At 63.5% G+C, this 55716-nt stretch carries 56 protein-coding genes (1 of these 56 only partly in view); 27 read left to right on the top strand and 29 right to left on the bottom strand.

Going from position 1 to position 55716, the window contains the following annotated elements; translation table 11 throughout:
• Positions 1–640: 640 nt before the first annotated feature.
• The 8 genes from P0D80_RS11890 to P0D80_RS11925 form a co-directional block, all read right to left on the bottom strand.
• A complete protein-coding gene (locus tag P0D80_RS11890) occupies positions 641–1918 on the bottom strand; it encodes a dienelactone hydrolase family protein (protein ID WP_408284014.1) in 1278 nt (425 codons plus the stop codon).
• A 573-nt stretch (positions 1919–2491) separates the two neighbouring features.
• Positions 2492–2941 (bottom strand): YchJ family protein, encoded by a 450-nt coding sequence (locus tag P0D80_RS11895; protein ID WP_132376266.1) that lies wholly within the window; start codon positions 2939–2941, stop codon positions 2492–2494.
• Positions 2942–2948: 7 nt separating this feature from the next.
• Positions 2949–4079 (bottom strand): acyl-CoA dehydrogenase family protein, encoded by a 1131-nt coding sequence (locus P0D80_RS11900; RefSeq protein WP_408284016.1) that lies wholly within the window; start codon positions 4077–4079, stop codon positions 2949–2951.
• A gap of 67 nt (positions 4080–4146) precedes the next feature.
• On the bottom strand, positions 4147–4824 hold the full coding sequence (locus P0D80_RS11905; RefSeq protein WP_408284018.1) for an SDR family oxidoreductase: 678 nt from the start codon (positions 4822–4824) through the stop codon (positions 4147–4149).
• A 44-nt stretch (positions 4825–4868) separates the two neighbouring features.
• Positions 4869–6062: an acetyl-CoA C-acetyltransferase gene (locus P0D80_RS11910; protein ID WP_408284020.1), complete on the bottom strand. Its 1194-nt coding sequence runs from the start codon at positions 6060–6062 to the stop codon at positions 4869–4871.
• Positions 6055–6831, bottom strand: a complete 777-nt coding sequence (gene can, locus P0D80_RS11915; protein WP_408181142.1) for a carbonate dehydratase — start codon at positions 6829–6831, stop codon at positions 6055–6057. The genes P0D80_RS11910 and can overlap by 8 nt, the downstream gene beginning before the upstream one ends.
• A 94-nt stretch (positions 6832–6925) precedes the next feature.
• Positions 6926–8764: a bifunctional isocitrate dehydrogenase kinase/phosphatase gene (gene aceK, locus P0D80_RS11920; RefSeq protein WP_408181143.1), complete on the bottom strand. Its 1839-nt coding sequence runs from the start codon at positions 8762–8764 to the stop codon at positions 6926–6928.
• 211 nt (positions 8765–8975) lie between these two features.
• Complete coding sequence (locus tag P0D80_RS11925) at positions 8976–9380, bottom strand: MerR family transcriptional regulator (RefSeq protein ID WP_408248749.1); 405 nt, start codon at positions 9378–9380, stop codon at positions 8976–8978.
• Between the two features lie 187 nt (positions 9381–9567).
• Here P0D80_RS11925 and P0D80_RS11930 point away from each other — a divergent pair, with 187 nt between their 5' ends.
• Positions 9568–10641, top strand: a complete 1074-nt coding sequence (locus P0D80_RS11930) for an MBL fold metallo-hydrolase (protein ID WP_408284023.1) — start codon at positions 9568–9570, stop codon at positions 10639–10641.
• 78 nt (positions 10642–10719) lie between these two features.
• Here the strand turns inward: P0D80_RS11930 and P0D80_RS11935 are convergent, their stop codons facing one another.
• The 6 genes from P0D80_RS11935 to argS form a co-directional block, all read right to left on the bottom strand.
• Positions 10720–12306, bottom strand: coding sequence for an ABC transporter substrate-binding protein (locus P0D80_RS11935; RefSeq protein ID WP_408181145.1), 1587 nt, complete (start codon positions 12304–12306; stop codon positions 10720–10722).
• A gap of 245 nt (positions 12307–12551) precedes the next feature.
• Complete coding sequence (locus tag P0D80_RS11940) at positions 12552–13370, bottom strand: cobalamin-binding protein (RefSeq protein WP_408284029.1); 819 nt, start codon at positions 13368–13370, stop codon at positions 12552–12554.
• 3 nt (positions 13371–13373) lie between these two features.
• Positions 13374–14153 (bottom strand): SDR family oxidoreductase, encoded by a 780-nt coding sequence (locus tag P0D80_RS11945; protein WP_408284031.1) that lies wholly within the window; start codon positions 14151–14153, stop codon positions 13374–13376.
• Between the two features lie 15 nt (positions 14154–14168).
• Positions 14169–14807: a thiol:disulfide interchange protein DsbA/DsbL gene (locus tag P0D80_RS11950; RefSeq protein ID WP_132376255.1), complete on the bottom strand. Its 639-nt coding sequence runs from the start codon at positions 14805–14807 to the stop codon at positions 14169–14171.
• Between the two features lie 172 nt (positions 14808–14979).
• Complete coding sequence (locus tag P0D80_RS11955) at positions 14980–15789, bottom strand: SPOR domain-containing protein (protein WP_408284034.1); 810 nt, start codon at positions 15787–15789, stop codon at positions 14980–14982.
• Between the two features lie 61 nt (positions 15790–15850).
• Entirely contained in the window at positions 15851–17641 is a 1791-nt protein-coding gene (gene argS / locus P0D80_RS11960; RefSeq protein ID WP_408284036.1) for an arginine--tRNA ligase, read from the bottom strand.
• Between the two features lie 95 nt (positions 17642–17736).
• Between argS and P0D80_RS11965 the strand changes: the two genes are divergently transcribed.
• Both P0D80_RS11965 and P0D80_RS11970 read left to right on the top strand, forming a co-directional pair.
• On the top strand, positions 17737–17994 hold the full coding sequence (locus P0D80_RS11965; protein WP_408181150.1) for a hypothetical protein: 258 nt from the start codon (positions 17737–17739) through the stop codon (positions 17992–17994).
• Between the two features lie 83 nt (positions 17995–18077).
• Entirely contained in the window at positions 18078–18404 is a 327-nt protein-coding gene (locus P0D80_RS11970; protein ID WP_408284039.1) for a DUF1840 domain-containing protein, read from the top strand.
• A 146-nt stretch (positions 18405–18550) separates the two neighbouring features.
• Here P0D80_RS11970 and P0D80_RS11975 read toward each other — a convergent pair whose 3' ends face one another.
• From P0D80_RS11975 to P0D80_RS12005, 7 genes are all read right to left on the bottom strand, one after another.
• Entirely contained in the window at positions 18551–18760 is a 210-nt protein-coding gene (locus P0D80_RS11975; protein ID WP_012431543.1) for a hypothetical protein, read from the bottom strand.
• 159 nt (positions 18761–18919) lie between these two features.
• Positions 18920–21637, bottom strand: a complete 2718-nt coding sequence (gene metH / locus P0D80_RS11980) for a methionine synthase (protein WP_408284042.1) — start codon at positions 21635–21637, stop codon at positions 18920–18922.
• 87 nt (positions 21638–21724) lie between these two features.
• Positions 21725–22795: a homocysteine S-methyltransferase family protein gene (locus P0D80_RS11985; RefSeq protein ID WP_408284044.1), complete on the bottom strand. Its 1071-nt coding sequence runs from the start codon at positions 22793–22795 to the stop codon at positions 21725–21727.
• A 311-nt stretch (positions 22796–23106) separates the two neighbouring features.
• Positions 23107–23364: a BTH_I0359 family protein gene (locus tag P0D80_RS11990; RefSeq protein WP_007179533.1), complete on the bottom strand. Its 258-nt coding sequence runs from the start codon at positions 23362–23364 to the stop codon at positions 23107–23109.
• A 117-nt stretch (positions 23365–23481) separates the two neighbouring features.
• The gene (pcaD, locus tag P0D80_RS11995; RefSeq protein WP_408284048.1) at positions 23482–24270 is read right to left on the bottom strand and encodes a 3-oxoadipate enol-lactonase; all 789 of its coding nucleotides are present in this window, start codon (positions 24268–24270) and stop codon (positions 23482–23484) included.
• A 187-nt stretch (positions 24271–24457) separates the two neighbouring features.
• Positions 24458–25747: a DUF3108 domain-containing protein gene (locus P0D80_RS12000; RefSeq protein WP_408284051.1), complete on the bottom strand. Its 1290-nt coding sequence runs from the start codon at positions 25745–25747 to the stop codon at positions 24458–24460.
• Positions 25748–26024: 277 nt separating this feature from the next.
• The gene (locus P0D80_RS12005) at positions 26025–26918 is read right to left on the bottom strand and encodes an IclR family transcriptional regulator (RefSeq protein WP_408284054.1); all 894 of its coding nucleotides are present in this window, start codon (positions 26916–26918) and stop codon (positions 26025–26027) included.
• A gap of 128 nt (positions 26919–27046) precedes the next feature.
• On the opposite strand from P0D80_RS12005, the gene P0D80_RS12010 reads away from it, so the two are divergent.
• From P0D80_RS12010 to rfaE2, 6 genes are all read left to right on the top strand, one after another.
• A complete protein-coding gene (locus P0D80_RS12010; RefSeq protein WP_408284057.1) occupies positions 27047–28030 on the top strand; it encodes a fumarylacetoacetate hydrolase family protein in 984 nt (327 codons plus the stop codon).
• Between the two features lie 254 nt (positions 28031–28284).
• Positions 28285–29520, top strand: a complete 1236-nt coding sequence (locus P0D80_RS12015) for an ABC transporter substrate-binding protein (RefSeq protein WP_408284059.1) — start codon at positions 28285–28287, stop codon at positions 29518–29520.
• A gap of 48 nt (positions 29521–29568) precedes the next feature.
• Positions 29569–30456 (top strand): enoyl-CoA hydratase/isomerase family protein, encoded by an 888-nt coding sequence (locus tag P0D80_RS12020; protein ID WP_408284061.1) that lies wholly within the window; start codon positions 29569–29571, stop codon positions 30454–30456.
• An 82-nt stretch (positions 30457–30538) separates the two neighbouring features.
• The gene (locus P0D80_RS12025) at positions 30539–31345 is read left to right on the top strand and encodes a PhaM family polyhydroxyalkanoate granule multifunctional regulatory protein (RefSeq protein ID WP_408284064.1); all 807 of its coding nucleotides are present in this window, start codon (positions 30539–30541) and stop codon (positions 31343–31345) included.
• Positions 31346–31900: 555 nt separating this feature from the next.
• Positions 31901–32773, top strand: coding sequence for a ferritin family protein (locus P0D80_RS12030; protein ID WP_132376243.1), 873 nt, complete (start codon positions 31901–31903; stop codon positions 32771–32773).
• Positions 32774–32929: 156 nt separating this feature from the next.
• Positions 32930–33412 carry a D-glycero-beta-D-manno-heptose 1-phosphate adenylyltransferase gene (gene rfaE2 / locus P0D80_RS12035; RefSeq protein ID WP_408284066.1) on the top strand — a complete coding sequence of 161 codons (483 nt, stop codon included), beginning with the start codon at positions 32930–32932 and terminating at the stop codon, positions 33410–33412.
• A gap of 100 nt (positions 33413–33512) precedes the next feature.
• Here rfaE2 and P0D80_RS12040 read toward each other — a convergent pair whose 3' ends face one another.
• Genes P0D80_RS12040 through P0D80_RS12050 form a run of 3 tightly spaced genes read right to left on the bottom strand, consistent with a single transcriptional unit; the run spans position 33513 to position 35508 of the window.
• Positions 33513–33752 (bottom strand): hypothetical protein, encoded by a 240-nt coding sequence (locus tag P0D80_RS12040; protein WP_408284069.1) that lies wholly within the window; start codon positions 33750–33752, stop codon positions 33513–33515.
• A gap of 53 nt (positions 33753–33805) precedes the next feature.
• The gene (locus tag P0D80_RS12045) at positions 33806–34618 is read right to left on the bottom strand and encodes a type III pantothenate kinase (RefSeq protein ID WP_408284072.1); all 813 of its coding nucleotides are present in this window, start codon (positions 34616–34618) and stop codon (positions 33806–33808) included.
• The gene (locus tag P0D80_RS12050; RefSeq protein ID WP_132376240.1) at positions 34615–35508 is read right to left on the bottom strand and encodes a biotin--[acetyl-CoA-carboxylase] ligase; all 894 of its coding nucleotides are present in this window, start codon (positions 35506–35508) and stop codon (positions 34615–34617) included. Before P0D80_RS12050 ends, P0D80_RS12045 begins: the two co-directional genes overlap by 4 nt.
• A gap of 105 nt (positions 35509–35613) precedes the next feature.
• Here P0D80_RS12050 and P0D80_RS12055 point away from each other — a divergent pair, with 105 nt between their 5' ends.
• The 10 genes from P0D80_RS12055 (at position 35614) to P0D80_RS12100 (ending at position 44333) form a co-directional block, all read left to right on the top strand.
• Positions 35614–36747, top strand: a complete 1134-nt coding sequence (locus P0D80_RS12055) for an MlaE family ABC transporter permease (protein WP_408284075.1) — start codon at positions 35614–35616, stop codon at positions 36745–36747.
• A complete protein-coding gene (locus P0D80_RS12060) occupies positions 36744–37622 on the top strand; it encodes an ABC transporter ATP-binding protein (RefSeq protein WP_132376238.1) in 879 nt (292 codons plus the stop codon). Before P0D80_RS12055 ends, P0D80_RS12060 begins: the two co-directional genes overlap by 4 nt.
• Before the next feature lie 16 nt (positions 37623–37638).
• A complete protein-coding gene (locus tag P0D80_RS12065) occupies positions 37639–38601 on the top strand; it encodes an MlaD family protein (RefSeq protein WP_408284079.1) in 963 nt (320 codons plus the stop codon).
• 30 nt (positions 38602–38631) lie between these two features.
• Positions 38632–39258, top strand: a complete 627-nt coding sequence (locus P0D80_RS12070; RefSeq protein ID WP_408284081.1) for an ABC-type transport auxiliary lipoprotein family protein — start codon at positions 38632–38634, stop codon at positions 39256–39258.
• Positions 39259–39289: 31 nt separating this feature from the next.
• Entirely contained in the window at positions 39290–40447 is a 1158-nt protein-coding gene (locus P0D80_RS12075; RefSeq protein WP_132376235.1) for a VanZ family protein, read from the top strand.
• 139 nt (positions 40448–40586) lie between these two features.
• Positions 40587–40910, top strand: coding sequence for a (2Fe-2S) ferredoxin domain-containing protein (locus P0D80_RS12080; RefSeq protein ID WP_132376234.1), 324 nt, complete (start codon positions 40587–40589; stop codon positions 40908–40910).
• A gap of 9 nt (positions 40911–40919) precedes the next feature.
• Complete coding sequence (locus tag P0D80_RS12085) at positions 40920–41564, top strand: alpha/beta hydrolase (RefSeq protein WP_132376233.1); 645 nt, start codon at positions 40920–40922, stop codon at positions 41562–41564.
• 319 nt (positions 41565–41883) lie between these two features.
• Positions 41884–43113 (top strand): D-alanyl-D-alanine carboxypeptidase family protein, encoded by a 1230-nt coding sequence (locus P0D80_RS12090; protein ID WP_408284085.1) that lies wholly within the window; start codon positions 41884–41886, stop codon positions 43111–43113.
• Positions 43114–43126: 13 nt separating this feature from the next.
• Positions 43127–44092: a D-amino acid aminotransferase gene (locus P0D80_RS12095; RefSeq protein WP_408284088.1), complete on the top strand. Its 966-nt coding sequence runs from the start codon at positions 43127–43129 to the stop codon at positions 44090–44092.
• Positions 44064–44333 carry a DUF493 family protein gene (locus P0D80_RS12100; RefSeq protein WP_408284091.1) on the top strand — a complete coding sequence of 90 codons (270 nt, stop codon included), beginning with the start codon at positions 44064–44066 and terminating at the stop codon, positions 44331–44333. The genes P0D80_RS12095 and P0D80_RS12100 overlap by 29 nt, the downstream gene beginning before the upstream one ends.
• A 24-nt stretch (positions 44334–44357) precedes the next feature.
• Here P0D80_RS12100 and P0D80_RS12105 read toward each other — a convergent pair whose 3' ends face one another.
• Positions 44358–45326 (bottom strand): transcriptional regulator GcvA, encoded by a 969-nt coding sequence (locus tag P0D80_RS12105; protein ID WP_408284093.1) that lies wholly within the window; start codon positions 45324–45326, stop codon positions 44358–44360.
• A gap of 98 nt (positions 45327–45424) precedes the next feature.
• Here P0D80_RS12105 and P0D80_RS12110 point away from each other — a divergent pair, with 98 nt between their 5' ends.
• The 3 genes from P0D80_RS12110 (at position 45425) to lipA (ending at position 47640) form a co-directional block, all read left to right on the top strand.
• Positions 45425–45751: a DUF2917 domain-containing protein gene (locus P0D80_RS12110; protein ID WP_408284096.1), complete on the top strand. Its 327-nt coding sequence runs from the start codon at positions 45425–45427 to the stop codon at positions 45749–45751.
• A gap of 154 nt (positions 45752–45905) precedes the next feature.
• Positions 45906–46631, top strand: a complete 726-nt coding sequence (gene lipB, locus P0D80_RS12115; protein WP_408284099.1) for a lipoyl(octanoyl) transferase LipB — start codon at positions 45906–45908, stop codon at positions 46629–46631.
• A gap of 13 nt (positions 46632–46644) precedes the next feature.
• Positions 46645–47640 carry a lipoyl synthase gene (lipA, locus tag P0D80_RS12120; RefSeq protein ID WP_408284102.1) on the top strand — a complete coding sequence of 332 codons (996 nt, stop codon included), beginning with the start codon at positions 46645–46647 and terminating at the stop codon, positions 47638–47640.
• A 118-nt stretch (positions 47641–47758) separates the two neighbouring features.
• On the opposite strand, the gene P0D80_RS12125 is transcribed toward lipA, so the two are convergent.
• A complete protein-coding gene (locus tag P0D80_RS12125; RefSeq protein ID WP_279388592.1) occupies positions 47759–47893 on the bottom strand; it encodes a hypothetical protein in 135 nt (44 codons plus the stop codon).
• A gap of 56 nt (positions 47894–47949) precedes the next feature.
• Complete coding sequence (locus P0D80_RS12130; RefSeq protein WP_408284108.1) at positions 47950–48396, bottom strand: hypothetical protein; 447 nt, start codon at positions 48394–48396, stop codon at positions 47950–47952.
• Between the two features lie 267 nt (positions 48397–48663).
• Between P0D80_RS12130 and tauA the strand changes: the two genes are divergently transcribed.
• From tauA to P0D80_RS12145, 3 genes are read left to right on the top strand one after another with little or no spacing between them, the layout of a single operon-like run.
• On the top strand, positions 48664–49686 hold the full coding sequence (gene tauA / locus P0D80_RS12135) for a taurine ABC transporter substrate-binding protein (protein WP_408284111.1): 1023 nt from the start codon (positions 48664–48666) through the stop codon (positions 49684–49686).
• 41 nt (positions 49687–49727) lie between these two features.
• Positions 49728–50525: a taurine ABC transporter ATP-binding protein gene (locus P0D80_RS12140; RefSeq protein WP_408284114.1), complete on the top strand. Its 798-nt coding sequence runs from the start codon at positions 49728–49730 to the stop codon at positions 50523–50525.
• Between the two features lie 26 nt (positions 50526–50551).
• Positions 50552–51391: an ABC transporter permease subunit gene (locus P0D80_RS12145; RefSeq protein WP_408284350.1), complete on the top strand. Its 840-nt coding sequence runs from the start codon at positions 50552–50554 to the stop codon at positions 51389–51391.
• 27 nt (positions 51392–51418) lie between these two features.
• Here the strand turns inward: P0D80_RS12145 and P0D80_RS12150 are convergent, their stop codons facing one another.
• Positions 51419–52102 (bottom strand): histidinol-phosphatase, encoded by a 684-nt coding sequence (locus P0D80_RS12150; RefSeq protein WP_408181174.1) that lies wholly within the window; start codon positions 52100–52102, stop codon positions 51419–51421.
• Positions 52103–52328: 226 nt separating this feature from the next.
• On the opposite strand from P0D80_RS12150, the gene P0D80_RS12155 reads away from it, so the two are divergent.
• Complete coding sequence (locus P0D80_RS12155) at positions 52329–53996, top strand: Na/Pi cotransporter family protein (RefSeq protein WP_408284117.1); 1668 nt, start codon at positions 52329–52331, stop codon at positions 53994–53996.
• 31 nt (positions 53997–54027) lie between these two features.
• On the opposite strand, the gene P0D80_RS12160 is transcribed toward P0D80_RS12155, so the two are convergent.
• A complete protein-coding gene (locus P0D80_RS12160) occupies positions 54028–54798 on the bottom strand; it encodes a DeoR/GlpR family DNA-binding transcription regulator (RefSeq protein WP_408284120.1) in 771 nt (256 codons plus the stop codon).
• Between the two features lie 565 nt (positions 54799–55363).
• Between P0D80_RS12160 and ugpQ the strand changes: the two genes are divergently transcribed.
• A protein-coding gene (gene ugpQ, locus P0D80_RS12165) for a glycerophosphodiester phosphodiesterase (RefSeq protein WP_408284123.1) crosses the window boundary here: on the top strand, positions 55364–55716 show its beginning. Its footprint extends 433 nt past the window's final position; only the first 353 of its 786 coding nucleotides appear in the window; it begins with the start codon at positions 55364–55366; its stop codon lies beyond the right edge, outside the window.

Below are 55716 nucleotides of genomic sequence, written 5' to 3' on the forward strand. Positions count from 1 at the left end.
CGCGGCAAAGAAAGTAGGCAAAGAAAGCGGCTTCACACCGCCAGCTTATAAGCGGGTCCCCTGGCTTGGAGGAGGCAGTGGTGCATCTGGAATTCGTGCCCCCGCACATTCGATGTGAGTGACAAGGCAGTCATACTTCCCGCCTCGCACTACGTGCTCGCCGGAACGGCCTGCCTGAAACCAGTGGCTTTGTTTGTGCGCGGTGGGGGCCGTCGGGCTTGCCTCGGCGTCGCGCCGAAGGACGTTGCTGCATCGAAGGCTGTGGACGCGAAGATCGCTGGCGCAAAAATGGGCGGCCAGCCAAAAAGTACCGCTGGCGCGAGAGCTAACTGATGGTTCGATGAATTACCGCGACGGCGCGCGTAGCGCTGCCGGAAGAATGACGGCTTTGTCACTGGGGCTGAATGTGCGGGGGCACGGATTCCAGATGCACCACTACCGCGACTGCGCGAGGGATCCGCTTAAGAGTTAGCGGTGTGAAGCCGCTTTCTTTGCCTACTTTCTTTGCGGCATGCAAAGAAAGTAGGTGCCGCCCCGCACAGGGGCAACGCCAATAGACCACCATGAATTCAAGGAAAGGCCAACGCCTCAGAGAACACAGAGAAAAAACACGAGCCGAGCAAGGCAAAACCCTCAACCCTTATTCCCGACTAGCAATAGCCCGCCGCGCATCGGCGCCACCAGCAGCAACTCCACCATCAGCCGTCTGGGAAGACCGATCCCCCCAAACAACCGCATTATTCACCGCATACAACCGGCAAGGCGCGGAAGACTGCTTCTGGCAATTCGCGACCGCGACAGACATCGGGTCATCACCACCTTCAGCCCAGGACCAGGCCCCTGAATCAGAAACAGCAAACGCCCGACTAGGAAACTGATGCAAGAAATTCCGATACCCATTACGCCCGGCTTCATCGACAAACGGCACGGCGTCGACCGCATCGACAGCAGCAAACCCGCTCGCCTTTGGCATGGACGGATCCGACACCCGATACTGCACACCAGTCGGCATCCCCACTTGCGCAAGGAACGCCTCGACAGCCGGCCACCACACGTGCACACCATCGCGATCACCGACCAAACGATGCGCGTCGTTCTTGTAGTTGCCGAAATCCACCATCTTCGCGCTCGCGCCATGCGCGCCATAAGCGGCGTACATGCCCGCCACCAACGGCGCGTTCCAGACCGAATCGTTATCGCCGTACATCCACAGCGACGGCACCTTGGTCTTCTCGCCATACGCGCCGAACGCACGCGTCAGATTGCCTTGCCAGTCATTGCACGCATCCTGCCGCAAGCCGCCCGAGAAATTGATCAGCGCCCGCACGCCCGACGCGGCTTCCGTGCCGTACGCCATCGTTGCAAGACCGCCGTGCGAGGTGCCGGCCACGACGATATGCGTGGCGTCCACGTAAGGCTGCTTCGACATGAAGTCGACCGTCGCGGCGACATCGCCGGCCTGGCCGATGCCGTTCTTTTCGACGTCGCAACCATCCTGCTGATACACGCCGTCCGAGTGGCCGAAACCCTGGCGGTTCGGCGCCACCACCACGTAGCCGCGCCGCACGAATTCGCGCGCGAACGGCAGCGGGTCGCTGCGTTCCTGCGTGTGCGGATCGCCGGGGATCTTGCCGTGATTGAAAACGATCATCGGAAACGGGCCAGCGCCGTCCGGTTTGTAGATCGTCGTTTCAAGGGTGACGGTGCCGGCTGCGTCAACCGGTACGCGGATGATCTGTTCGTTCAGACCTGCGGTGGGCAGATAGACGTCGTCGTCGAGCGCGATGCGCGGCACGTGCGCGCGGGTCAACGGCCCCGCCTGGGTGTCCGCGAGCGGATCGGCATGTGCGAGTGCGACAGCGCACGCAGCCGCTGCACAGATCACCGCACACTTCGTCAGAACCTTGCTGAACACCATTCACGCACCTGCCTCAAAAACCTGCCCTGAACACCGTGATGCCTGTTCGTCGAAAGTCATTGCTGACATTTGCCTTTCGGGCAGGTTTTCGACAAACAAAAACACACTCGCGTACGGAGTGCGCCAGAGGCGCACGCACGCTAATCGAGATCGCACGGGATGAACCCAAACGGCCGACGCGACCCCACGCGCCGATGATGAGCGTCACGGCTGCTGCCTGAAACCGCCGCCGGAACCACACTGTCTGGTGTCCGGCAGGGCTTCCTGCGCATTTTGCGGAGTTGGTATGGACCGGCTCTCGCAACGTGACGTCATGAAGCTACAGCCTCATCCTGGCACGACAATTTTGTTTTGTGCAATCAAGGAGAACCCGCGAACCATCAGTTGCGGCGTGCTGATTTGCCGCCTCAGGCCGCTCGATACAGGCCTCGCCGGTGTTTGGCGCAACGAAACAATCAGGCGCGGCGCGGGTCTTGTGGCATCGAGCCAACAAAAAAATGGCCCTGCTATCAGGGCCATATGTGAGCGCGGCGTAAGGACGCTGTGGCGTCTTGTAAGGGGCAGAAAGGGACTTTATTCGCTGACGTCGCCGTCGACATAGCGCCAGCGGCCATCGTCGCCGCGAACGAAGCGGCTCAGTTCGTGCAGCCGGTGTGCGCGGCCGCCCACCTTATAACGTGCGACGAATTCGACCGTGGCGTGATCGGCGCCGGTTTCAGCGAACGCCTTGATTTGCAGTCCGAGCCAACGCGGCGCGTCGGGTGCGGCCAGGTCGACGTCGAGATCGGCGGGGCAGGTGTGAGGGGCCCACGTGGCGCGCAGATAATCCGTTGCGCCGACAACATACGCGCTATAGCGCGAACGCATCAGTTCAAGGGCGCGTGGCGCCGCTTCGCCGCCGTCGATATAGCGCCCGCAGCACTGCGCGAAGCGCGGCGCCCTGGCGCCGCTGCGCTGGTCGGGCGCGGCGCCGCCGCAGGGACAGTCGGATGGTCGTTGCATTGCCAACAGTTGCTTATTCATCAGACTTTCAGCCAAGACCGCGCGCGATCAAAATTTTCTGGATGTCGCTGGTGCCTTCGTAGATCTGGCACACGCGCACATCGCGGTAAATGCGCTCGACCGGGAAGTCGCTCAGGTAGCCGTAGCCGCCATGAATCTGTAAGGCGGCCGAACAGATCCGCTCCGCGGCTTCGGAAGCGAATAGCTTGGCCATCGCGGCTTCGGTCAGACACGGTTGGCCGGCGTCCTTCAACGACGCGGCGTGCCAGATCAGCTGGCGCGCGGCTTCGAGTTGCGTCGCCATGTCGGCGAGGCGGAATTGCACGGCCTGGTGCGAAAAGAGCGGCGCGCCGAAGCTTTCGCGCTCCTTCGCATAACTCAACGCCGCTTCGAACGCGGCGCGCGCCATGCCGACGCTTTGCGCGGCAATACCGATACGGCCACCTTCGAGCCCCGACAGTGCGATCCGGTAGCCTTCGCCTTCCGCGCCGATCAGGTTCGCGGCCGGCACGCGGCAGTCCTCGAAGATGATCTGCGCCGTATCCGACGAATGCTGCCCGAGCTTGTCTTCCACCCGTGCGACGACGTAGCCCTTCGTATCGGTGGGCACGATAAACGCGCTGATGCCACGCTTGCCCGCGGCTTTGTCGGTCACGGCCATCACGATCGCGACGTTGCCGTTCTTGCCGCTCGTGATGAACTGTTTGACGCCGTTCAGCACATACGCGTTGCCGTCGCGTGTCGCAGTGGTTCGGAGCGCGGAAGCATCGGAACCGGCTTGCGGTTCGGTCAGGCAAAACGCGCCGAGCATTTCGCCGCGTGCGAGCGGCGTCAGCCAGTCGCGTTTCTGCGCATCGTTGCCATAGGTGAGCAGAATGCTGCACACCGGGCAGTTGTTGACGGAGATGGCCGTCGAGGTGCCGCCGTCGCCGGCAGCGATCTCTTCGAGGATCAAAGCGAGCGCCAGCGCGTCCATGCCTGCGCCGCCGTACGTTTCGGGCACCAGCACGCCGTATGCGCCGAGTCCGGCGAGTTGCCGATGCACGTCCTTTGGAAAAGTGCGCTCGCGATCCCACGCCGCCGCATGCGGCGTGATCGCTTCGCGCACGAAGGTGCGCAGCGCGTCGCGGACCATCAAGTGATCCTGATCAAGCACCATGAGTCTGTCTCCTGTCGACCAGAGTTGGCGCTTTAGCGCTTACTCTGGTCCCATGCAAGCTCGTTGTTCACCAGTCGAGCAGCGTGCCGTCGTATTGATAGAAGCGGCCGTTGAACTCGTCGCGCGCGGCCGCGGCCTGCGCCAGCACTTCACGCATGCCGGTGACGCTGCGCGCCGGATCGATCGCCGCCTGGGCGCCGCCCATATCGGTGCGCACCCAGCCCGGATGCAACGAAACGCACACGGCGCGCTTTGCTTCCAGCGACGCGAGTTTCAGCGCGTCGTTCAACGCCGCCTTGCTCGCCCGATACAGCCAGCCGGTCGTGCCGCTCGCGTCGCCAATGCTGCCCATCTTGCTCGAAATCACCGCGAACACGCCGTCGGCCTCTTCGACGAGCGGCAGCAGGATCGGCATCAATTGCATCGGTCCGCGCACGTTGGTGTGCATGACGTGGTCGAAGTCTTCTGCGGTAATCGTCTCGATGCCTTCCGTGCGCGGGCCGTACACGCCCGACACCAGGATCGCCGCATCGAGCCGTTCACCGTCGAGCTTCCAGCCGAGCGCGGCGATCTCCTCGGGCGCGCTCACATCGAGCGAAAACGTTTCGGCGCCGAGTTCGTTCAACGCGTCGAGCGCGGCGCCGTCGCGCGCGGTGGCGAGCACGCGCCAGCCGCTCTTTTTGTACTGCCGTACAAACTCCTGGCCGATGCCGCGCGACGCACCGACGATCAACACTGTCTTCATCGAATACCCCAGGCCGTCAAAATAAAGCGCTGTGAAAACGCGCGTTACACCAGTTCGATACCCATTGCCGTCGCTTCGCCGCCGCCGATGCACAGCGTCGCGACGCCACGCTTCAGCCCGCGCTTCTTCAGCGCGCCGATCAGCGTGACGAGAATCCGCGCACCCGACGCGCCGATCGGATGGCCGAGCGCACAGGCGCCGCCATTCACGTTGACCTTCTCGTGCGGCAGATGGTGTTCCTTCATGGCCGCCATCGTCACGACGGCAAACGCCTCGTTGACCTCATACAGATCGACCTCGTCGGCGCGCCAGCCGTTCTTCTCGAACAGCTTGCGAATCGCACCGACCGGCGCGGTGGTGAACTTCGCCGGTTCCTGCGCGAAGGTCGAGTGACCGACCACGCGCGCGATCGGCTCGACGCCGAGACGCTTTGCCGTCGACTCGCGCATCATGACGAGTGCGGCCGCGCCGTCGGAAATCGACGACGAGTTCGCCGCCGTCACCGTGCCGGTTTTGCTGAACGCGGGTTTGAGCGTCGGAATCTTTTCGAGGTTCGCTTTGAACGGCTGTTCGTCGCGATCGATGGTGACATCGCCTTTGCGGCTCTCCACTTTCACCGGCGCGATTTCCCAGGCGAACGAGCCGTCTTCGTTCGCGCGCTTCGCACGATTGAGCGACTCGACGGCAAACGCGTCCTGCGCCTCGCGCGTGAAGTCGAACGACGCCGCGCATTCTTCGGCGAAGGTGCCCATCAGACGGCCTTTTTCGTAGGCGTCTTCGAGGCCGTCGTAGAACATGTGGTCGATCACCTGGCCGTGGCCCATGCGCATGCCGCCGCGCGCTTTGGGCAGGAGGTACGGCGCATTCGACATGCTTTCCATGCCGCCCGCGACGATCACGTCGACGGAACCCGCAGCGAGCATGTCGTGTGCGAACATCGCCGCGCGCATGCCGGAGCCGCACATCTTGTTCACCGTGGTGCTGCCGGCGGCGAGCGGCAAGCCGGCGCCGAGCGCGGCCTGACGCGCGGGCGCCTGGCCGAGGCCGGCGGGCAGCACGCAGCCCATCACCACTTCGTCGATCTGTTCGGGCTTCAGGCCCGCGCGCTGCACGGCCGCCTGGATCGCCACCGAGCCCAACTGCGGCGCGGTCAGCGCGGCGAAGTCACCCTGGAATGCTGCCATCGGCGTGCGGGCCAAGCCCACGATGACGATCGGATCAATCTTTGTCTCACTCATGTTTAAGCTCCTTGATTACGCCTTCGACGATAGCCGGCACATCGCCGAGCTGCGCCGCATCGGCGGCGACCACGTCGTTCTCTGCCTTGTGCGCGCCGCTCGCCGACACCGCCGCGACGCACTTCTGATAGGTTGCATCGAGCGCGGCCGGCTCGCTGATCGTCATGCCGAGGTTGCGCACCTTGCCGTCATGCACGCCGTACGCCCAGCCGTGCACCGTCAACTCCTGGCCACGCGCCCACGCATCGTTGACGATGGTGGTGCGGCACACGTTCATCACCTGTTCGATCGCGTTCAGTTCGACCAGCCGCCGGTGCCGAGCCTCGCCGAGCGGCCATTCCTCGATCAGCGCCGCATGCTTGGTGCGCACGTCCTGCACGTGATGCAGCCAGTTGTCCGCGAGACCCACGCGACGGCCATGCAGCGCCGCGCCGACACCCGAGCAGCCGTAGTGGCCGACCACCATGATGTGCTTGACCTTCAGCAGATCGACGGCGAACTGGATCACCGAGAGACAGTTCAGATCGGTATGCACCACTACGTTGGCGATGTTTCTGTGCACGAACACTTCGCCCGGCGGCAGGCCGATGATCTGGTTCGCCGGCACGCGCGAATCGGAGCAGCCGATCCACAGATACTCGGGCGTCTGCTGATGCGCGAGACGCGAGAAATACTCGGGGTCTTCGGACAACTTGCGGGCGACCCACGCTTCGTTGTTGTCGAACAGATGCGAGAGCGGATTGTCAGGAGTGGAATCGTTTGTGTTCATGTTGCGTCTTGGCGGTTGCTCGACCGATTGACCGGTCGATGTCGTTACATAAGGTTCGGACGCGGCAGTCAACGCTGCCGGGTACGTATGAGCTTCACGCCACCCGCACGCTGCGCTCGTCGGCTGGCGCGTCCGGCGCGGGCGATGCGCGGCCGGCGGCATCGGCAAAGCGTTCCGGATAGCGGTTGCAGAAGCGCACGCTGTCGTCGTACGGGAAAAAGTCGGGCAGTTCGCCTTTCAATAGATGATCCTTGTGCCGTTGCCATAGCGCAGGATCGAAGAAGTCCGCGTGATGCTGCATGAAGGAACGGCGCACGCGTGGGTCGCCGAGCAAAAATGTGCCGTACGTTTCCGGGAAGATGTCGTGCGGGCCGACGGAGTACCACGGCTCGCCTGACATTTCGTCCTCCTCGTTACGCGGCGCCGGCACCGCGCGCACGTTGCAGTCGGTCAGATATTCGATTTCGTCGTAGTCGTAGAACACGACGCGGCCATGACGCGTCACGCCGAAGTTCTTGTACAGCATGTCGCCTGGGAAGATGTTCGCCTGCATCAGTTCCTTCACCGCGTTGCCGTATTCCTTGATGCCGTGCTCGACGTCCTCGTCGTTGCCGTTCTGCAGGAACAGGTTGAGCGGCACCATGCGGCGCTCGATATACATATGTCGAATCACCAGGTTGTCGCCGTCGTATTCGATCAGCGACGGCACTTCCCTTTCGAGCTCGCGCACCAGCGCGTCGTCGAGGCGAGAGCGGGGCAACGCGACGCTCGAATATTCGAGCGTGTCGGCCATGCGACCCAAGCGGTCGTGCCGCTTGACGAGCTGATACTTGCCCTGGATCTGCGCACGCGTGGTTTCCTTAGGCGGCGGGAAGTTGTCCTTGATCAGCTTGAACACGTACGGAAACGACGGCAGCGTGAACACCAGCATCACGAGCCCCTTGATGCCGGGCGCGACGATGAACTGATCGCTCGAATGCGACAGATGGTGCAGCAGGTCGCGATAGAACAGATTCTTGCCCTGCTTCTGCAAACCCACCGACGTATAGATTTCCGCCTTCGGCTTGCCCTGCATGATCGTGCCGAGAAATTCGACGTACGCGGACGGCACTTCCATGTCCACCAGGAAGTACGAATGCGAGAAGCTGAAAATGATCAGCAACTGGTCGCGCTTGAGCAGCACCGTGTCGAGCGCGAGCACGCCCGGCGTCACGTGACGCAAGGGCACGGCGAACGGCAGCAGCAGATCGCCGTTGATGATCCGTCCGACGATATATGCCGACTTGTTCCGGTAAAACAGCGACGAGAGCACGTGAATCTGGAAGTTGGCCGCTTCGTCGAACACGCCGAACGCGTCGTGGATCGCCTGCATCACGCAGCTGGCGTCGCGCGTCAGGTCTTCGAACGGCGGCTCCAGCTGGAAGTTCGTGACGATGCGTTCGAGCGTCGCCGCGAGCCCGTCCTTGCCGGGATAGTATGCACGGTAAGTCGGCTTCGCGGCCGGCTCGTCGTTCTCGATGTATTCGGTCGAGATGGCCGGGCGCACGAAAATGAAGTCGTTGTTGAAGTACGAGCGGTGCAGGATCTTGCAGCACACCGAATTGAAAAACGTTTCCGCGCACTCCGGCTGGCGGTGCGTGGTCAAAAGGCCGATGTAATGCAGCTTGATCTGCTGCCACACTTCGCTGTCGATTTTTTCCGCGTCGTATTCGTCTTCGAGCAATTCGACGCATTCGTCGACGCGCTCGTCGTATGAGGTAATGCGATCGCGCGCGAGCTTCTGCAGACCGTGCCAGTCGGCCTTTTCAAAGAGCGTTTTGGCATGGATCGCGGCGTCGCGAAAGATCCGGTAATGCCGGTCGAATCCTTCGAGCATTGTTTGCGCGAGGTCAAAGCCGATTTGCGACGACAACAGTTTGGGGAAGTGATTCATGTCGACCGTGCATTCGTCTCATGTCGTGAAGACACCCGTGATTGTATCGTTCGGGTGGACCCGCGACGCATCGCGCCGCTCGACTCGTGCCTTGGCGCCTTCGCGCGTTATCAGGCGTTCGCCGACTTTCAGACTATCTCCGCTCAATGCCTCAGTTTGGCATGCCTTAACAGGCGTAACTCTCGACAAAAAATATTTCGCCGAGCGCCGTTCATGCCGGTTTGGCTTCGCGCGTGCCGCTTTCCAGCAACGCGCGCGCCTGGGTTTCGTATTGCGCGAGGTCTTCGAGCGTCGCGTTCAGGTCCTCCAGTTGGCGCTCCAGCACTTCGCGATGACGCGCCACCGTGGCGAGGAACGCATGCAACTGCGGCACCGTGTCGGTGGGCGACTCGTACACGTCCAGCAGATCGCGAATCTCCGACAACGTGAAGCCGAGCCGTTTGCCGCGCAACGTGAGTTTCAGACGCGTTCGATCGCGGCCCGAATAAACGCGCCGCAAGCCGCTCGATCCTTCGCGGCTCGGTGAGAGTAAACCCTGATCTTCGTAGAAGCGGATGGCTCGCGGCGTGACGTCGAATTCCCGCGCGAGCTCGGTGATCGTGTATTGCGTGTTCATCGGGGCATTCCGTGGCCGGGCAGAAAATCAGATTGAACGATAGAATCGACGTTTACGTTATCGTCAACTTGAGTTGAACGCAACCAGGCGCAGTACGGCGGCGGTACGTCACTCGCACGCCGCAACCACGCCGCCCGGCATCGCATACCTCGCCATGCCGGACGGCCGACGGAGGAAGACACCCACAATGAATGCACTCGAACATCAACTCGACTACCCGTTCAGCGACACCTTGCCGGACGCGGGCCACGCGATGGAAGTCGCGCCAGGTGTGTTCTGGCTGCGCATGCCGCTGCCTTTTGCCCTGGATCACATCAACCTCTGGCTGCTACGCGATGAGGTCGACGGCCAGCAGGGCTGGACGGTGGTCGATTGCGGCATCACCTCGGACACGATCAAGGAGAACTGGGAGAAAGTGTTCGACTCGGTGCTTGACGGCCTGCCGGTGCTGCGCGTGATCGTCACGCATTGCCATCCCGATCACATCGGCCTCGCGCACTGGATCTGCGCGGGTGGCGACAAGAAGCGCTGGGACGTGCGGCTATGGATGACGCTCGGCGAATACATGCAGGCGCGCGTAATGGGCGCCGGCGACGGTTCGAATGCGGGCGGCGAGGGCGCGGCGCGGCACTTCGCGCGGCACGGCGTGACCGACGAGGAATCGCTTGAGAAACTGCGCAATCGCAAGAGCTATTACGCGAGCCTCGTGCCGGCGATTCCGGGGCAGTATCGCCGCTTGCGCGAAGCCGATGGCGTGAAGATCGGCGGCAAAACGTGGCACGTGGTGACCGGTTTTGGCCATTCGCCGGAACACTGCGCGCTGTTCTGCGAAGAGACCGGTGTGCTGATTTCGGGCGACATGGTTCTACCGCGTATCTCGACTAACGTGTCGGTGTTCGATATGGAGCCGGAAGGCTCGCCGCTGGCGCTGTATCTGGAGTCGCTCGGCCGTTACGAGACGATGCCGGAAGATACGCTAGTGCTGCCGTCGCATGGCAAGCCGTTTCGCGGCGTGCGCACCCGCATCCGGCAATTGCGCGAGCATCACGACGCGCGTCTGGCCGAAGTGCGCGAGGCGTGTGCAGAGAAACCGCAGAGCGCCGCGGATATCGTGCCGCTCATGTTCAAGCGCCAACTCGATATCCATCAGATGACGTTTGCGATGGGGGAAGCGCTGGCGCACTTGCATCTGCTGTGGCTTGCGGGTGAGTTGAAGCGTAAGCAGGATGCGGATGGTGTGATTCGGTTTTCGCCGGCGTGAATGCGGTGGTGTATCGATAAAAAAAGCCCGGTACTTTCGCAACCGGGCTTTTTTTCACACGTTGAAACGCGAAGGCGATTACTGCACCGACACCGCCCCAAAGTTCTGCCGTCCAAACGGACTCACGTGATAACCGCTCACGTTCGTGCGCGTGATCGCCGCCGCAGTCGGATACCCGAGCGGAATCCACAGCGCCTGGTCGTGGATGATCTGCTGCGCCTGTTCATATGCCTTCGCGCGCTTGGCCTGATCCGGCGTTGCCTTGCCGTCGGCGATCAGCTTGTCCAGATCCTGGTCGCAGAAGCGCGCGAAGTTGATCCCCGACTTCACCGCGTTGCAACTGAAGAGCGGCGACAGGTAGTTGTCCGGGTCGCCGTTGTCGCCGGCCCAGCCCATGAAGAGTGAATCATGCTGGCCTTGCTTGGCCTGCTTGATCAACTCGCCCCATTCGATCACCTTCACGTCGGCCTTCACGCCAATCTTCGCGAAGTCGGCTTGCAGCAGTTCGGCCCCGGCCTTCGGATTCGGATTCAGCACGCTGCCGTTCGGCCGCACCCAGATCGTCGTTTCGAAGCCGTTGGGATAGCCCGCGTCGGCAAGCAGCTTCTTCGCCTTCGCCGGGTCGTATGGCCAGCCCTTCACGGCCTTGTCGTAGCTCCACGTGTTCGGCGGATACGGGTTCACGGCCGGTGTCGCCGTGTTGTCGAACACGGTCTTCAGATACGTGGTGCGGTCGAACGCCATGTTCAGCGCGGCGCGCACCTTCTGGCTGTCGAGCGGCTTCTTCTGCGTGTTCAACGCGACGAACGCCGTCATGAACGCGGGCGTCTGCACGATGGCGAGCGACTTGTCGCCCTTCGCATCGGCGAGATCCTGCGGCTTCGGCGACAAAGCGATCTGGCATTCACCGGCCTTCACTTTTTGCGCCCGCACCGTGGCGTCCGGCGTGATCGCGTAGATCAGACGGTCGATCTTCGGCTTCGGGCCCCAGTAGGTCGGGTTCACGTCGTAGCGGATGACCGCGTCTTTCGTATAGCTCTTCAGTTCGAACGGACCGGTGCCGATCGGCTTCGAATTCAGATCGACCTGCTTGCCGGCCTTCAGCAACTGGTCGGCATATTCGGCCGAATAGATCGAGGCGAAACCCATCGTCAGGATCGACACGAAGGTCGCGTCGGGCGCGTTCAGCTCGAACTTGACGGTGTTGTCGTCGACCTTGCTGATCGACTTGATGAGCTTCGGCAGACCCATCGACTGCGCATGCGGGAAGCCGCTCGCGCCCGTCACCTTGTGCCACGGATTGCTGTCGTTGAGCATGCGGTCGAACGTGAAGACGACGTCGTCGGCGGTAAGCGGCCGGGTGGGCTTGAAGTAGTCGGTGGTCTGGAACTGCACGTTCGGGCGCAGATGGAACGTGTAGGTGAGGCCGTCGGCGCTCACGTCCCACTTGTCGGCCAGCGCCGGCACCACTTTCTTCGTGGCCTCGTCGTACGAGACCAGCGAGTTGAAGATCACGTCGGCCGACGCATTGGTCGTGACGAGCGAATTGAACTGCACGACATCGAAGCCGTCGGGGCTCGACTCGGTACAGACGGTCAGCGGTTTGGCGAGCACGAGCGCGGGCGCCGTGAACAGTACGGCGGCTGCGAGCAGTTTGAAGCGCATAGGATCTCCCATAACAAGCGCAGTCAGGCAGTGCGTCTGGTTGTGTGGTTATGTTCCGTTGACGAGGGACGGGCGGCCTTGCGGCGTAGCCGTCGTCTTTATTGTGATACGTTTCCGGCGCTGGCGCATGGGTCGGGCAATGCCGCCTACGCGCGCGTCGGCCTTCGCGAAAGCTTATCGAAGGGTGGTTGCGGCGACAACAACATAATCCGCATATTCATATGGAGCGGGCAGCGGGCTTGCGCTCACGCCGTCGCCGCGTGTCGCAGCAGATAGGTGACGCCTTCAATCGCGCGCACGCCGTACCACGACACCATTTCCCCATCGATCAACTCGATGCGCTTGCCGGCCAGTCGCGGATCGCGTTTCAGCGCGTCGCAATGGACTTGCGTGAAGCGATACGGCTCGCTGGAGAGCAGGATGCGGTCGACCTGGGCGAGCCACGGCGCGGCGTCGAAGTCGAGTGTCGGGTAACGCGCGGCGCCTGCCGCACCGCCTTGCACGTCCGGCAGCGTGTGCCAGTTCACGAGCCGCAGCATCGTCGAGATATAGGTGTCGCGCGCCACTGTCATCCACGGCTCGCGCCAGATCAGATACAGCACGTTTTGCGGAGTGAACGCGCGCGCCGTCGCCTCGCTCAGACGGGCTTCGAGCGCATCGCTCAGGCGCCGCGCTTCCTGGGCGCGATCGAAGATCGCGCCCAGCAGCGTATAGAGCGCCAGATTGTCCCGCGGTGTTTGCGGATGTGTCACGACGATATGCGGCACGAACGCGCGCAATCGCTCGACGGTATCGCGCTCGTTTTCGTCGATATTGACGATCAGATGGGTGGGGCGCAACGCACGAATGGCGTCGGGATTCACGGCCTTGGTGCCGCCGACCTTGCGTACCTGCCGCACCTTGTCGTGAGGATGCACGCAAAAGCCGGTGCGGCCGACAATCTGGCTGTCGAGTCCGAGCGCGAACAGCAGTTCGGTGATGCTCGGCACCAGCGAAACGATGCGCGCTGCGGCGCCCGCTGGTTCGTGCGCGACGCCGGCTGCATCGACCGCACGAGGTTGCATGAGTTACTCGGCTTCGGCGGTGGCGCGCGGCTTGCGCGGCGCGCGTTCGAACGCGCGGTCGTAGAGCCAGCGCGGCAGCACGTGCAGCAGCATGGCCACCACGCGCATCTGCCAGGGGAACACCGCGAATGCCGTTTGACGCTCGATCGCCTGCGCCACCTTCACCGCGAAACGATCGGCGTCCATCAGGAAAGGCATGGTGTACGGATTGTGCTCGGTCATGGGCGTGCGGATATAGCCGGGCGCGATAGTGACCACGCCGACATCATACGGTCGCATTTCAACGCGCAACGCTTCCAGATACTTGAGCGCCGCCGATTTCGACGCGCTATACGCGCCAGAGCCCGGCAAGCCGCGCACGCTCGCGACGCTGGCGATACCGACCAGCGTGCCGCGTTTTGCGGCGCTCATCGCGGCGGCGAACGGCTCGAAGGTGGCGACCATGCCGAAGTAATTGATGTCCATCACTTCGCGGAAGGTGCGCAGATCGCCGTGACCAGTGACCGCGCCGCGGCTGATGCCGGCATTGGCGATCACGACATCGGGCAAGCCGTGCCGCGCGATGAACTGCGCGGCTGCATCGGCGAGCGCTTCGGCGTCGCGAACGTCGACGGAATAGATGGAGACGGTGTTCTGCGGATGGGACTGCTGGAAGGCGGCGAGAGCGTCGCCGCGGCGGGCAACGAGGCCGAGAATCGCGCCGCGCCGCGCATATTCGGCGGCGAGCGCGAGGCCTATGCCACTCGATGCGCCGGTAATGAAAACCTTCAGGGGTGAACTCATTCCGGCGCCTCGGCTTTACATCTTCTTGGCGCGGACCTGCGCGACCAGGTAGTCCAGCACCTGAATCGTGCCCGGCAGGCTGTTGGTCGCAGCCGGGCCGGTTTCATACTTGCCCTGCACGGCCAGCGTCGGCACGCCGTCGATCTTGTAGTCGTCCAGCAGCTTCTTGTCCTTCTGCAGCGCGCTTTGCGTCGAGAACGAGTTGTACGCGTCCATGTACTTCTTCGGATCGACGCCGTTCTTCGCGAGGAATTTGGCCTGATCTTCCGGCGTCAGGAGGTAGTCCTTGTTGACGTGGATTTCATTGAAGACCTTCGGCGTGAGCTGCGCTGCCAGGCCGAGCGCGTCGAGCGCGTGATACATCTTGGAATGTGGAATGAAGTCGTCACGGAAGGCGACCGGCACGCGCTTGAACACCACGTCCGGACCTTGCTTCTTCACCCACGCTTCGAGGTACGGGTCGAATTCATTGCAGTGCGGGCAGCCGTACCAGAAGAATTCGGTGACTTCGATCTTGCCGGCCGGCACGTCGGTCGGCTGCGCGGTGGGCAGCACGGTGAAATCCTTGCCCGACACCGGCGCGGCCGGCGATGCCTGTGCCGAGGCTGCAACGAGGCCCAGCGAGAGGAACAGAATGCTCAGCAGTTTCTTCATGTTGTGTTGACCCAAGTAGGCGTAAAACGGTGGCGCCACGCAAATGCCCGTCACCGTCTTCAAGATTCGGCGTTGGACGGTTTGAACCGTCCGTCGTGTTTGTGACACGCGCCGCACGCCGATAGTTCGGCGGCGGCGCGTTCCGGCAAATCACCGTAGGTTTATTGTTGGCTTATTGCTTCGTGAAGCGGATCACTGCGGTATCCACGCCCGCGTCCGACAAACGCTGACGGCTCGAATTCATGTCTTCGAACTTCGAGAACGGCCCGATACGCACGCGGTAATACGTGACGCCGCCGGCATCGCGTTGCGTGACTTTCGATTCGAACCCCTGGAAGGCGAGACGCGCGCGCTGCTGTTCGGCATCCGCCGAGGTCTTGTACGCGCCCACTTGCAGGAAGTAGCCGGTGTTGGCATCGCCCGGCGCCGGCGCCGCGCCCGAACCCGGCTTGGCGTTGGCGGCCGTGGCGGACGAACCGCTCTTCGGCGCCGAACCTGCCGCGGTGGCGGCCGGTGCGCTGGAGGCTTGCGGCTTCTTCGCCGGCGTGGTGGCCGTGCCGTTGCCGTTATCCTGCGCGGGCTTCGGCGCTACCGCCGTGCCGTTCGCGTTGCCGTTGGCGGGCGGCACTTCGACGATCTGCGGTTCTTCCAGCATGCCCGACTGCGTCTGCGAGTTGGTCTGGCCCGGCGCGGTGTTCGGCGGCGCCGGCTGCGCGGCTTGCGGCACCGGCTGGCCCGGCGTCTTGCCTTGCAGCGGACGGTTCGGGTCGTACTGCGGCTGGCTCGCGCCCGAATCGGGTGCCGCCGGCGGCGCCACCTTCGAGACGAAGGGCGTGGGCGCACGGGTGATATACAGCGCCACCACTACCGCGATCGCAAGGCCGACGATCAGGCCCAGCACGATGCCGAGAAAAGTCCCCCCGGTTTGTTTCGATTGCTTTGTTGTGCGGCGTGGTTTTGCCATTGTACGAATCACCTGCAAAAAGAATCCTGGAACGGCCGTCGATTATAACGACGGCCGCATGCATGTTGCGCCGGAGGACTTACATCTTGACGGGAGCGGAGACGCCGATCGTCGCGAGACCGTTGGCCAGCACTTGACGCGTGGCCGCGAGCAGCGCGACGCGTGCATTGCGCTCGGCCGCATCGTCGACCAGCACGCGCTCGGCTCTGTCATTGTAGAACGAGTGGAATTCCCCGGCGAGGTCGCGCAGATAGAACGCGACGGCGTGCGGCGCGAGTTCGTCGGCGGCATGTTGCAGCATGTCCGGGAATTCGGCGAGCTTGTTCAGCAGGGCCATCGCGCGTTCGCTGGTGAGCGGCGAGACGTCCACGTCAGCCAGCGTGCTTTCGTCCGTGCTGTAGCGCGCCTTGCACTCGGCGATGACCGAGCAGATCCGCGCATGCGCGTACTGCACGTAGTGCACCGGATTCTCGTCGTTCTGCTTCAGCGCGAGGTCGATGTCGAACACGAATTCCGTATCGGCCTTGCGCGAGATCAGGAAAAAGCGCACCGCGTCGCGGCCACGGCGAATCGTTTCCTCGTCGATCAGATCGACGGCGGCTTCCGAGCCCGGCGTCGCGCCGCCCGACCATTCGATCAGGTCGCGCACCGTCACGTAACTGCCGGCGCGCTTGGAGATTTTCACCTCTTCGCCGTTGCGCATGACCGTGACCATCTTGTGCAGGATGTAGTCGGGATAGCCCTTCGGAATGCCGATGCCGAGACCCTGCAGGCCGGCGCGCACCCGCGCGATCGTGCCGTGGTGGTCCGAACCCTGAATGTTGATGACCTTGGTGAAGCCGCGTTCCCACTTGGCGACGTGATAGGCGACGTCCGGCACGAAGTACGTGTAGGTGCCGTCGCTCTTGCGCATCACGCGGTCTTTGTCGTCGCCGTCGTCGGTGGTGCGCAGCCACAGCGCGCCTTCCTGCTCGTAGGTCTTGCCGGCGGCGATCAATGCGTCGACGGTTTTCTCGACGCGGCCTTCCTTGTACAGCGACGACTCCAGGTAGTACTGGTCGAACTTCACGCCGAACGCCTGCAAGTCCATGTCCTGCTCGCGGCGCAGGTACGCCACGGCGAAACGGCGGATCGCTTCGAGGTCTTCGACGTCGCGCGCGCCGGTGACCGGCTCGCCGTCGCTCGCGGCCACGGTGGCGCCGCTCAGATAGTCTTGCGCGATCTCGGCGATGTACTCGCCGTTGTACGCCGAAGCTGGCCAGCCTTCGTCGCCGGGGGAGAGCCCGCGGGCGCGTGCCTGAGTCGACAGCGCGAGCGTCTGGATCTGCACGCCGGCGTCGTTGTAGTAGAACTCGCGATGCACGTCCCAGCCTTGCGAGGCCAGCACGTTCGAGAGCGCGTCGCCGAGCGCGGCCTGACGGCCGTGGCCGACGTGCAGCGGGCCGGTCGGGTTGGCCGAGACGAATTCGATCAGCACATGCTTGCCGGCGTCGCGTTGCGAACGGCCGAAGGCCTCTTTCTCAGCGAACACGGCGGCGATCACCGCCTGTTTGGCAGCGGACGCGAGGCGCAGGTTGATGAAGCCGGGGCCGGCCACTTCGGCGGCTTCGACGAGGCCTTGGGCCTGCGGTTGCGCGAGCAGCGCGTCGACGATCTGTTGCGCCAGCTGGCGCGGATTGGCGCGCAGCGGCTTGGCGAGTTGCATCGCCACGTTGCACGCGACGTCGCCGTGCGCGGCGACCTTGGGGCGCTCCAGCGTGATGGTGGGCGACACGAACGCGGCTTCGGCCGCGCCTTGCGAGGCGGTCGCGACTTGCTTCACCGTGTCGGTGAGCAGTGTTTCGAGGGTATGTTTATGTGCAGGCAGCATGCTTGTTGCGAGTCCAGTGAGGCAATCCGGTGATGCGGGAGAGGCGCCGGCCGCGCGGCAGGCGCGGCCGGTTCGTCAGAAGCGTGGAAAGCGGCATGCATCTGCCGAAGCGCAGCGGTCGCAATGGGTGCGGTATCAGGCACGTTGCCTGCAACGCATCGAGTGCGGTGCGCGGCGGCTTGCCATGGCGTTGGCTGGCGCGGCATGCGGGTTGCGCCCAACCGGCCGAGCCACGCTACCTGCGCTTCGCCGCGCGCGGCGCATTGCGGCACGCTTTTCCGTCCAGACGGATTTTAGCAGGTGCTAATATGTTCAATGAGATGCCCAACAAGGGCCGTGGCCGCCGCGCCTGATCGGCGAGCCAACGTAACGCGCGCTGGCTGCCGCCTTTGAGCCGCTCGCGCGCCAATCCAACATAACGAAAAAGGGAACAGTCATGTTGATTACTTTCAAATGCCGAGCCAGCCCGGACGTGATGATGCTGGAAAACCTTGCCCAGTACCTGGTCGGCATCGTCGGCAAGCGGCTGGGTCAACGCGGCGTCATCACTCACGACGAACTGGCCCCCGCCATCGAGAAACTCGAGGCAGCGATTTCCGTCGACAAGCAGGAACGTGCCGAGCACGACGGCCATTTCCACGAAGGCGAAGACGGCCACGAGCATCACGAGATTCCGCCGGGACTCGCGCAGCGCGCGTATCCGTTCCTCGACATGCTGCGCGCGGCGCAGAAGGAAAACGCGGATATCGTCTGGGGTATCTGAGCCGGCGCTGAACCGCTGTGCGCGGCGCTTTCGATAGAGCCGCGGCGCCCGGCGGCGCGAACCTTGCGCACCAACGAAAAGAGCCCGCTCGATGCGGGCTCTTTGTCGTTCAGAGATTCAGACCGACCGGCGCTGCCGTACTGTGCTTACTGGCTGGCGGCGTCCGCCGGCGCGGCCGCGGGAGCCGACGCACCCTTCTTCGCTTTCTGTTTCTTCGGTTTCTTGACGTGTTTCACCGTGGGCGGCGAATACGAACTGACCGAGCTGGAACCGCCAGGCGCGGCGGGCTGGGCCAGCGCCGCCGTGGCGCCCAAGGCAAGCGAAACAGCGGTCAACAACAGCGTCAGCTTCTTCATACGATTTTCTCCGTTGACGATTGCAATTAGTAAGCCGACGCGTTTTGGCCGCGTCTGGCGGGGTCAAGCCGCCTCAGTCTACAAAGCCGAAAATTACGTTGCCGCAAATATTCAGTCTTTCAAGGCCGATATAGTGGGCTTCCCGCCACGCCCGAAGGCTTACAGCAAAGGCGCCAAGGCCCGTTCCGCATCCGTTTTCGACAGCGACATGCGCTTTGCGTAGTCTTCCAACTGGTCCTGACCGATCTTGCCGACCGAGAAGTAAGTGCTGTCCGGATGCGCCAGATAGAAGCCGGAGACGCTCGCCGCCGGCAGCATGGCCAGCGATTCGGTCACGCTCATGCCGATATCGGTGGCTTGCAGCACGTCGAACATGTCGCGCTTCACCAAGTGATCCGGGCAGGCCGGATAGCCGGGCGCGGGACGGATGCCGTGGTACTTTTCCGCGATCAGGTCGTCGTTGGAGAGGGTTTCGGCGTTCGCGTAGCCCCACAGGTCGCGCCGCACGCGCGCATGCAGCGCTTCGGCGAACGCTTCGGCGAAACGGTCGGCGAGTGCCTTCAGCATGATCGCGCTGTAGTCGTCGAGGTCCTTTTCGAACTGTTTTTCCTTCACGTCGACACCCAGACCCGCCGTCACCGCGAACATGCCGATGTAGTCGGCCACGCCCGAATCCTTCGGCGCGATGAAGTCGGCAAGCGAGCGGTTCGGCCGCATGACGCCGTCCACCACCGGACGCACGCTCTGCTGGCGCAGATTGCGCCACGTGAGCGCGACTTCCGAGCGCGATTCGTCCGTGTAGATTTCGATGTCATCGTCGTTCACCGTGTTGGCCGGCAGCAGCGCGATCACGCCGTTCGCTTGCAGCCAGCGACCCTGGATCAGACGCGCGAGCATCGACTTGCCGTCCGAGAACACGCGCCGCGCCGATTCGCCGACGATCTCATCGTTCAGGATGGCCGGATACGGGCCGGCCAGGTCCCACGTCTGGAAGAACGGACCCCAGTCGATATAGTTCGCCAGGTCGCTCAGATCGAAGTTCTTGAACACGCGGCGGCCGATGAACTTCGGCTTGACCGGCTGGTAGCTCGCCCAATCGACCTTGGTTTTGTTGGCGCGGGCTTCGGCCAGCGTCACCATGGGCAGCGCTTTCTTGTTGGCGTGCTGATCGCGGATCCGGTCGTAATCGGACTTGAGTTCGTCGAGGTACTTCGCCGCGCCTTCGTCGGACAGCAGGCTCGATGCCACAGAGACCGAGCGCGACGCGTCCGGCACGTAGACCACCGGCCCTTCGTAATGCGGCGCAATCTTCACGGCAGTGTGCACGCGCGAGGTGGTCGCGCCGCCGATCAAAAGCGGAATCTTCTTGATGCGGAAGTAGTCGTCGCGCTGCATTTCCGAGGCGACATACGCCATCTCTTCGAGGCTCGGCGTGATCAGGCCGGAGAGCCCGATGATGTCCGCGCCTTCGACCTTCGCCTTGGCGAGAATGTCGTTGCAGGAAACCATCACGCCCATGTTGACCACTTCGAAGTTATTGCACTGAAGCACCACCGAGACGATGTTCTTGCCGATGTCGTGCACGTCGCCCTTCACCGTGGCGATGACGATCTTGCCCTTCGCGCGCACGTCGGCGCCCGCTTCGGCCATCAGCTTCTTTTCTTCTTCGATGTACGGAATCAGATGCGCGACGGCCTGCTTCATCACGCGCGCCGACTTCACCACTTGCGGCAAGAACATCTTGCCCTGGCCGAACAGGTCGCCGACGATGTTCATGCCGTCCATCAACGGGCCTTCGATCACGTTGATCGGGCGGCCGCCGTCCGCGGCGATCTTCGCGCGGACTTCTTCGGTGTCTTCGACGATGAAGTTGGTGATGCCATGCACGAGCGCGTGCGACAGACGCTTCTCGACCGGCTGGTTGCGCCACTCGAGGTTTTCTTCCTTCTTCGCCGCGCCGGTCTTGAACTTGTCGGCGATTTCGAGCAGCCGGTCGGTGCCGTCTTCACGGCGGTTCAACACGACGTCTTCAACGCGTTCGCGCAACTCCGGATCGAGGTCGGCATACACGCCGAGCTGGCCTGCGTTGACGATGCCCATGTCCATGCCCGCCTGGATCGCGTGATAGAGGAACACGGTGTGGATCGCCTCGCGCACCGGATCATTGCCGCGGAACGAGAACGACACGTTCGACACGCCGCCGCTCACCTTTGCGTATGGCAGATTCTCTTTGATCCAGCGCGTGGCGTTGATGAAGTCGACGGCGTAGTTGTTGTGCTCTTCGATGCCGGTTGCGATCGCGAAGATGTTCGGATCGAAGACGATGTCTTCCGGCGGAAAACCGACTTCGTTCACCAGGAAATCATACGAGCGCTTGCAGATCTGCGTCTTGCGCTCGAAGGTATCGGCCTGGCCCTTTTCGTCGAAGGCCATCACCACCGCGGCCGCGCCATAGCGGCGAATCAGGTTCGCGTGGTGGCGAAACGCTTCTTCGCCTTCCTTCAGCGAGATCGAGTTGACGATCGCTTTGCCTTGCACGCACTTCAGGCCCGCTTCGATCACTTCCCACTTCGACGAGTCGATCATGATCGGCACGCGCGCGATATCCGGTTCCGACGCGATCAGATTCATGAAGCGCACCATCGCCGCTTTCGAATCGAGCATCGCCTCGTCCATGTTGACGTCGATGACCTGCGCGCCGTTTTCGACCTGCTGCCGCGCCACCGCGATCGCGTCGTCGAACTGGTCGTTCAGGATCATTCGCGCGAACGCCTTCGAGCCGGTCACGTTGGTGCGTTCACCGACGTTGATGAAAAGCGTCCCGGACGTGACGTTGAACGGCTCGAGGCCGGAAAGGCGCATGGTGTGATCGGTCATGGCGTATGTGCTCGATTGCTGCGATTAAGTGCGTCGTGTTCGATAGCGGAAGTGCGGCGGCGCCTGCTCGGCGAGGCGCCGCTGGGCTCAGGCTGCGTCGCGGTATTGCGTGGGCCACGCGCGCGGCTTCACTTCGGCCAGCGCCTGGGCAATCGCCGCGATATGCTCCGGCGTCGTGCCACAGCAACCGCCGGCGATATTCACAAGCCCGGCCTGCGCGAATTCCTTCAGTAGACCCGACGTATCCGCGGGCAGTTCGTCGAAGCCCGTATCGCTCATCGGATTCGGCAAGCCGGCGTTCGGATAGCACGACACGTACGTGTCGCAAAGCTTGGCCAATTCGGCGATATACGGACGCATCAAAGCCGCGCCCAACGCGCAATTCAAACCGAACGTGAGCGGCTTCGCATGACGCAGCGAGTTCCAGAACGCTTCAACCGTTTGACCCGACAGAATGCGGCCCGACGCATCGGTGACGGTGCCGGAGATCATGATCGGCAAACGCTCGCCGGTGTCTTCGAACAGTTCGTCGAGAGCAAACAGCGCAGCCTTCGCGTTGAGCGTGTCGAAAATGGTCTCGACGAGGAACAGATCCGCGCCGCCGTCGAGCAAAGCCTTGGCCTGGTCGTAGTAGGCCGCGCGTAGTTCGTCGAACGTCACATTGCGCGCGCCCGGATCGTTCACGTCAGGGGAAATGCTCGCGGTCTTCGGCGTCGGTCCGATCGCGCCGGCGACGAAACGCGGCTTGTCGGGCATCGAAAATTTGTCGCAGGCGGCACGAGCCAGTTTCGCCGATTCGAGATTCATCTCGACGGCGAGCGCTTCCATGCCGTAGTCCGCCTGGGCAACCGTGGTCGCACCGAACGTGTTGGTTTCGATGATGTCCGCGCCCGCCGCCAGATACTGCTCGTGGATCTCGCTGATGATTTGCGGCTGCGTGATCGACAGCAGTTCGTTGTTGCCTTTGATGTCGCGCCCGTAGTCCTTGAAGCGCTCGCCGCGATAGCGGGCTTCGTCGAGCTTGTAGCGCTGGATCATCGTGCCCATTGCGCCGTCCAGGATCAGGATGCGCGACTTGAGCAGCGCGGGCAGCCCCGTGCCGCGCGTGTAGGCGGCGTCGGGACGGACTGGCGTGGCGGTTTGAGCGGGCTGGTTCATGGCGGACGAGGGCTTGCGCCGGCTTTTTCGGGAAACCTGTCATTGTAGCCGCTGCCGGGCAGATCCGCCCGGCGCGGGCGAGGCGCAGTCACCCGGGCTGTCGAGGTGCGCTGCATCGAAAAGAACGTAAAAGCGAACGTTAAAGCAAACGTTAAACCGGCATGGCAAAGAAAACGGCCCAGCGAGGCAAAAGCCTGCTGGGCCGCTTCATATTTGCCGACCGACTTGTAAAAGCCGCCGGGTTACCCGGTTACGGGGCCGGACGGCGCGGTCGATGTATGTCGCCAAAAACGTTAAATCGAACCCTGCCGTTAGTGAAGAATCACCGGTTGATGCATCAGGCTGTCGAACTGGCCGAGGAATTCGTCTACTTCATCCAGCGACGGCTCCTCTTCGATCAGCTTTTGCACGTGCTCGCGAAAACGCGCCGCCATTGCTCCGTCGATATAGATCTCACGCTGCATGTTTTTGTCGACGATCTCGTAGCCGCCCGACTTCATGGCCAGCGGGCCTTCCTGCGGCGGAAACTCGACGACACAATAGTTGGGGCTGTTGTAGATCATTTGCATGGCGACACTCCTTATTTCCGTTGGCTCCTGGCCATTCCTGCGCCATAGGTGGAGCGTATGGTTTGGAATTCAAGGGGTGGGTCCGGATTGACGCTTGTAAAGTTCCGAACCTACCGGTTAGACCGGCCTTTCAAGAAACGTTTCAAGCAGTGCAGCAAAACGGTGAGGTTGCTCGATGGGCGCGAGATGAGCGGCATCCAGCAGTTCGAAACGTGCGCCTTCGATGGCGTCTGCTATTGCCTGTGTAGAAGCAGGCGGCGTGCCCGTGTCGTGGCGGCCCGCCACGGTCAATGTTGGGCATCGGATTGCTCCCAGCTTACTGCGTACGTCGAAATCGCGCAGGGCTTCGCACGCCATGGCGTAGCCTTCTGACAACGTGTGGGTCAACACGTCGCGGATCTGCTCGACCGCTTCGGGATGCGCGGCCTGAAAATCGGGCGTCAGCCAGCGGCTCAATGTCGCGGGCACGAGCGACGCCATCCCGTCGCGGCGGGCCGCCGCGGCGCGCTGATCCCACGTGGCGCGGGCTTCCGGCGGCGTGCCGGCGCTGCTGTCGGCGATCGTCAAGGAGTCGACGCGCGCGGGATGATCGAGTGTAAATTGCTGGGCGATCATGCCGCCCATCGACATGCCGACCAGATGCGTACTGGGTGCGTCGAGTGCATCGAGCAGCGTGACGAGATCGTGCGACAGATCGGCGATGCTGAAGGGCGCGCCGGATGCGGCGGTCTTGCCGTGGCCGCGCACGTCGTAGCGCAGCACGGTGTAGTCGTCGCGGAAATAGCCTGCGAGCTGGTCCCACACGGACAAATCACCACCGAGCTGATGGATGAACGTCAGCCACGGGCCGCCGCCCTCGTTGCTCAGCACATAGCGCGTCTCGACACCGTTGATGTTCACTTGCATGCGGGCTCCTTTGAAGGGGAACGCAGTGGAAGGGTCCATTCGCGCGCGCTGTGTCCCATCTGTCATGGGCTAATTACCGCTGATCCATATACGCAGCATAGGCGCGAACGGTTGCAGCAGGTGGTGCGAGTCAACCTTAGTGCGGAAGTTTCGCCGATCTGATGGAGACCTAGTTCGGATTCGTTGCTTATGGTTTGATGATGCCGGGTGTATTGGCGGGATCGGTCGGATCGACCGGAGATGAGGGCATGGCCTCGGGCGTAACTGCCGATGCGGCCGGCGCTGGCGGGCTGGTCGAAATATCAGGGGAAGCCGTGCTTGCATCGCCATTGCTGCTGGGCGGGCTGCCGGCCGTGTCGGCATTGAGCTTGCCGCGCCACACCAGTTCGAATTGCGTGCCGTTAGGTTCCGTCTGAACGATACGCGCGGGCAGCCAGCCGAGCGACGGCGCAAGCCACACGTCAATGCGGCGCAAATCGCCATCGCGGCGGGGCAGGCGCTTGAAATGGCGCGTGTCGAGGAAACCTTGGGCCGTGCGGATGGTTTCGTCGCCGATCGTCTCGACCGGCCAGTTTTCGCCACTATCGTTATCCACCACGAAGAACTGCCGCGTCACGCCCGGCTTGTAGGCGGCCGGGTCGCCGCGCACGAGGCTGGCGAGTTGCATCACCATGCTGAACCGGTCCTGCGCGCCGTCGGGCAACGGCAGCGTGGTTGGGGTGCGAGTAAAGGCGATTTTCTTGTCAGTGCGGTTGAAGATCGCGATGTCTTCCGGCCGGCGTCCGCGCTTTTCGACGTACTGGTCCGGCGCGAGGCCGAATGCGTCGATGCGGCCATGGCTCGAATACACGAATGTGCCGACGAAAGGCAGTGGCACGGAGACGACCATTTCGTAGCTTTGCGCGTTGCTGGTCCAGTGGATCGTGCCGGGCTGGTTGCGCACGCCGTTGTAGAACGTGTCGTATTGCAATTCGCCCGATGGCGGGACGGAGAACTTCACGCCGGGCGACGCTTGCGGCGCGCTCGCGGCAGCGGGCGCGCTGGCTGTGCCGGCGGCGCTGGCGGTGGCATTGGGTGCCGCGGTGGGGCCTGCTGCGGCCGGGGCGTTTGCCATGACGTCAGATGCCGCGGCAGGTGCTGCAGGCGCGGCCTGCTTTGCCGGTTGCAAGGCGGTGAGCACATGTTCGCGCGGCTTGCTCGCCGCGGCGTGGCGCGCCGGTGCCGGTTCAGGCGCGGGTGACGCGGCGGCCGGTTTGCGTTCGATGCGTTCGGGCGTCAGCAACGCGACCTGCACGGGAACATGCTCATTGTCCGAGGGGTTGAGCGTCGCGCGATTGCGCTCGACCCATTGCGCGGCGATCCAGTGCAAAACGGCCACGACCAGCAGCACCACGATCCAGCGCCACACGCGCAAACCGGTGCGCGGCCCGCTGGGCGGCGTGCGATCGGAACGGCGGGTCACGGGAGCTGAGGACATCGGTCAGTGAATGTGTGCGGGCGGAAAGCTTCGGGATCGACGAGCAGCACGTGCGAGCGGCGATTATTGCGAAAAAGGCGCCAGGCCTGATGCCTGATGCGTACGAGGCAGGCAGCGAACCGATTCGACCGCACAGCCGCGAGCGATGTTCCGCGCCGATGAAAACACGCGTACGTTCAGTACGCAGAACCACGCATGCAACGCCGTATCGTCGCCTTGCCGACTGAGTTCGCTTCAAGTCTTGCGACCAACAAGCGCCCAACGCGCAACAACACGCCTATTCGTCGCGTGGCGACGCACTATACCCCAGCTCATACGACAGCTTTTCCGCGCACTCGCGCAACGCCGTATCGATCTCGCCGCCCCAGCGAATATCGAACGCGCCTTCATGACCGAGCGCGACGAGGCCGAGCGCGAGTTCGCCGGTCGAATCGAACACCGGCATGCAGAACGCGTGAATGGTCGGCAGCAACATGCCTTCCACGCGCGCCGCCTGATGCTCCCGCACTTGCGCGAGGACCTGCTCGACTTCGTCGCGCGTGCGCGGGCCGCCCATATGCGTCGAACGGCGCGAGTCGGCCAGTTCGCGTTCGAGCATCGCAGCGGTCTTGCTCGCTGGCAGGTACGCGGCGAACAGCAGCCCGGTGGCGGAACTGAGCAGCGGCATCACATCGCCGAGTTTCAGCGACGCCTTGGCCGGATAGCTCGATTCCATCCAGTGCACCATGGTCGGCCCCTGATTGCCCCATACCGCGATGCCCACCGTGAGATCGAGCCGGTCGCGCAGTTCCGACAGCGCGACGCGCGCGAGCTTGACGCCGTCGACCCGAGCGAGCCGCGCGAGTCCCAATTGCAGCGCGAACCCGCCAAGCTCATAGCGGCCCGACAGCGGGTCTTGCGACACCACACCGAGGCGCAGAAAACTCACGAGATAACGATGCGCCTTCGCCGGGCTCATGCCCGCACGCTGGGCGAGATCGCGCAGCATCATGGCGCGCGGCTCGTGGGTCAGCACGTCGAGCAACTTGAAGCCGACTTCGATCGACTGGATGCCCGAGCGCAGCTTTTCCTCGCCGCTCTCGACGCTGTCGTCGTCGGGTTCGGTCGGGTCGAGCGGTGGAGCGGAGTCGGCGTCGGTACGGATCGCGCCGGAGCGAGCATTTGGAGGCATGAGCGAGGCGCACGCAGCGCATTCAAAAAGTGACACACGGATGACGCAGACTGCGGGCACTTGGGCCGCGCCGATTCACCATCGTAGAATAGATTCCTTCTATCGTCACTAACACGGTTCATTCCTCTATGAAACTTGCCACGCTGAAGGACGGCACGCGCGACGGCCAGCTGATCGTCGTGTCCCGCGACCTGCACACCGCGGCTATCGCCGACGCGATCGCGCCCACGTTGCAGCGCGTGCTCGACGACTGGGCCTTCTACGCGCCGCAATTGCACGATCTGTACGACGCGCTCAATCAGGGCCGCGCGCGCAACACGTTCCCGTTCGACGCCAAGGAATGCATGGCTCCGCTGCCGCGCGCGTTTCAATGGGCCGACGGCTCGTCGTATGTGAATCATGTCGAACTGGTGCGGCGCGCGCGCGGCGCGGAAATGCCGCCGGAATTCTGGACCGATCCGCTGATGTACCAAGGCGGCAGCGACGACTTCATCGGGCCGAAAGACGACGTGCTGTGCGCATCCGAAGCATTCGGTCTCGACTTCGAGGCGGAAGTCGCCGTGATCACCTCCGACGTGCCGATGGGCGCCACGCCCGACCAGGCGCTCAGAAGCGTGCGTCTGATCACGCTCGTCAACGACGTCTCGCTGCGCAATCTGATTCCCGCCGAACTCGCGAAAGGTTTCGGCTTTTTCCAGAGCAAGCCGGCCACCTCGTTCGCGCCGGTCGCGGTGACGCCCGACGAACTCGGCGAACACTGGCGCGAAGGCCGCGTGCATCGGCCGATGATCGTCCACTGGAACAACAGGAAGGTCGGTCAGCCGGACGCCGGCACTGACATGGTGTTTCACTTCGGCCAGTTGATCGCGCACGCGGCGAAGACACGCAACCTGCGAGCAGGCGCGATCGTCGGCTCGGGCACGGTGTCGAACAAGGACGCCAAGCGCGGCTACTGCTGTATCGCCGAGAAGCGCTGCCTCGAAACCATCGAGCACGGCGCGCCACAGACCGAGTTCATGAAGTACGGCGATACGGTGAAGATCGAAATGTTCGACGAAGCGGGCAAGTCGATTTTCGGTTCGATCGACCAGGGCATCGCGCCGCTGGATTGAAGCACCGCTTTTGTGCGGAGTGCGGCGTCCGGGCCGCGTTCCGCAGCGCGCCGCGCCGGATTCGAAAGGGTTTCGCCCGATGCCGCGGCGAGTGCGCGCGGCTACACTGACTGGCGCGACGGCGTGGCGGGGGTGGCCGACTGCGGGTTCATCGCAGGACCGTCGCGAAGCCGCGTGTGAACGGCACGTGAGCAGGGCATGAGCCGGGACATCGGCAGCACATCAAAAACGAAAAACCAACGTGAGGAGACAGCATGCCGCGAATCGAATCTCTTGAACCTGGAACCCGGCGCGCTCGCGCATCCAACCACTTGGGCTTGACGCCCTCGCGCAATCGGCTCGCGCGCCGCGCCGTTGCGTTATGCGCGGCGCTTGCCGGCGTGTTGCCCGGCATCGCGCTGGCGCAAGTGAAAATCGGCCTCGTGTTGTCGCTCACCGGGCCGGCAGCGTCGCTCGGCATTCCCGCGCGCGATACGGTCGCGCTGCTGCCCAAACAGATCGGCGGTCAGAGCGTCGAATACATCGTGCTCGACGACGCGTCCGATACGACCCAGGCCGTACAGGACACCAAGAAGCTGATCTCCGAAAATCACGTCGATGCGATCATCGGTTCGTCGATCACGCCGAATTCGCTGGCGATGATCGACGTGGTCGCCGAAGCTCAAACGCCGATGATCTCGCTGGCGTCGTCGGCGAAGATCATCGAGCCGGTGGATGCAAAACGCCACTGGGTCTTCAAGACGCCGCAAACCGACGCAATGATGGCGTCGGCGATTGCCGAACATGCGAGCCTGCACGGCGTCAAAACCATCGCCTTCATCGGCCAGGCCGACGCGCTTGGCGAGACCTTCTACGCCGAGGTCGCGAAGTTCGCGCAACTGCATCACATCGAGATGGTGGCGAGCGAGCGCTTCAATCGCACTGATCCGAGCGTGACTGGCCAGGTCCTCAAGATTCTCGCGACGCACCCTGACGCGGTAGTGGTCGGCGCGGCCGGCACGCCCGCCGCGTTGCCGCCGAAGACGCTCAGGGAGCGCGGCTACAAAGGCATGATCTATCACAATCATGGAGTCGGAAATAACGATTTCCTGCGCGTGTGCGGCGCCGACTGCAACGGCACGTTCCTGCCCGCGAGTCCGGTGCTGGTCGCCGCGCAATTGCCGGCGGATCATCCGGCCAAGCGCCTCGCGCTCGACTACATCGCGCGCTTCGAAGCGGTGCGTGGCGCGGGCAGCGTGTCGGCGTTCGGCTCGTACACATGGGACGCCGGCATGCTGCTCAGCAACGCTGTGCCGATCGCGCTGAAAAGGGGCGCGCCGGGCACGCCGGAATTTCGTCGCGCGCTGCGCGATGCGCTCGAGGCGACGCGCGGTCTCGCGGACACCAACGGCGTCGTCAACATGAGCGCCACGGATCACCTCGGGCTCGATCAACGGGCGCGTGTGATGGTGGAAATCAAGAATGCGAAGTGGGTTTATCAGCCGCGTTGAATGAACGCGGCACGGTTCAACCGACACACGATACACGGACTGCTCATCATGTCTCAGGCACCACACCGTAACGACGCGTTTTACGCGCACTACCAGTCGCTCCAGTTGCATCGCCATCCGCACGGCGTGCTCGAAGTCGTGATGAGCGGCGAGGGCGCCAACAAGAGCGCGCTCGCCACCGCCAACGCGCGCATGCACTTCGAACTCGCGGAGATCTGGCGCGACATCGACCGCGATCCGGATACGCGTGTGGCAATCATTCGCGGTGAAGGCAAGGGCTTTTCGGCGGGCGGCGACCTGCAACTCGTCGAAGACATGGCGACCGATTTCGACGTGCGCGCGCGAGTGTGGCGCGAGGCGCGCGATCTCGTCTACAACGTAATCAATTGCAGCAAGCCGGTTGTGTCGGCCATGCACGGACCGGCGGTGGGTGCCGGGCTCGTCGCGGGCCTCCTCGCCGACATCTCGATCGCGACGAAGACGGCGCGCATCATCGACGGGCATACGCGTCTGGGCGTGGCCGCGGGCGATCATGCGGCGATCGTCTGGCCGCTCCTGTGCGGCATGGCGAAGGCCAAGTACTACCTGATGCTGTGCGAGCCGGTGAGCGGCGAGGAGGCGGAGCGCATTGGGCTCGTCTCGCTCGCCGTCGACGAGAACGATTTGTTGCCCAAAGCATTCGAGGTCGCGCAGAAGCTGGCCAACGGCTCGCAAACGGCGATTCGCTGGACCAAGTACGCGTTGAACAACTGGCTGCGCTCGGCGGGACCGGCGTTCGATACGTCGCTCGCGCTGGAATTCATGGGCTTTGCCGGGCCGGACGTGCGCGAAGGCGTGAACTCGCTGCGCGAGCGGCGCGCGCCGGATTTCGGCGGCGCCGACCCGTGGCGCGCACCGCCGTCGGATGGCGGCGCGACAGGCGGCGAGGGCTCCTGAGGCCGCCTGCCGCACGGTATGATCGAAACAGACGCGCGCGGGACGGCGCCCCTTCTTTACTTTACGCAGCGAGGCGACAAGCATGACCGATACTCCTGGCTCCACGCCGCCCTTTCCCGGCTTTCCTGGTTTCCCGCCCGCTGAAATGCTCGAACGCATGTGGGGCATGATGCGGCTGTCGCCGTTCGGCTCGGCTTTTTCCGGCGCGCAGCCGGCCGGCGGCGGCCTCGGACCGTCGCTCTCGATGATGTCCGACATGATGGCGCCGCTCACCAACGTCGAGGAACTCGACAAGCGCATCACCGACATGCGCGCGGTCGAGCAATGGCTCAAGCTGAACCTGAGCATGTTGCAATCCGCGATTCAGGCGCTCGAAGTGCAGCGCGCGACGCTCGCGACACTACGCGCGTTCGGCGCTTTCGCGCAGTCGTCGATGGCGCAACCCGCAGAGTCGGCCGCGCCGAGTCCCGCGCCGGCGACGGGCTGGCCGCATCCGGCGGCGCCTGCCCCGGCGCCAGCGCCGGCTGCATCGGCGAGCGCCGCTTCGTCGGCTAAGGAGCCGGCCGGCGGGGAAGAGGAGGCGCCCGGCACGCCGCCCTTCGACGCATCCGCGTGGTGGAATCTGCTGCAATCCCAATTCAACCAGATCGCCCAGTTCGCGATGACGCAACCGCCGAACGCCGGTGCGGGTGCCGAGGCATCTGATTTTGTGCCAGACGATGCGGAGGCTTCGGCAGCCGGCGGCGGGACAGCGGCCGACGCGCCGCAGGCGCCGGCACAGGACGCGGAATCCGCGGCCAGACGACCGGCGGCGAAGCGGGCGCCGGTGGCCGCGAAGCGCACGAGCGGCGCGAGCGCCAGCCCGAAAGCCACGAAAAAGTCTATTTAAAGGCGGGAATGAAACGCGGGGGCGTGACGCGGGTGTCGACGCAGCACAGAAAGGCGAGTTCGCCGTCTGTCATGGTTTTGACCCCGATCGTCCGCCACACTCCGCGAATCGCGCGTTTTCTTGCGCAAGGTCAGCCAGGCACCGGAATTGCGGCTGTTACGGCGCGGGTTCGGCCAGGTCAGCGTGCTATCATTGTGTAAGCTTTATTTTTGGCTTTTGGGCGTGCGCTGAAAACTACCAATCCAGCCGCCCTTGCTCCATTCACGCCGGCAACACCGGCGCAGGGCTGGACGGTGCGGTTTTCATCGCAAACTGGCTCGACCTCAGGCACAGGGTATCCCTCACCCACGGTTGGCCGCGCAGCGCGTAACGTAGGGGTAGGCGCGCGGGCGCAAATGCCTGGGCTTCTTTGCCGTCAGGTGCATCTAGGCGGCCGATTACCGCGTAAAATTGAATGCTTGGCCGGCAAACGGTGCACATCCGTTCGTCGTGAGCAAAAGTACTACACGTAGTAGTGACAGACACACACAGTATGCGCAGAACAGGGGTGGGACTATGAACACCATGCTTTATCCGGAACTTTATAAATCGCTCGAATCCGTTCGATGGGACATGGAGAAAGACATTCCCTGGGACAAATTCGATGCATCGCTATTGACCGACGAGCAGGCAGCGACGATCAAGATGAACGCGATCACCGAATGGTCGGCGTTGCCCGCCACGGAAATGTTTCTGCGTGACAACCATCACGACAGCGATTTCTCCGCGTTCATGAGCGTGTGGTTCTTCGAAGAACAGAAGCATTCGCTGGTGCTGATGGAATATCTGCGCCGCTTCAAGCCGGAAATGTGTCCGACCGAAGAGGAACTGCACGCGGTGCGCTTCGAATTCGATCCGGCGCCGCCGTTGGAAACGCTGATGCTCCACTTCTGCGGCGAAATCCGCCTGAATCACTGGTATCGCCGTGCCGCCGAATGGCACACCGAGCCGGTCATCAAGCACATCTACGAAACCATTTCGCGCGACGAAGCGCGTCATGGCGGCGCGTACCTGCGCTACATGAAGAAGGCGATGGCGCAAACCGGCGACATCGCGCGTGCCGCGTTTGCGAAGATCGGTGTCCTGATGGCATCGGCTCGCCGCACGGAAAAACCGCTGCACCCCACCAACTTGCACGTGAACCAGGCGCTGTTCCCGCGCGACACGATTCAATCGCGTTTGCCGGATCCGGAATGGCTCGAACGCTGGCTCGACGAACAGATCCGTTTCGACGACGGCTGGGAAAAGAAGGTGGTGGAGCGCATTCTGCACAACCTTTCCATTCTGTTCGAGCGCACGTTCAACACGGCGCAGGAACTGAATCGCTACCGCAAGGAAGTGGTCGCGCGTCTGCAGGCGGATCAGAAGTCGGCTGAACAGCCGGCCTGATGGTCGCGAGCAGGTGACTCGGCTTCGCGGCGCCACGCGCTGCGAACTGGTTTGAAAAAAAGAACGGTCTGGCACACTTATGTGCGCCAGGCCGTTTTGTTTCATGCGGCCCATCGTGTATGGTGACGGCACCTTCCTGTCCTTTCCGATTCCTCCATGGCTGCCATTTTTGAACGCAAGATGCTGACGCGCGACGCACTGGTGACGCTGCGTCCTTCGCTGAACGCGCCGGTGGTGTTTACCAACGGCGTGTTCGATATCCTGCATCGCGGGCATGTGACTTATCTCGCCGATGCGAAGGCTCTGGGCGCCTGCCTGATCGTCGGCGTGAATAGCGATGCGTCGGTTCGTATGCTCGGCAAAGGCGACGATCGGCCTATCAATAACGAGGCTGACCGGATGGCTTTGCTGGCGGCGCTAGAGAGTGTCGACTACGTGGTGTGCTTCGGCGAAAAGACGCCCGTCGAGTTGATTTCGGCGGTCCGGCCGGACGTGCTCGTCAAGGGCGGCGACTACGACATGGATGTGCTGCCCGAGTCGGCCATTGTGCGAAGCTGGGGCGGTAAGGCGCTAGCGATTCCCTTCGAACACGACCGCTCGACTACCGCACTGCTGAAGAAAGTTCGTACGCAGGGCTAAAGGCCAACTGCCGCGCGAGCAACGCACCGACTTCGCGTCTCGCGTCGCCCGCCGCGAAGTCTGTCCGCTCGTTGCGTGACTGCTCGAGTTACTGCTTGCGTTACTGCGACAGCGCGGACGCCGCGATCGGCGCCACCGGCGCTGGGCCGCCGACAACAGCCAGATCGGCAGCCTCCGACGCCGTGACCGGCTGCACCTTCAACCATTCCTGATGAACCTGGCGATTCAGATGGTTGGGCTCGCGTCCGCCGGCTGTAGGCGTCGGGCCGAATACGCCGCGCACCGCGACGAATGCCAGCATGTTGGCAAGAAACAATATGGCGATCAGCCAGCGCAGCATTGTTGGTTTTCCCCGTCCAGAAGTTGAGCCGCCGTTATCCCTATGGCCGCGATTCAGTTGCCGCGTTCCATGACGCGCTCGGCAGCAATCAGCGCAAGACCGGAGAGCACGAGCGAATCGTGGCGAGTATGCGGCACTTTCAGCGCGCTCGCCACTTCGTCCACGGCGCCGCCGCTGACCAGGAGGCGCACCGGAACCTGCCATTCATCCTGCAGATCGCGCCACATGCGCTCGATCAAGCCCGCTTGCGCCAACGTGCAACCGGCGGATAGCGAGCGCGGCGTGTCCGTCGCGAAGAACGGGCCGCGGCGCGTCGTATCGGGCATGCTGCCGTCGAGCAGGCCGCGCGCGGCTTGGGCGTCGAGCGTCGGCAGTTGCGCCGTGTGCTCGCCGAGCGAGCGCATCATCAAGCTCCACCCCGGCGCGATCAGGCCGCCGACAAAGCAGCCGTCCGCGCGCAATGCTTCGAGCGTGGTCGCCGTGCCGAACGTCGCAATCAGTAGATGTTCGCCGGGAAACGCCGCATGCGCGCCGATCATGCCGGCCCATCGGTCGCTGCCGAGTGCATCCGGCGTGGTGTAGCTGTTGGTCACGCCGCATTGCTGCGCGCAGGCGCGAATCGTCGTAAGCGGCAGTTGCGGCCAGCGCGCGTCGAGCAATGCGGCAATCCGTGCGGCGACGTTTTCGCCCGCCACATTCGACAACCATGCGCCGCCGGGCGCCGGCAAATCCGACCAGTCCGGCCGATCCGCGCCGCCATGCGTCAGCGCGCCGGCCGCGATCTGGGAGCCGTCCGCCTGCACCAGCGCCCACTTGATGCGGCTATTGCCCGCGTCGATCAACAACCAGGGCGCGCCGCTCGTCATGCGGCACCGTCGGCCAGACGCAGCGAGACGTCGCCGGTCGCCACGGTCTCGCGGCCGGTCGGCGTGTCGAGCAGCAACTGGCCGCGCTCGTCGACGCCCGCCGCCACGCCGCGCATCTGTTCTTCGCCTTGTTCCAGCAATACCACTTCGCGGCCCGCGTAGGCGTGCACCGCGTTCCAGCGCGCCTGGAACGGCGCGAAGCCTTCAGCGCCGAAGCGCTGCAAGGCCGGTTCGAGCGCGTTCAACTCGGCGGCGAGCGTGTCGGTGAGGTTGGCGTTGGGCAGCGCGCGCTGCAGCGCGGTCGGCGCGGTGCCGCGCGCTTGCGGCGGCACGCCGGCGTTCAGCGCGCCGACCTTGGCCGCGAGTTCGTCCGCGCCCTTGACGTTGGTGCCGATGCCGATCACCACCGCGCTGGCGTCGTCGGTGCTCCACGCGGTCTCGATCAGGATGCCTGCCAGCTTGTCGCCTTCGAGCAGGACGTCGTTCGGCCACTTCAGCGCGATCTGACCGGGGCCGGCGACCGGCAGCGAGCGCAGCCCGTCGACCAGCGCGACGCCCACCGCGAGACTCAGGCCCGCGAGCCCTTCGAGCGGACACGGCAGCACGCACGCCACGGAAAACAGCAGCGCATTGCCCGGCTCTGCATACCACGGACGGCCACGGCGGCCACGCCCGGCGGTTTGCAGATACGCGACCCGCACGATCGGCCGCGGCAGCGCGCCGGCCTTGCGCGGCAGCGCTTTGACGCGTGCCATCAGGTCGGCGTTGGTCGAGCCGGTTTCCTCGACGATTTCGATCGGCCAGTCATGCGCGTGCGGGCCGAACAGGGCGACTGCGCGTTCGCGATCGATGCGCCAGTCTGCTTGAGGGGGAGTCTTGGAAGCGTTCATGGTTCATATTGTAGCGACAGCGAACCCGGTAAGCCCGCGCGCACGGTTCCTGCGCCGCGCCTTCGTTACAATGGCCGCTAATCCGATAACCAGATTCAACGATCCTTGAACTACGACACTCCGCCCGGCCTCGAAGTCGCGGCAGGCAGCCAAGGCAAGATCGTCCGGCTCTCGGGCCAGTGGACGGCGCTCGCGCTCGCGCGCGATAAGGCCACCGGGCACGTGATCCCTCTATTGCGGTCGCTGGTCGGCGCCGAAGGCATCGGTCAATGGGACCTGTCGCGTATCGACCGGATGGACCACGTCGGCGGCCAGGCGCTGTGGCGCGTGTGGGGCCACAAGATGCCGCCGGACACCACGCTCACCGACACGCAACGCGACATTTTCGAGCGCATCGCCCTGCTGGACACCGTGCGCGAAACCGCCGAGCCGGTGATCAAGTTCGATCCGTTCACGCGGCTGGGGCTCGCGATCTTCTCGTTCTTCGAGCATCTGTATGGCGGCGTGGCCATGCTCGGGCGCGTCGTGCTCGATCTGTTGGCGATCGCGCGCAAACCGAAAATCACGCCGTGGACCGAGATCTCCGCGAACATCTATAACGCCGGCACCAAAGCCATGCCGATCACCGCGCTGGTCGCGTTTCTGATCGGCATCGTGCTCAGCTATCTGTCGGCGCAGCAACTGCGGCTGTTTGGCGCGAACCAGTACATCGTCAATATTCTTGGCCTTTCGGTGATCCGCGAGCTCGGGCCCGTGCTCGCGGCGATTCTGGTGGCAGGCCGCTCGGGCTCGGCGATCACCGCGCAGATCGGCGTGATGCGCGTGACCGAGGAACTCGACGCCATGCGCGTGATGGGCATCCCGCACGGCCTGCGGCTGATCCTCCCGCGCGTGGTCGCGCTCGGCGTGGCCATGCCGCTGCTCGTGATGTGGACTAACATCATTGCGCTGACGGGCGGCGCGCTCGCCGCCAAGATCGCGCTCGGCATCGACATGAACTACTTCGCGCGGGCCTTGCCGAGTGTGGTGCCGGTCGCGAATCTGTGGATCGGCTTGGGTAAGGGCGTCGCGTTCGGTATGCTGATCGCGATCGTCGGCTGTCATTTCGGTTTCCGTATCAAGGCCAATTCGCAGAGTCTTGGCGAAGGCACGACGACCTCGGTGGTGACCTCGATTACCATCGTGATTCTCGCGGACGCCGTGTTCGCGATTCTCTTCCAGAACGTGGGGCTCGGATGATCGCGCCACTCACTCAGGCCGTGCGCGGCCAGCCAATGCCCTCGATCGCCGAGCCGGTGATCGAAGTGATCGACGTGACCAAGCGCTACGGCCGCAACATCGTGCACCAGCATCTGAACCTGGACGTGCGGCGCGGCGAGATCGTGTCGATCGTCGGCGGCTCGGGTTCCGGCAAGACCACGCTGGTGCGGCAGATTCTCGGTCTCGAGCGTCCTTCGTCGGGCACCATCAAGCTGTTCGGCGAGAATCTCGCGACCATTTCGCCGGAAACCGCGCTGCTGATGCGCAGCCGCTCCGGCATGCTGTTTCAGCGCGGCGCGCTATTCTCATCGCTCTCGGTGTTCGACAACATCGCGCAGCCGGTGCGCGAACTCGGCAAGGTGCCCGAAGATCTGTTGCGCGACATTGTGATGCTCAAGCTAGAGATGGTCGGTCTGCCATGCAAGCACGCGTCGAAAATGCCGTCGGCGCTGTCGGGCGGCATGATCAAACGCGTGGGCATTGCGCGGGCGATCGCGCTCGAACCCGAGTTGCTGTTTCTCGACGAACCGACCGCCGGGCTCGATCCGCAGGCGTCGGATGAATTCGTCGAACTGATCTCCGCGCTGCATCGCGCGCTCGGCCTGACGGTGGTGATGGTCACGCACGATCTCGACACGATGATCGCGCTGTCCACCCGCGTCGCCGTGCTGGCCGATCGCAAGGTGCTGGTCGCCGCGCCGGTGGAGGAGGCCGCGGGGGTCGATCATCCTTTCATCCGCGAATATTTCCTCGGCCTGCGCGGACGCCGCGCGTTGCAGGCGCTGCCGCCGGAGCGCCGCGCGAGGCTGCCGCGGGCGGCGCTCGAGCCGGCATCGTCCGAATTGCCGCTGTGAACCAGGGAACCTGACAATGGAAAACAAATCACATGCCTTCTGGGCCGGGCTCTTCACGATCGTTCTGCTGGTGGCCATCGCGCTGGCGGCTTTTTTGTTCAACGTCGACCGTGCCGTGCGGGTGCCGTACGATCTGATTGCGCGCACCAACGTCACGGGCTTGTTTACGGACGCGGCGGTGCGTTATCGCGGGCTCGACGTCGGCAAGGTGCAGTCGATCAAATTCGACCCGGCTCATCCGGGGCAGATTCTGATCCGCATCCTTGTCGATACGCACGCGCCGATTACCCATTCGACGTTCGGCAGCCTGGGGTTCCAGGGCGTGACGGGTATTGCCTTCATCCAGCTGGATGACAATGGGCGCGACCCGTCGCCGCTGCCGTCGTCGGCCAAACAGGTGGCGCAGTTGCCGATGCGCCCCGGCTTGCTCGATCAACTGCAGCAACGCGGCGACGTGTTGCTGCGCAAACTCGAAAAAGTCGCGGACGACGTCGACAATTTGCTGTCGCCGGAAATGGCCGATCAGTTGCAAGGTACGGCCGCAAGCCTGCAGAAAGCCGCCGACGGCGTGGCCACGCTGACCCAGAAAATGACGCCGGCGGCCGGCATGCTGCCCGACACGATCAAACAGTTGGATCGCACGCTGGTGTCGACCAATCAGCTGATCACCGGCCTGAACCAGCCGAACGGCCCGTTCGAGACCAACCTGAACAAGGTCGGCACGGCCGCGCAGCAGGCCGGCGACGCGCTGGTGTCGATCAATGGCGTCGTGCAGGAACTGTCGGCGCGAGTCGGCTACGACACCTTGCCGCGCGTCAACTCGCTCGCGGAAGACGTGCGCTCCGCGGCCCGCTCGGTGGACCGCGCCGCCGATACGTTCAGCACCAGCCCGCGCAGCGTCCTGTTCGGCGCGCCGGGTGCGGCGCCCGGCCCCGGTGAAGCAGGCTTCAAGTGGCCCGCCGCCCGCGCTGCTCAATGATTTTGAAGGTTTGAAGAAAGGAAGATTGTCATGTCACGCTCGATTCACCGATTCTTGTCCTCGCGCGCCGCGTTGGCGGTGCTGCTCGCATTCGGCGTGCTCGCCGCGGGCTGCGCCGGTACGCCCGCAGCGCTCTCGGACATCCGCTACGACTTCGGCCCGCCGAGTCCGGCAGCGTCAGCGGGCACGTCGCCGGCTGTGAAGGTGCTCGATGTGAGCGCGCCCGACGTGCTCGAGTCGGACAAGCTGACTTACCGCCTGAGCTACGCCGACGCACAGCAGACGGCCGCGTACGCGAACAGCCACTGGACCATGACGCCTTCGCAGTTGCTGACCCAGCGTCTGCGTGGCGCGCTCAGTTCGCGCGGCACCGTGCTGACGGGCGCCGACGGCGTCGCCGCGCCGGTGCTGAAGGTCGATCTGAGCGAATTCGAACAGGTCTTCGACAGCCAGTCCCAAAGTCACGCCGCGGTCACCGCGCGCGCCACTCTGACGCAGAACGGTAAGGTGCTCAGCCAGCGCACGTTCATCGCGCGCGCACCGTCCAGTTCGGCGGACGCCGCCGGCGGCGCGCAAGCGCTCGCCACCGCCAGCGACGATCTGGTCGCGCAAATCGGCGCATGGCTCGGCGTGCAGGCGCTGGTCGCCGCGCAATGACCGGCTTGCAGCGCACACAGAGGAGCGCTGCATGAGCGTAAAACCCTGGGCGCGCCGTCCGTCGGTGCTCGCCCGGCAGGCGCTGGTGCTGTATACCGCGTTGATCGTCTACGGTTCGTGGTATCCGTTTACGGGCTGGCGTTCGCTCGGGCTCGGCCCGTTTGCCTACCTGTCCGATCCCATGCCGCAGTACCTGACGGCGTTCGACGTCGTCACCAACGTGCTCGGCTATATGCCGTTCGGCGCGCTCGTGGTGCTCGCGGTCTATCCGCGCTGGCGCGGCACGCTGGCGGTCGCGTTTGCCTTCGTGCTCGGCGGGTTGCTGTCCGGCGTGATGGAAGCCGTGCAAACCTATCTGCCGACGCGTGTCGCCTCCAACCTCGATCTCGCCGCCAATGCGCTCGGCGCGTTGCTCGGCGCGGCGATCATGTCGCCGGCGACGGGCGCGCTGCTCGATCGCGGCTTGCTGCGGCGCGTGCGGCTTCTGTGGTTCGAGCGCGACCGAGCGGCGCTCGCGTGCCTGGTGCTGGCGTGGCCTTTCGCGACGATGTATCCGGCGCCGCGTCTGTTCGGTCTCGGCAACTGGCCGCGCGCGCTCTGGCTGCGTTTCGATTCGACGACGCAAGATGCCTTGCTCGCGTGGACGCCACCGGGCTGGCACGTCGGTACATGGCCGGCGCTCGCCGCCGCCTGGATGCCTGACGACGTGTGGGAAGCCGTGATCACCACGCTCAACCTGTTCGCCGCGCTCGCGCTGGCGTCGTTGCCGGTGCGCCGCCATGCGCCGCGCGTGCGCCTGTTGCTGCTGTTTATCGTGATGACCTTGTGCGTAAAGGTGGGCGCGACCTTTCTGCAGTCGCAGTCCGGTCTCGCATTCGACTGGGCGACGCCCGGCGCGTTGGCGGGCCTCGTGTGCGGTACCGGCGCGGCACTCTTCACGTTGCGTCTGCGGCGCAGATCACGCGCGGCGCTGGCGGGCGCGGCGCTGACGGTCGCGTTGGTGTTCGTCAATCTGCTGCCGGTGAATCCGTATTTCGATGCCGTGCTGGCCGACTGGCGGCAAGGGCGTTATCTGCACTTCAACGGTCTGGCGCACTGGCTCGCGTGGATCTGGCCATATGCCGCACTCGTGTGGCTCGCCTATATCGTCGAGCAGGCATGGCTCAAACGGCGCATGAAGCACACGTGAAGCGCGCACTCGGAGCGTGGGGCAAGCGTGGCCAGCATCAGCGACCGCCAGCCCCGCTCGTTATAATCGTTCGCACAACAGGCGCGCCGCCGTGCATCCAGCGCCGTTCCCCACATTGACAGCCTCGCCCCCGGACATCATGGACTCCTTCTACAAGTATCACGTCTTCTTCTGTCTCAATCAGCGCGAGCCCGGCGCCGAGCGCCCGAGCTGCGCGAACTGCAACGCGCAGGAGATGCAGGAGTACGCGAAAAAACGCGTGAAGAAACTCGGTCTCGCAGGTCCGGGCCAGGTGCGCATCAACAAGGCCGGTTGCCTCGACCGCTGTGAACTCGGCCCGACGGTCGTCGTGTATCCGGAAGGTATCTGGTACACGTACGTCGACGAGAGCGACATCGACGAAATCGTCGACTCCCACCTCGCGAACGGCAAGATTGTCGAGCGTCTGAAAATCGATCAATAAAGCGTCGCCATGAACGTACATACCAGGAAGTATCTGATCGACGGCCCGGTCGGCAAGATCGAGGTCGCGCTGGATCTGCCCGACGAGACGCGCGAGAACGGCGCCGCGCCGCGCGGCATCGCGCTGGTCGCGCATCCGCATCCGCTGTTCGGCGGCACCATGGACAACAAGGTCGCGCAGACGCTCGCGCGCACGCTCGTGCAGTTGAACTACGTGACGTATCGCTCGAATTTTCGCGGTGTCGGCGAAACGCAAGGCGAGCATGACGCGGGCATCGGCGAGCGCGACGACCTGCGCGCCGTGCTCGATCACATGCGCGCCGAACCGGGTCAAGGCGATCTGCCCCTCGTGCTGGCGGGTTTTTCGTTCGGCACGTTCGTGTTGTCGCACGTGGCCGCGCAGTTGCGCGAAGAAGGTCAGGAGATCGAGCGAATGGTGCTGGTCGGCACCGCGGCGAGCCGCTGGGACGTCGCGCCCGTGCCGGAAAACACGCTCGTGATTCACGGTGAGACCGACGAGACGGTTCCCATTCAATCCGTTTACGACTGGGCGCGGCCGCAGGAATTGCCGGTGGTCGTGATTCCGGGGGCGGAGCATTTTCTGCATCGCAAGCTGCACGTGCTGAAGCGGATCATCGTCGACGCGTGGCGGTAATCGGCAGGCGATGTGTGTTTTCCGGGGTACAGGTACGCACAAACGCAAATTAATCGCCGACCTTGGCGCAAAGTAACCGGGAGAGCACGCGTATAATGGCGACTCTTTTTTGGGCGCAGCGCCGCCCATCCGGCAGTTCGCGCGACGCGTAGCGTCTTTTCGCGCGCAGCGGTGTCGGATGCAAGGCGTGCTGCGCGAACCGATCGCGTGGCCGGAAGTCCAATGGGCGCCGCGCCGTTTTACGGCCAGACGCTCGCCGACCGGCTCTTCCAAACTTTGCGCCCTGCGCGCGATGTATTTTTCTGCACCAATCGACCCTATGCGTTTCTCCACCTCCGGCCGCACGTCATTCCCTTCAGTTGCTTCCTTCGTTCCTTCCGCGCTTAGCCGTGCCGTGACCCTCGGTGTCGTGCTGCCGGCCACGCTCGTCGCCAGCACCGCGTTTGCGCAAGTGCCGCCGCCGGCCGTGAACGCGCGCTCATGGGTGCTCGTCGACGCGACCAGCAACCAGGTGCTCGCCTCGGGCAACCCCGACGAGCGCGTGGAACCGGCGTCGCTGACCAAGCTGATGACGGCGTACCTCGTCTTCGAAGCACTGCAGACGAAGAAGATCAACATGGACCAGACGGTCATGCCGAGCGAAGCGGTGCGCCGCGTGCGCACCGACGAATCGCGCATGTTCATCGAAGCGAACAAGCCGGTGACCGTGCACGATCTGGTGTACGGCATGATCGTCCAGTCGGGTAACGACGCGGCGATCGCGCTGGCCGAACTGGTCGGCGGCAGCGAGTCGCAGTTCGTCAACATGATGAACACGGAAGCGCAGCGCCTCGGCATGAAGAACACGCATTTCGCCGATGTGAACGGCATGCCCGATCCGCAGCACTACACCACGGCGGGCGACCTCGCGGTGCTGTCGGCGCGTCTGATTCGCGACTTCCCTGACTACTACAACATCTTCTCGGTCAGGGATTTCACGTACAACAAGATCAAGCAGCCGAACCGCAACCGCCTGCTGTGGATCGACCCGACGGTCGACGGTCTGAAGACCGGTCACACGCAAGCCGCCGGTTACTGCCTGATCGCGAGCGCGAAGCGTTCGCTGCCGGGCGCGACCGATGCGTCGCGCCGTCTCGTCTCGGTCATGATGGGCGAGACCAAGGAACACGACCGCGTGCAGGACAGCCTGAAGATGCTGAACTACGGCTACAGCGCGTACGACACGGTGCGTCTGTACAAGGCGAATCAGGTGGTGGGCACGCCGCGCGTCTACAAGGGTGCGCAGGATAGCGTGCAGATCGGCGTGAAGAGCGATCAGTACATCACCGTGCCGAAGGGCATGGGCGACAAGGTGAAGCCGCAGATCGAGCAGGTCGATCCGCTGATCGCACCGATCGCAAACGGTCAGCAGGTCGGCACGGCGAAGCTGGTCGCCGACGGCAAGGTGTTGGCGCAATTCCCGATCGTGGCGTTGCAGGCTGTGCCGCAAGCCGGCGTGGTCGGCCGCGTGTGGGATTCCCTGATGCTCATGTTCAACAAGAAGAAGTAAGAGCCCGATTGCGATGACCGCTGTTTCCGATGTGTCGCCTGATCCGATTGTCTATCTGAACGGCGAGTTGGTGCCGTTGTCCGAAGCGCGCGTGCCGGTTCTCGACCGCGGCTTTATTTTCGGCGATGGCATTTACGAAGTCGCGCCGTTGTATGCGCAAGCTGGGAGCGCGCGCGGCCGTACGCCGTTTCGCTTCCAGCAGCACCTGGCGCGGCTCGCGCGTTCCGTCGACAAGATCGGCATCGTCAATCCGTTCGACGATGCCGGCTGGCGCGCGCTGATCGAGCGCGTGGTCGCGGCGAACGAGGCGGACGGCGGTCTGCGTGCCGATCAGGACGCAATTGCCTATATTCAGGTCACGCGTGGTGTCGCCAAACGCGGTCACGCGTTTCCAGCCGGCATCCGGCCGACCGTGTTCGTGATGGTCACGCCGCTGAACCTGCCGAACGCGGCGCAGCGCGCGCAAGGCGTGCGTTGCGTGAGCGCGGAAGATCGTCGCTGGCTCAATTGCGACATCAAGTCCGTGTCGCTGCTCGGCAATGTGCTGATGGCGCAATATGCCGCCGAGAACGACGCGTTCGAGACGATCCAGTTTCGCGACGGCATGCTGACCGAGGGATCGTCGTCGAATGTGTGGATGGTGAAGGACGGCGTGTTGTCCGCGCCGCCGCGCAGCCACAAGATCCTCGAAGGGATCCGCTACGGTCTGATCGAGGAGCTGACGGGCGAGTGCGACATCCGTTTCGAAGCGCGTGAGATTAGCGAAGCCGAACTGCGCGCGGCTGACGAGATCATCGTCAGTTCGGCAACCAAGGAAGTGCTGCCGGTCACGCAGCTCGACGGCCAAGCGGTCGGCGAGGGCAAGCCGGGTGCGGTCTTTGCGGCGTTGTACGCTGCTTATCAGCGAGCCAAGATCCAGGAAGCGCGCGAGGCGCAGCAAGGAGTAGAGAATGAGTCCCGTGAACGAGTCACTGTTTGAGTTTCCTTGCGATTTCCCGATCAAGATCATGGGCAAATCGCATCCCCAGTTCGCCGAGACGATCGTCACGGTTGTGCGGCAGTTCGACAATGAAGTCGATGCCTCGCGCATCGAAACGCGGCCGTCCAGCGGCGGCAACTATACGGGCCTGACGGTCACGGTGCGCGCCACGAGTCGTGAGCAGCTCGACGATATCTATCGCGCGCTCACTGGCCATCCGATGGTCAAAGTGGTGCTTTAAGCCCCGCTCGTCGCTTCGTTCGTATTACGGCGTGACGCGCAATGCGTCCGCGGACAGATCGGCGCTTGCGGCGGGTCTCAGCTCGCAAGCCCGGTCGAAAAGCTGCTTGAAGCGTCCCACCTCCTCGAACACCCAGTCGCGAAACGCTTTCACGCGGGCGGTCTCGAGCATCTGCGGCGGGCAGATGAGGTAGTACTGCCACGGGCTCGGCCCATCCACATCGAATAGCCGCACGAGGCGGCCTGCCGCGATCTCGTGCATGGCCAGCGAGCGGCGCGTGAGCGCGACGCCCTGGCCGTCGATCGCCGCCTGCAACAGATTCGACGAATCCTGATACAGCACGCCGCGCTTCGGCTCGGGCCAGTCGGTGAGGCCGGCGGCGTCGAACCAGGGGCGCCAGAGTTCGTCGTCGGAGCGCAGGAGCGGGACTTTCGCTAAATCGGCCGGCGTTTTCGGCAGCTTGCCGCCGTTGAAGTTCGGCGCGCAGGCGGGAAAGAAAATCTCCTCCAGCAGCAACTCCGAATGCAAACCCGAATATTTGCCGAAGCCGAAACGGATTGCCACGTCGACGTCGTCGCGCGCAAAGTCCGTGAGCGCGTTGGTGGACAGCAGTTCGAGATCCCACTGCGGATGCGCCTCGATAAAGCTGCCCACGCGCGGCGTCACCCAGCGCGCCGCAAACGACGACAGCATGGACACCACCAGCCGCCGCTCGCGGTCGCCGGCGCGGATTTCGCGAGTGGCATCGGCGAGCGCCATCAGCGCCGAGCGCACGTGCGTGGCGTAGCGCCGGCCGGTCTCGGTGAGCCGCACGCGCTTGCCGTCACGCGCGAACAGCGAGACGCCCAGTTCGGCCTCGAGCGCGCGAATCTGGTGGCTGACGGCGCCGTGGGTGACGAACAGTTCGTCGGCGGCGCGCGAAAAGCTTTCGTGGCGGGCGGCGGCCTCGAATGCCTTGATCGCGTTCAGTGGCGGTAATTGCCGAAGGTCCATGGCAATATTTCTCACATAGAGGTGAAAATAGATCGTTTTGCGTAAACCCTTGTTACGCCTAGGATTGTAGTCATGAAACGATTTTTGGCGAGGGCATCATGCGAGAAATTTCCTCTAGCATCGCGTTTGAAATCCGCAGTGGCGAAACAGTTCCCCTGAAGGTGGCGCGCAGCACCAAGCTGATCGTTCGTGGCGGTGCGGTGTGGGTCACGCGCAGCGACGATACGGAAGACTACTGGCTGCAGCCCGGCCATACGCTGAGACTGCGGCGCGGCGAACGTTTGTGGTTGAGCGCCGAGGGCAACGGACAGGCGAGAGTGGCGTTTTCCGTGCCGACGCGCTGCGACGAGCGTGCGCTGAACTGGTTTGCGCGCATCGGCGAACGGTTGGCGGCGCGTATGCGAGGCGGCTGGCGCACGGTTTGATCGAAGGACGCGGCGCGCCGGTTCGGCGGAACGGCGCGCCGCGCAATTGATTCTGGCGGCGGCCCGGCGCGGCCACGCCGCCGCGCGATTTAACACATTCCTAATGTAGCCGCCTCCGGCGGGAATTCCCAGATTTCGGTAAACTGCCGGGATCATGTGCGCCACCCCGGTTTCCCCGACTCCCTTGCCCCTCGCGGTGCCGCTCACGCTGCGCTGGCGTGGCCGCGAACCCTATGAAGCCAGTTTCGAAGCCATGCGCGCATTCACGGACGGGCGCACGGCCGACACTCCCGACGAAATCTGGCTGGTCGAACACCCACCCGTCTTCACGCTAGGCCAGGCGGGCGATCCCGCCCATCTGCTCGCCGCCGACAGCGGCATTCCTCTGGTCAAAGTCGACCGGGGAGGGCAGATCACGTATCACGGGCCCGGCCAGGTGGTGGCCTACCTGCTGCTCGATTTGCGCCGCCGCAAGTTGATGGTGCGCGAGTTGGTCACGCGGATCGAGCAAGCCGTGATCGACACCCTTGCGGCGTATAATCTCGCCGGAGAACGAAAGGCGGGCGCTCCCGGTATCTACGTGGCGCCTGGGCCGGACGCCGGGCTGCACGCCGGCGCCAAGATTGCGGCGCTGGGTTTGAAGATCCGCAACGGCTGCAGCTATCACGGCGTGAGCCTGAACGTGAACATGGATTTGCGGCCGTTTCTGGCCATCAATCCATGTGGCTACGCAGGGCTCGAAACAGTCGATATGGCCACGCTTGGCGTGACCGCCGGCTGGGACGACGTGGCCCGTACCTTTGCAGAACGCCTCACCGCAAACCTCGACGGCAGTCCCGCGGCCGTCGCCCAACCACAGGCCGGTGCCCTCACCGCCTGACTGGACCGAACGAATGACTGACGTTACCGCGAACCTCGCAGCTTCCCCCACTCCTGACGCCGTGCCGGCCTACGACGCCACCGCGAAGCAGAAGGCGCAAGCCAAGACCGCCCGTATTCCGATCAAGATCATCCCGATCGAAAAGCTGAAGAAACCCGACTGGATCCGCGTCAAAGCGGCGACCGGCAATTCTCGCTTCTACGAAATCAAGCAGATTCTGCGCGAACACAATCTTCATACGGTGTGTGAAGAGGCGAGCTGCCCGAACATTGGCGAATGCTTCGGCAAGGGCACGGCGACCTTCATGATCATGGGCGACAAGTGCACGCGCCGCTGCCCGTTCTGCGACGTCGGCCACGGCCGCCCGGATCCGCTCGATGTGGACGAGCCGGGTAACCTCGCGCGCACCATCGCCGCGCTGAAGCTGAAGTATGTGGTGATCACCAGCGTCGACCGCGACGATTTGCGCGACGGCGGTGCGGCCCACTTCGTGGAATGTATCCGTCAGACGCGCGAGCTTTCGCCGGAGACGCGCATCGAAATTCTGACGCCGGACTTCCGCGGCCGTCTGGATCGCGCGCTCGGTATTCTGAACGCCGCTCCGCCCGATGTGATGAATCACAACCTCGAAACGGTGCCGCGTCTGTACAAGGAAGCGCGCCCGGGTTCGGACTACGCGCATTCGCTGAAGCTGCTGAAGGACTTCAAGGCGCTGCACCCTGACGTCGCCACCAAGTCCGGTCTGATGGTCGGCCTCGGCGAAACCGAAGAAGAGATTCTGCAAGTGATGCGCGACCTGCGCGAACACGACGTGGACATGCTGACGATCGGCCAGTACCTGCAACCATCGGAACACCATCTACCGGTGCGCTCGTACGTGCACCCGGACACGTTCAAGATGTACGAGGAAGAAGCGTACAAGATGGGTTTCACACACGCAGCCGTGGGCGCGATGGTCCGTTCGAGCTACCACGCCGATTTGCAGGCGCATGGAGCTGGCGTGGTCTGAATGTCTTAGCTAGAGCTGTCAGTTTGAGAAAAGCCTGCACGTATTGCAGGCTTTTTTCTTTTGGACGGTCAGACTTTGACTGCCGGCACTGCGCATCTTTGCGCTTCTCTGCGAAGCGTTACCGGTAGTGCCGTGCGAGCAGCATGCAGATCGAGGCAATCGTGCTACCGATGATTGAAAAAGGAGCGGCAAGTTCGATCAGGCGATTGCGCAGTTCGCGATTTTCCATGACGTAGTCGATCAGATTGGGCATTTAAGTTCTCCCTGTTAGACGTGCTTGAAAGTATAGCTCTGACGATTGCCAATTAGTTAGTTTAACGAATAATGAGATAGGGTAAATGAGGCAGCCACCGCTGCGGTCATGATCGCCGATGTCCACATCAACCTTCGTTCGCGTGCCTCGTCGCCGCGATGATAATCAAGATGCGGTGCCGAGTCAGCCGCGCCGAACGTGACGAGGATGGACGCCACGACGAGAAACAGAACATGCCAGAGCAATCCGGCCAGCATGAAGGCTAGCGTGCTATTTGTCCAAGCCTCGCCCAGCGCGCTGCCGATCTCGTAGCACGCGCTGGCGCACATCGAAATGACGACCCAGAGAAGTTGTCCGTTCTGCACGGAACGTATCGCAATTCCTTTCGACGACTCCCGATAGAAGCGCGAGAAGCTCAACAGAGGCAGCAGCGCAAAGGGCGCGCACACTGGCACGCCGACGTTGAAAAGCAACCAGCAAATGCGCCCAATAAAATCGATCATAGGAATGCGAAGCTTTGGCAACGCAAAGATGATCCCGCTCCGGTCAATTGCAGGTCAATCTGCCGAACGGCCAGCTTGCGCATCACGATCCGCATCATTCGCTGGAACCGTCCGCCCCCCGCAACAGCAGTCGCCGCTAACCAACCGAACGTGAAAAGCAATGCTCGAACAGCGTGATTAGCAATCGCGGATTAATTAGAACCGGCCGCGAACAAACTGCCTATAGTCGAAAGCCTCCCGAACAACACCTGCTCAAGGGGCATTCCGATGAACCGCTTCCGCCGTCCGCTTGCCGCGTTCGCTACGCTGCTTGCACTGTCCGCGTCGTTTGTTTCCACGGCGCACGCCGACACCAAAGAAGTCGTGATCGCGTATCAGGACATGGTGGTGCCGTGGCGCTACGCGCAGGCCACCGGCGAAGTGCAGAAAGCCACCGGCTACAAGGTCACCTATCGCAAACTCGGCAGCGGCGCCGACGTGATCCGCGCGCTTGCGTCCGGCTCGGTGCAACTTGGTGAAGCCGGTTCGAGTCCGATCGCCGCGGGATTGTCGCAAGGCGTGGATATTTCGCTGTTCTGGATTCTCGACAATATCAACGACGCCGAAGCGCTGGTCGCACGCGACGGCTCCAATGTAACGAGCGTCGCCGGTCTCAAAGGCAAGAAAATCGGCGTGCCGTTCGTGTCGACGTCGCACTTTCACACGCTGGTCGCGTTGCAGAGCGCCGGCGTGAATACGTCCGATGTCAAGATCGTCAACTTGCGTCCGCCTGAAGTCGCGGCGGCGTGGGAGCGCGGCGACATCGACGCGACGTATATCTGGGACCCCGTGCTCGCCAAGGTCAAGAAGAACGGCAAGGTGCTCATCACCTCGGGGCAGGTTGCGCAGCAGACCGGCAAGGCGACCTTCGACGGTTTTGTCGTCGATCGCAAGTTCGCCAGTCAGAACGCCGAGTTCGTCGCGCGCTTCGTGAAGGTGCTGGCCGCGACGGACGCGAATTACCGCGATCACACGTCGGCATGGACGGCAGCGTCGCCGCAGGTCGAGGCGGTCGCCAAAGAGTCGGGCGCGAACGCGCAGGAAGTGCCGGCGAGCCTCGCGTTGTACGCGTTCCCGACGCCGGCCCAACAGGCTTCGAATGCATGGCTTGGCGGCGGCGCGCAATCGGGTGCGGCGAAGTCGCTGGCCGCCACCGCGGCGTTTCTCAAGACCCAAGGCACGATCCAGAACGTGCTGGCCGACTACTCGACCGGCGTCGATCCGCAGTTCGTGCAACGCGCGGCGCATTGATCGTCGCGCGCTGTCTCCTATCGACATCATGAGGTGCGGCGATGAGCGGTCTTGAAATCCGGCGACTGCACGTCGCCTACGAAGGCGCGCGCGGCGCGGCGCCACATGTCGCGCTGGCCGATGTCGATCTGCGTATCGAACCCGGCGAGTTCGTGGTCGCGCTGGGCGCGTCGGGCTGCGGCAAGACGACCTTGCTCAATTGCATTGCCGGCTTCATCCCGCCGACGGAAGGCGAGGTGCGGCTGAACGGCGAGCCCGTGCTCGGGCCGGGCGCGGACCGTGGCGTCGTGTTCCAGAAGTACGCGTTGATGCCGTGGCTCGACGTGCTCGACAACGTCGCGCTCGGTTTGCGCTTTCAGCGCGTGCCGAAGGCGGAGCGCGAGCGCATTGCGTTCGAGATGTTGAAGCTCGTCGGGCTCGAGAAGCATACGCGCTCGCGGGTCTATGAGTTGTCGGGCGGCATGCAGCAGCGTGTGGGTATCGCCCGTGCACTCGCAAGCGATCCGCGCGTGCTGCTGATGGACGAACCGATGGGCGCGCTCGACGCCATGACGCGCGAGTCGATGCAGGAACTCGTACTCGATGTCTGGGGCCGCACGCGCAAAACGGTGTTCTTCATCACGCATAGCGTCGAGGAGGCGCTTTTTCTCGCAACCCGTCTCGTCGTCATGACGCCGGGCCCGGGCCGCATCGCCGATAGCTACGACTTGCCGTTCGCGCGGCGTTTTCTACAGACACGCGACGCACGTGCGGTGAAGTCGTCGGCGGATTTCATCGAATGGCGCGAGCGGCTGGTGCATCGGCTGCATGAGCGCAATCAGGAAGAGGTGGTGTCGTGACGACTTCGCGTGAATCCTTGGGCAAGGTGCCGCTCGCCCAGGCCGGCAAGCGGCCGCAGCATGCCGCGCGGCTCGTGCGCGGCTGGCGTTTGCCGGGCGAAGGTCCGAGCGCGGCGCTTAGCGCGGTCTCGGTCACGACGCTCGCGGCGTTGTGGTGGCTTGCCACGCATCTGCACTGGTTGCCGCCGCTCTTTCTGCCGACACCGGAAGCGGTGTGGAGCGCATTTCTCGACGCGTGGCACGGCCGCATTCAAGGCGGCTTGCCGCTCTCCGAGCATCTCGCGTGGAGCGCCTTGCGTGTGTTCGGCGCGTTTGCTCTGGCTGCGGTCACGGCCGTGCCGGTCGGCATTCTGATGGGAGTGAGCCGGGTCGCGCGCGGCCTTCTCGATCCGCCGCTCGAGTTCTATCGACCGCTGCCGCCACTCGCTTATCTGCCGCTCGTGGTGATCTGGTTCGGCATCGACGAAACGGCGAAGATCGTCGTGATCTATCTGGCCTGCTTCGCACCTATTGCCATGGCCGCGCGCGCCGGCGTGCGCAGCGCGACCATCGAGCAGATTCATGCGGCGTATTCGCTGGGCGGCCGCTTCTCGCAGATCGTGCGGCACGTGGTTTTGCCGGCGGCGTTGCCGGAGATTCTGACCGGCCTGCGCATCGCGATCGGCTTCGGCTGGACTACGCTGGTCGCCGCCGAAATGGTTGCGGCCACTGCGGGCCTGGGTCAGATGGTGTTGAACGCATCGAGCTTTCTACGCACCGACGTGGTGGTGATGGGCATCGTGTTGATCGGGCTGGTCGCGTGGCTCTTCGATCTCGGTATGCGTGCGCTGGAAGGGCGGCTCGTGCCGTGGAAAGGGCGCGCGTAGCGCGGCGGCTCAGGCTCAGGTCAAGACTCACGCAAACAGCTCAATCACGCGCCAGCCGCGTTCCGTGGCGATAGCCCGCAGCCGCGCGTCAGGATTGGTCGCAACCGGATTCGTAACGCGTTCCAGCAACGGCACGTCGTTGATCGAATCGCTATAGAACCAGCTCTGCGGGAAATCCTGCAGACGATGCCCGAGCGAGGCCAGCCAACTCTCGGTGCGCGTGATCTTGCCTTCGCGAAAGGTCGGTGTGCCGACAGCCATTCCCGTAAAGCGCGCCAACGGATCGCCGCCTTCGGTGCCAAGCTCGATTCCCAGCAGATGCTCGAAGCCGAGCGCCTTACCGATCGGCTCCGTGATGAACACATTAGTGGCGGTAACGATGCAACACAGGTCGCCCGCATCCAGATGGCGTTGTACGAGCGCACGCGCTGCCGGCAGGATCGCAGGCGCAATCACCTGCTGCATGAACTCCGTATGCCACGTGTCGAGCTGCTCGCGCGAGTGGCGGGCAAGCGGCGCGAGCGTGTAGTTCAGGTAAGCAGCCATGTCGAGCGTGCCGGCCACATATTGCCGGTAGTAATCGTCGATTTCCTGCGCGTGCCGCGCGGCGCCTTCTATACCCAATCCCGCAATGAAGTGGGCCCACGCCTGATCGCTATCCAGCGGCAGCAACGTGTGATCCAGGTCGAACAGCGCAAGGTTGCGGCTCATCCAGAGTCCTCGTGATTAAGTGGGCGAGCGGTCGAGTGGTCGAACTCCCCGTATGACTGACCATGAGCCGGCACACAGCCATCCACAGCTTGACACGAGCCTATATTTAAAAGCACAAAATTACAATAAGGCAAAAATGTGCAACACTACTGTCATACGCCCCGGGTGCCGGTTCGCGCGGCATGCGGTTCGGGTCATGGCAGCAGGAACGGATGCGCAGTGCATTATGTTGATTCTCCTAAACCTTCTGGCCGGTGTGGCGCTCCTCGTGTGGGGTTCGCACATTGTGCGCACCGGCATCCTGCGAGTCCTCGGCGCCGACCTGCGCAGCGTGTTGGGGCGCAGCACCAGTAGCCGCTGGCGAGCTTTCCTCTCGGGTGTTGGCGTCACGAGTCTCGTGCAAAGCAGTAATGCCACTGCGGTGATCGTCACGTCGTTCGCGGCGCAGGGACTATTGCCGCTCACCAGTGGTCTCGCGATCATGCTCGGCGCCGACGTCGGCACCGCGTTGATGGCGCGGATCCTCACACTCGATCTGTCCTGGTTGTCGCCGATCCTGATTCTGCTCGGCGTGCCGCTGTTCCTTTCGCGAAAGCAAACCCGTCTCGGCCAGGCCGGCCGAACGTTGATCGGCCTCGGCTTGATTCTGCTGGCGCTGCGTCTGATCGTCGAAGCTGCTCAGCCGATGATGCAAGGCGCCGGCGTGCGCGTGATGTTCGGTGCACTGACTGGCGACACCATGCTCGACGCATTGGTCGGCGCCGCGTTTGCCATGCTGTCCTATTCGAGCCTTGCCGCGGTGTTGCTGACCGCGACGCTCGCCTCGTCCGGTGTGATTTCGCTGAAGGTCGCCCTGTGCCTCGTGATCGGCGCTAATCTTGGCAGCGGCTTGCTCGCGCTCCTCGGCACCGTCGCACAAAATGCGGCGGCGCGGCGTCTCGCGTTGGGCAGCTTTGCGTTCAAGCTGGCCGGCGCGCTGCTGATCCTGCCGTTCACTACGCTGCTCGCGCGCGGTCTGCCGGTGCTGATCGCGAATCCGCGTGAAGCCACGGTCGGCTTCCATCTGATCTACAACACGCTGCGTTGCTGCGCGTGCCTCTCGCTGATCGATCCGGTGGCGCGCGTCTGTGTGCGCATCTTGCCCGACCGGCCGATGCCGAATGGCGAGCTGCGGCCGCTCCATCTGGATACCGCGGCGCTGTCCACGCCGACGCTTGCGCTCGCGCATGCCGCACGCGAGGTGCTGCGGATCGGCGACATTGTGCGCACTATGCTCGACAACGTCGCGGACCTGATCCATAACAACAATCTGGACAAAGCGCGCGAAACGGCGCGCATGGACGACGACGTGGACGAGCTCTACGCCGCCGTCAAAACCTATCTGACGCTTATCTCGCGCGAGCAACTCGACGAAGCCGACAGCCGCCGCTGGACCGACATCATTTCATTGACGATCAATCTGGAGCATGCGGGCGACATCATCGAGCGGATCGTGCGCGACATCGAGGAAAAGAAGATCGCCCACCGTCTGTCGTTTTCGGAGGAAGGGCTGGGTGAACTGGACGACTTGCAGGCGCGGCTCGTCAGCAATTTGCAGCTTGGCTTGTCGGTCTTTCTGAACAACGATCTGCGTTGTGCCGAGCGCCTGCTCGCGGAGAAGGAGCGCTTTCGTGATCTGGAGCGCGCGTATTCATACCGCCATCTGGACCGGCTCACCGGACAGACCTTGCGAAGCATCGAAACCAGTGCGCTGCATCTCGATCTGATCAGCGACATGAAGCGGCTCAACTCGTTGTTCTGCTCGACCGCCTATCCGGTACTCGACGCAGCCGGCGCGTTGCACGACACCCGCTTGCGCAAGCGTTCGCTCGACACGATGCATGTGAAGGAATAGACCTCGAGTCTCCTGACCTAAGGCCCAAGCCCTAAGCGAGCACGATCTCTTCGAGCTTCTTTTTCAGCGATGCAAACTCGGCGGCTTCGGCCGCCTTTTTGTTGGTGACGAGCACGTCGATCCGCTCGACCGGGCAGTACGAGATACGACTGTGCTGGCCGATCTTGCTGTAGTCGGCGAGGATCACCACGCGGTCCGCGTTGGCGACCATCGCGCGCGCGACTTCGGTTTCGGCGTGATCGTAGTTGGTCGCGCCATGCCGGTGATCGATGCCGACCGGCGACAGCAGCGCGAGGTCCGCGCGATAGCGCTGGATGTCGAGCACGGTGGTGGCGCCCGTGGTCGCCATGGCGCGGTCGCTGATCGAGCCGCCAAGCAGAATGACTTCGTTGGCGGCTTCGGTTTGATCGACGGCGCCGCGCATCTTCAGCGCGACATCGATCGAATTGGTGACGATGGTGAGGTTCGCGAGTTTCGCCAGTTCTTCGGCTAGCGCGGCGGTGGTGGTGCCGGCGTCGATGAAAAGCGTCTGGCCGCTCGCGATCAAACGCGTAGCCGCCTTCGCAATCGCCGTTTTGGATTTGACACGCATATGGGCGCGTTCGGCGATCGGCGCTTCGTCGGCGGGCTTGATCGCGCCGCCGTGCACGCGCCGCAGTTCACCTAGCGCTTCGAGATCGAGCAGGTCGCGCCGCACGGTTTCGCGCGACACCCCGAGATCCGCCATGATCCGTTCCGTGGACACACGTTGCAGCGTGGACAGCAACGCGCGAATTCTTTGATGCCGGTCTTCCTGCCACATGCATTTTTCCCTGGATGCGTACGCGCGTTGATTCAGCTTGTATTTAACTGCGACATCGTGGTCACGAATGTGTGTCCGGAGGATGTCAAGCGTACTACTTTAGCCGAATTGTGTTGTATTTTTTTGGCAGCTTGCAAGTTTGTGTATTTCAACTTAGCCTTCGCAGATCGAAGCGCTGAGTCTATTTCGAACATCAAATGTTCGAAAAGGAATTGAAATGTCCGGTTCCGAGCATTTCGCGGCGTTTTTGGCGATTTGATTGACCCGTGCCGCCGCCATAATGGCTCTTGGGGTTTGCCGTCCGGGCGATTGGCCGGTGATGTTTCGCGCTGCGGGATGACTCCACGCTTCGTCATCCTGACAATGGCATTGCAGTGTGCGGCGCGATGAGAACATGCAGCGTACGCCCGGGTATCGCCGCGCTCGCCTTAGCGCGATACTACGCACGGGCTCGCGCGTGGAGACAGCATGAGGCCGCGCTGCCTCATGATGGCCGAGGCAGCGGTGATGGCCGGGAACGTGTCGAGAGCATAGTCAACCCGCTCTATCTGAAAGGTAACGAGACGTGGGAAACGGGATTAATCGCACCTTATCCGCAGACTGGCCTTATCCGCGACTGGCCGCGCATCGCTGTGGCGGCACGCTGGCGCCGGAAAACACGCTAGCCGGTTTCGACGCCTGCGTGCGCTATGGGTACCGCATGGTCGAATTCGACGCCAAGCTATCCGCCGACAACCAACTCTTCCTGCTGCACGACGACACACTCGAGCGCACCACCAACGGCCACGGCGCCGCCGCCGAACACACATGGCAGCAACTGGCAACGCTCGACGCCGGCGCCTGGTACGGACCGCAGTTCGCCGGCACGCGTTTGCCGACGCTCGCCGAGGCGGCCGAGCGTTGCGCGCGCGACGGCGT

Source organism: Paraburkholderia sp. RL17-373-BIF-A (genome assembly GCF_046030175.1).
Taxonomy (GTDB): domain Bacteria; phylum Pseudomonadota; class Gammaproteobacteria; order Burkholderiales; family Burkholderiaceae; genus Paraburkholderia.

Bases quoted from the DNA above. Each gene is read 5' to 3' on its own strand.
- P0D80_RS11895 (WP_132376266.1), bottom strand. From the start codon at position 2,941: ATGAATAAGCAACTGTTGGCAATGCAACGACCATCCGACTGTCCCTGC.
- P0D80_RS12050 (WP_132376240.1), bottom strand. From the start codon at position 35,508: ATGAACGCTTCCAAGACTCCCCCTCAAGCAGACTGGCGCATCGATCGC.
- P0D80_RS12125 (WP_279388592.1), bottom strand. From the start codon at position 47,893: ATGCCCAATCTGATCGACTACGTCATGGAAAATCGCGAACTGCGCAAT.
- P0D80_RS12045 (WP_408284072.1), bottom strand. From the start codon at position 34,618: ATGACGAGCGGCGCGCCCTGGTTGTTGATCGACGCGGGCAATAGCCGC.
- P0D80_RS11900 (WP_408284016.1), bottom strand. From the start codon at position 4,079: ATGGTGCTTGATCAGGATCACTTGATGGTCCGCGACGCGCTGCGCACC.
- P0D80_RS11930 (WP_408284023.1), top strand. From the start codon at position 9,568: ATGAATGCACTCGAACATCAACTCGACTACCCGTTCAGCGACACCTTG.
- aceK (WP_408181143.1), bottom strand. From the start codon at position 8,764: ATGAATCACTTCCCCAAACTGTTGTCGTCGCAAATCGGCTTTGACCTC.
- pcaD (WP_408284048.1), bottom strand. From the start codon at position 24,270: ATGCAAGTGAACATCAACGGTGTCGAGACGCGCTATGTGCTGAGCAAC.
- P0D80_RS11925 (WP_408248749.1), bottom strand. From the start codon at position 9,380: ATGAACACGCAATACACGATCACCGAGCTCGCGCGGGAATTCGACGTC.
- P0D80_RS12075 (WP_132376235.1), top strand. From the start codon at position 39,290: ATGAGCGTAAAACCCTGGGCGCGCCGTCCGTCGGTGCTCGCCCGGCAG.
- P0D80_RS12100 (WP_408284091.1), top strand. From the start codon at position 44,064: ATGAGTCCCGTGAACGAGTCACTGTTTGAGTTTCCTTGCGATTTCCCG.
- P0D80_RS12150 (WP_408181174.1), bottom strand. From the start codon at position 52,102: ATGAGCCGCAACCTTGCGCTGTTCGACCTGGATCACACGTTGCTGCCG.
- P0D80_RS11910 (WP_408284020.1), bottom strand. From the start codon at position 6,062: ATGAGTGAGACAAAGATTGATCCGATCGTCATCGTGGGCTTGGCCCGC.
- P0D80_RS12095 (WP_408284088.1), top strand. From the start codon at position 43,127: ATGACCGCTGTTTCCGATGTGTCGCCTGATCCGATTGTCTATCTGAAC.
- P0D80_RS12005 (WP_408284054.1), bottom strand. From the start codon at position 26,918: ATGCCTCCAAATGCTCGCTCCGGCGCGATCCGTACCGACGCCGACTCC.
- P0D80_RS12015 (WP_408284059.1), top strand. From the start codon at position 28,285: ATGCCGCGAATCGAATCTCTTGAACCTGGAACCCGGCGCGCTCGCGCA.
- P0D80_RS11950 (WP_132376255.1), bottom strand. From the start codon at position 14,807: ATGAAGAAACTGCTGAGCATTCTGTTCCTCTCGCTGGGCCTCGTTGCA.
- P0D80_RS12160 (WP_408284120.1), bottom strand. From the start codon at position 54,798: ATGTGGCAGGAAGACCGGCATCAAAGAATTCGCGCGTTGCTGTCCACG.
- P0D80_RS12085 (WP_132376233.1), top strand. From the start codon at position 40,920: ATGAACGTACATACCAGGAAGTATCTGATCGACGGCCCGGTCGGCAAG.
- P0D80_RS11985 (WP_408284044.1), bottom strand. From the start codon at position 22,795: ATGAACCAGCCCGCTCAAACCGCCACGCCAGTCCGTCCCGACGCCGCC.
- P0D80_RS12070 (WP_408284081.1), top strand. From the start codon at position 38,632: ATGTCACGCTCGATTCACCGATTCTTGTCCTCGCGCGCCGCGTTGGCG.
- P0D80_RS11975 (WP_012431543.1), bottom strand. From the start codon at position 18,760: ATGAAGAAGCTGACGCTGTTGTTGACCGCTGTTTCGCTTGCCTTGGGC.
- P0D80_RS11945 (WP_408284031.1), bottom strand. From the start codon at position 14,153: ATGAGTTCACCCCTGAAGGTTTTCATTACCGGCGCATCGAGTGGCATA.
- can (WP_408181142.1), bottom strand. From the start codon at position 6,831: ATGAACACAAACGATTCCACTCCTGACAATCCGCTCTCGCATCTGTTC.
- P0D80_RS12065 (WP_408284079.1), top strand. From the start codon at position 37,639: ATGGAAAACAAATCACATGCCTTCTGGGCCGGGCTCTTCACGATCGTT.
- P0D80_RS11905 (WP_408284018.1), bottom strand. From the start codon at position 4,824: ATGAAGACAGTGTTGATCGTCGGTGCGTCGCGCGGCATCGGCCAGGAG.
- P0D80_RS12000 (WP_408284051.1), bottom strand. From the start codon at position 25,747: ATGTCCTCAGCTCCCGTGACCCGCCGTTCCGATCGCACGCCGCCCAGC.
- P0D80_RS12060 (WP_132376238.1), top strand. From the start codon at position 36,744: ATGATCGCGCCACTCACTCAGGCCGTGCGCGGCCAGCCAATGCCCTCG.
- P0D80_RS12020 (WP_408284061.1), top strand. From the start codon at position 29,569: ATGTCTCAGGCACCACACCGTAACGACGCGTTTTACGCGCACTACCAG.
- P0D80_RS12040 (WP_408284069.1), bottom strand. From the start codon at position 33,752: ATGCTGCGCTGGCTGATCGCCATATTGTTTCTTGCCAACATGCTGGCA.
- lipB (WP_408284099.1), top strand. From the start codon at position 45,906: ATGTGCGCCACCCCGGTTTCCCCGACTCCCTTGCCCCTCGCGGTGCCG.
- lipA (WP_408284102.1), top strand. From the start codon at position 46,645: ATGACTGACGTTACCGCGAACCTCGCAGCTTCCCCCACTCCTGACGCC.
- metH (WP_408284042.1), bottom strand. From the start codon at position 21,637: ATGACCGATCACACCATGCGCCTTTCCGGCCTCGAGCCGTTCAACGTC.
- tauA (WP_408284111.1), top strand. From the start codon at position 48,664: ATGAACCGCTTCCGCCGTCCGCTTGCCGCGTTCGCTACGCTGCTTGCA.
- argS (WP_408284036.1), bottom strand. From the start codon at position 17,641: ATGCTGCCTGCACATAAACATACCCTCGAAACACTGCTCACCGACACG.
- P0D80_RS12010 (WP_408284057.1), top strand. From the start codon at position 27,047: ATGAAACTTGCCACGCTGAAGGACGGCACGCGCGACGGCCAGCTGATC.
- P0D80_RS12025 (WP_408284064.1), top strand. From the start codon at position 30,539: ATGACCGATACTCCTGGCTCCACGCCGCCCTTTCCCGGCTTTCCTGGT.
- P0D80_RS12155 (WP_408284117.1), top strand. From the start codon at position 52,329: ATGTTGATTCTCCTAAACCTTCTGGCCGGTGTGGCGCTCCTCGTGTGG.
- P0D80_RS11890 (WP_408284014.1), bottom strand. From the start codon at position 1,918: ATGGTGTTCAGCAAGGTTCTGACGAAGTGTGCGGTGATCTGTGCAGCG.
- P0D80_RS11935 (WP_408181145.1), bottom strand. From the start codon at position 12,306: ATGCGCTTCAAACTGCTCGCAGCCGCCGTACTGTTCACGGCGCCCGCG.
- P0D80_RS12030 (WP_132376243.1), top strand. From the start codon at position 31,901: ATGAACACCATGCTTTATCCGGAACTTTATAAATCGCTCGAATCCGTT.
- rfaE2 (WP_408284066.1), top strand. From the start codon at position 32,930: ATGGCTGCCATTTTTGAACGCAAGATGCTGACGCGCGACGCACTGGTG.
- P0D80_RS11990 (WP_007179533.1), bottom strand. From the start codon at position 23,364: ATGCAAATGATCTACAACAGCCCCAACTATTGTGTCGTCGAGTTTCCG.
- P0D80_RS12080 (WP_132376234.1), top strand. From the start codon at position 40,587: ATGGACTCCTTCTACAAGTATCACGTCTTCTTCTGTCTCAATCAGCGC.
- P0D80_RS12130 (WP_408284108.1), bottom strand. From the start codon at position 48,396: ATGATCGATTTTATTGGGCGCATTTGCTGGTTGCTTTTCAACGTCGGC.
- P0D80_RS12110 (WP_408284096.1), top strand. From the start codon at position 45,425: ATGCGAGAAATTTCCTCTAGCATCGCGTTTGAAATCCGCAGTGGCGAA.
- P0D80_RS11970 (WP_408284039.1), top strand. From the start codon at position 18,078: ATGTTGATTACTTTCAAATGCCGAGCCAGCCCGGACGTGATGATGCTG.
- P0D80_RS11940 (WP_408284029.1), bottom strand. From the start codon at position 13,370: ATGCAACCTCGTGCGGTCGATGCAGCCGGCGTCGCGCACGAACCAGCG.
- P0D80_RS12090 (WP_408284085.1), top strand. From the start codon at position 41,884: ATGCGTTTCTCCACCTCCGGCCGCACGTCATTCCCTTCAGTTGCTTCC.
- P0D80_RS12105 (WP_408284093.1), bottom strand. From the start codon at position 45,326: ATGGACCTTCGGCAATTACCGCCACTGAACGCGATCAAGGCATTCGAG.
- P0D80_RS12140 (WP_408284114.1), top strand. From the start codon at position 49,728: ATGAGCGGTCTTGAAATCCGGCGACTGCACGTCGCCTACGAAGGCGCG.
- P0D80_RS11965 (WP_408181150.1), top strand. From the start codon at position 17,737: ATGCATCTGCCGAAGCGCAGCGGTCGCAATGGGTGCGGTATCAGGCAC.